53 protein-coding genes (1 of these 53 running past the window's edge) are annotated in these 56,291 nt (G+C 66.3%); 31 read left to right on the forward strand and 22 right to left on the reverse strand.

Annotation, left to right across the window (positions count from 1 at the left end):
* The 4 genes from U4Z31_RS29875 to U4Z31_RS29890 form a co-directional block, all read left to right on the forward strand.
* Positions 1-427 (forward strand): ATP-binding cassette domain-containing protein (locus U4Z31_RS29875; RefSeq protein ID WP_321812195.1); only part of this gene is annotated, 427 nt, incomplete at its 5' end.
* Positions 428-497: 70 nt separating this feature from the next.
* The gene (locus U4Z31_RS29880; RefSeq protein WP_321812196.1) at positions 498-932 is read left to right on the forward strand and encodes a cupin domain-containing protein; all 435 of its coding nucleotides are present in this window, start codon (positions 498-500) and stop codon (positions 930-932) included.
* A 294-nt stretch (positions 933-1,226) separates the two neighbouring features.
* Positions 1,227-1,364, forward strand: coding sequence for an HHHH-motif protein (locus U4Z31_RS29885; protein WP_193759812.1), 138 nt, complete (start codon positions 1,227-1,229; stop codon positions 1,362-1,364).
* 68 nt (positions 1,365-1,432) lie between these two features.
* Positions 1,433-1,900 carry a DUF3761 domain-containing protein gene (locus tag U4Z31_RS29890; RefSeq protein ID WP_044848073.1) on the forward strand — a complete coding sequence of 156 codons (468 nt, stop codon included), beginning with the start codon at positions 1,433-1,435 and terminating at the stop codon, positions 1,898-1,900.
* Between the two features lie 123 nt (positions 1,901-2,023).
* On the opposite strand, the gene U4Z31_RS29895 is transcribed toward U4Z31_RS29890, so the two are convergent.
* The gene (locus tag U4Z31_RS29895) at positions 2,024-3,382 is read right to left on the reverse strand and encodes a polyhydroxyalkanoate depolymerase (protein WP_321812197.1); all 1,359 of its coding nucleotides are present in this window, start codon (positions 3,380-3,382) and stop codon (positions 2,024-2,026) included.
* A gap of 333 nt (positions 3,383-3,715) precedes the next feature.
* Between U4Z31_RS29895 and U4Z31_RS29900 the strand changes: the two genes are divergently transcribed.
* Complete coding sequence (locus U4Z31_RS29900) at positions 3,716-4,378, forward strand: glutathione S-transferase family protein (RefSeq protein ID WP_044848071.1); 663 nt, start codon at positions 3,716-3,718, stop codon at positions 4,376-4,378.
* Positions 4,379-4,582: 204 nt separating this feature from the next.
* On the opposite strand, the gene U4Z31_RS29905 is transcribed toward U4Z31_RS29900, so the two are convergent.
* The 3 genes from U4Z31_RS29905 to U4Z31_RS29915 all read right to left on the reverse strand — a co-directional run bounded on the left by U4Z31_RS29905 (position 4,583) and on the right by U4Z31_RS29915 (position 7,618).
* Positions 4,583-5,551 carry a hypothetical protein gene (locus U4Z31_RS29905; protein WP_321812198.1) on the reverse strand — a complete coding sequence of 323 codons (969 nt, stop codon included), beginning with the start codon at positions 5,549-5,551 and terminating at the stop codon, positions 4,583-4,585.
* A 105-nt stretch (positions 5,552-5,656) separates the two neighbouring features.
* Complete coding sequence (locus tag U4Z31_RS29910; RefSeq protein WP_044849235.1) at positions 5,657-7,300, reverse strand: DUF2334 domain-containing protein; 1,644 nt, start codon at positions 7,298-7,300, stop codon at positions 5,657-5,659.
* A 12-nt stretch (positions 7,301-7,312) separates the two neighbouring features.
* Positions 7,313-7,618, reverse strand: a complete 306-nt coding sequence (locus tag U4Z31_RS29915) for a hypothetical protein (protein ID WP_321812199.1) — start codon at positions 7,616-7,618, stop codon at positions 7,313-7,315.
* A 957-nt stretch (positions 7,619-8,575) separates the two neighbouring features.
* On the opposite strand from U4Z31_RS29915, the gene U4Z31_RS29920 reads away from it, so the two are divergent.
* Together U4Z31_RS29920 and U4Z31_RS29925 are read left to right on the forward strand one after the other, a co-directional pair.
* The gene (locus U4Z31_RS29920) at positions 8,576-10,534 is read left to right on the forward strand and encodes a glycosyl transferase family protein (protein ID WP_321812200.1); all 1,959 of its coding nucleotides are present in this window, start codon (positions 8,576-8,578) and stop codon (positions 10,532-10,534) included.
* Positions 10,531-12,225, forward strand: coding sequence for an NfrA family protein (locus U4Z31_RS29925; RefSeq protein WP_321812201.1), 1,695 nt, complete (start codon positions 10,531-10,533; stop codon positions 12,223-12,225). Before U4Z31_RS29920 ends, U4Z31_RS29925 begins: the two co-directional genes overlap by 4 nt.
* Positions 12,226-12,266: 41 nt before the next feature.
* Here U4Z31_RS29925 and U4Z31_RS29930 read toward each other — a convergent pair whose 3' ends face one another.
* Entirely contained in the window at positions 12,267-13,169 is a 903-nt protein-coding gene (locus U4Z31_RS29930) for a hypothetical protein (protein ID WP_321803116.1), read from the reverse strand.
* A 274-nt stretch (positions 13,170-13,443) separates the two neighbouring features.
* Here U4Z31_RS29930 and U4Z31_RS29935 point away from each other — a divergent pair, with 274 nt between their 5' ends.
* From U4Z31_RS29935 to U4Z31_RS29960, 6 genes are all read left to right on the forward strand, one after another.
* A complete protein-coding gene (locus U4Z31_RS29935) occupies positions 13,444-13,770 on the forward strand; it encodes a hypothetical protein (RefSeq protein WP_321812202.1) in 327 nt (108 codons plus the stop codon).
* Between the two features lie 126 nt (positions 13,771-13,896).
* Positions 13,897-15,132: a cyclic nucleotide-binding domain-containing protein gene (locus U4Z31_RS29940; protein ID WP_321803114.1), complete on the forward strand. Its 1,236-nt coding sequence runs from the start codon at positions 13,897-13,899 to the stop codon at positions 15,130-15,132.
* Between the two features lie 22 nt (positions 15,133-15,154).
* Positions 15,155-15,919, forward strand: coding sequence for a flagellar motor protein (locus U4Z31_RS29945; protein ID WP_044847579.1), 765 nt, complete (start codon positions 15,155-15,157; stop codon positions 15,917-15,919).
* Positions 15,920-15,937: 18 nt separating this feature from the next.
* Positions 15,938-16,615: a flagellar motor protein MotB gene (locus U4Z31_RS29950; RefSeq protein WP_321812203.1), complete on the forward strand. Its 678-nt coding sequence runs from the start codon at positions 15,938-15,940 to the stop codon at positions 16,613-16,615.
* Positions 16,616-16,764: 149 nt separating this feature from the next.
* The gene (locus U4Z31_RS29955) at positions 16,765-18,627 is read left to right on the forward strand and encodes a methyl-accepting chemotaxis protein (protein WP_321812204.1); all 1,863 of its coding nucleotides are present in this window, start codon (positions 16,765-16,767) and stop codon (positions 18,625-18,627) included.
* Between the two features lie 102 nt (positions 18,628-18,729).
* A complete protein-coding gene (locus U4Z31_RS29960; RefSeq protein ID WP_321812223.1) occupies positions 18,730-19,518 on the forward strand; it encodes a hypothetical protein in 789 nt (262 codons plus the stop codon).
* 144 nt (positions 19,519-19,662) lie between these two features.
* Here U4Z31_RS29960 and wecB read toward each other — a convergent pair whose 3' ends face one another.
* Positions 19,663-20,880, reverse strand: a complete 1,218-nt coding sequence (wecB, locus tag U4Z31_RS29965; protein WP_124488785.1) for a non-hydrolyzing UDP-N-acetylglucosamine 2-epimerase — start codon at positions 20,878-20,880, stop codon at positions 19,663-19,665.
* Between the two features lie 1,274 nt (positions 20,881-22,154).
* Here wecB and glmS point away from each other — a divergent pair.
* The 4 genes from glmS (at position 22,155) to U4Z31_RS29985 (ending at position 25,965) form a co-directional block, all read left to right on the forward strand.
* Positions 22,155-23,972 (forward strand): glutamine--fructose-6-phosphate transaminase (isomerizing), encoded by a 1,818-nt coding sequence (glmS, locus tag U4Z31_RS29970; RefSeq protein ID WP_321812205.1) that lies wholly within the window; start codon positions 22,155-22,157, stop codon positions 23,970-23,972.
* Between the two features lie 545 nt (positions 23,973-24,517).
* Positions 24,518-24,721 (forward strand): cold-shock protein, encoded by a 204-nt coding sequence (locus U4Z31_RS29975; protein ID WP_006485974.1) that lies wholly within the window; start codon positions 24,518-24,520, stop codon positions 24,719-24,721.
* A 279-nt stretch (positions 24,722-25,000) separates the two neighbouring features.
* Positions 25,001-25,225: a hypothetical protein gene (locus tag U4Z31_RS29980; protein ID WP_044847573.1), complete on the forward strand. Its 225-nt coding sequence runs from the start codon at positions 25,001-25,003 to the stop codon at positions 25,223-25,225.
* Positions 25,226-25,554: 329 nt separating this feature from the next.
* Positions 25,555-25,965, forward strand: a complete 411-nt coding sequence (locus U4Z31_RS29985) for a TIGR02594 family protein (protein ID WP_044847572.1) — start codon at positions 25,555-25,557, stop codon at positions 25,963-25,965.
* 142 nt (positions 25,966-26,107) lie between these two features.
* Here U4Z31_RS29985 and U4Z31_RS29990 read toward each other — a convergent pair whose 3' ends face one another.
* From U4Z31_RS29990 to U4Z31_RS30010, 5 genes are all read right to left on the reverse strand, one after another.
* Positions 26,108-27,544 (reverse strand): efflux transporter outer membrane subunit, encoded by a 1,437-nt coding sequence (locus U4Z31_RS29990; RefSeq protein ID WP_321812206.1) that lies wholly within the window; start codon positions 27,542-27,544, stop codon positions 26,108-26,110.
* Between the two features lie 16 nt (positions 27,545-27,560).
* Positions 27,561-29,135: a DHA2 family efflux MFS transporter permease subunit gene (locus U4Z31_RS29995; RefSeq protein ID WP_124488781.1), complete on the reverse strand. Its 1,575-nt coding sequence runs from the start codon at positions 29,133-29,135 to the stop codon at positions 27,561-27,563.
* Between the two features lie 13 nt (positions 29,136-29,148).
* Positions 29,149-30,237 carry an HlyD family secretion protein gene (locus U4Z31_RS30000; RefSeq protein ID WP_124523777.1) on the reverse strand — a complete coding sequence of 363 codons (1,089 nt, stop codon included), beginning with the start codon at positions 30,235-30,237 and terminating at the stop codon, positions 29,149-29,151.
* Positions 30,238-30,298: 61 nt separating this feature from the next.
* Positions 30,299-30,730, reverse strand: coding sequence for a MarR family winged helix-turn-helix transcriptional regulator (locus U4Z31_RS30005; protein ID WP_044847568.1), 432 nt, complete (start codon positions 30,728-30,730; stop codon positions 30,299-30,301).
* Positions 30,731-30,837: 107 nt separating this feature from the next.
* Positions 30,838-31,758, reverse strand: a complete 921-nt coding sequence (locus tag U4Z31_RS30010) for a LysR family transcriptional regulator (RefSeq protein WP_044847567.1) — start codon at positions 31,756-31,758, stop codon at positions 30,838-30,840.
* A gap of 112 nt (positions 31,759-31,870) precedes the next feature.
* Here U4Z31_RS30010 and U4Z31_RS30015 point away from each other — a divergent pair, with 112 nt between their 5' ends.
* From U4Z31_RS30015 to U4Z31_RS30025, 3 genes are all read left to right on the forward strand, one after another.
* Positions 31,871-32,299 carry a MarR family winged helix-turn-helix transcriptional regulator gene (locus U4Z31_RS30015; protein ID WP_321812207.1) on the forward strand — a complete coding sequence of 143 codons (429 nt, stop codon included), beginning with the start codon at positions 31,871-31,873 and terminating at the stop codon, positions 32,297-32,299.
* A gap of 65 nt (positions 32,300-32,364) precedes the next feature.
* Positions 32,365-33,612 carry an aconitase X gene (locus U4Z31_RS30020; RefSeq protein WP_321812208.1) on the forward strand — a complete coding sequence of 416 codons (1,248 nt, stop codon included), beginning with the start codon at positions 32,365-32,367 and terminating at the stop codon, positions 33,610-33,612.
* A complete protein-coding gene (locus tag U4Z31_RS30025; RefSeq protein WP_321812209.1) occupies positions 33,605-34,054 on the forward strand; it encodes an aconitase X swivel domain-containing protein in 450 nt (149 codons plus the stop codon). Before U4Z31_RS30020 ends, U4Z31_RS30025 begins: the two co-directional genes overlap by 8 nt.
* A 20-nt stretch (positions 34,055-34,074) precedes the next feature.
* On the opposite strand, the gene U4Z31_RS30030 is transcribed toward U4Z31_RS30025, so the two are convergent.
* From U4Z31_RS30030 to U4Z31_RS30040, 3 genes are all read right to left on the reverse strand, one after another.
* Entirely contained in the window at positions 34,075-34,677 is a 603-nt protein-coding gene (locus U4Z31_RS30030; RefSeq protein ID WP_063927861.1) for a hypothetical protein, read from the reverse strand.
* Positions 34,674-35,114 (reverse strand): hypothetical protein, encoded by a 441-nt coding sequence (locus tag U4Z31_RS30035; protein ID WP_235879219.1) that lies wholly within the window; start codon positions 35,112-35,114, stop codon positions 34,674-34,676. The genes U4Z31_RS30030 and U4Z31_RS30035 overlap by 4 nt, the downstream gene beginning before the upstream one ends.
* A 215-nt stretch (positions 35,115-35,329) precedes the next feature.
* A complete protein-coding gene (locus U4Z31_RS30040; RefSeq protein WP_321812210.1) occupies positions 35,330-36,412 on the reverse strand; it encodes an AraC family transcriptional regulator in 1,083 nt (360 codons plus the stop codon).
* Between the two features lie 76 nt (positions 36,413-36,488).
* Between U4Z31_RS30040 and U4Z31_RS30045 the strand changes: the two genes are divergently transcribed.
* Entirely contained in the window at positions 36,489-38,522 is a 2,034-nt protein-coding gene (locus U4Z31_RS30045; RefSeq protein ID WP_321812211.1) for an NADPH-dependent 2,4-dienoyl-CoA reductase, read from the forward strand.
* A gap of 24 nt (positions 38,523-38,546) precedes the next feature.
* Here the strand turns inward: U4Z31_RS30045 and U4Z31_RS30050 are convergent, their stop codons facing one another.
* Entirely contained in the window at positions 38,547-38,957 is a 411-nt protein-coding gene (locus U4Z31_RS30050) for a DUF2471 family protein (protein WP_044847560.1), read from the reverse strand.
* Between the two features lie 294 nt (positions 38,958-39,251).
* Entirely contained in the window at positions 39,252-40,145 is an 894-nt protein-coding gene (locus U4Z31_RS30055; protein ID WP_321812212.1) for a LysR family transcriptional regulator, read from the reverse strand.
* 86 nt (positions 40,146-40,231) lie between these two features.
* On the opposite strand from U4Z31_RS30055, the gene U4Z31_RS30060 reads away from it, so the two are divergent.
* Positions 40,232-41,017 carry an NAD(P)H-dependent oxidoreductase gene (locus U4Z31_RS30060; RefSeq protein ID WP_321812213.1) on the forward strand — a complete coding sequence of 262 codons (786 nt, stop codon included), beginning with the start codon at positions 40,232-40,234 and terminating at the stop codon, positions 41,015-41,017.
* A gap of 145 nt (positions 41,018-41,162) precedes the next feature.
* Here the strand turns inward: U4Z31_RS30060 and catC are convergent, their stop codons facing one another.
* Genes catC through U4Z31_RS30075 form a run of 3 tightly spaced genes read right to left on the reverse strand, consistent with a single transcriptional unit; the run spans position 41,163 to position 43,569 of the window.
* A complete protein-coding gene (gene catC, locus U4Z31_RS30065; protein WP_044847557.1) occupies positions 41,163-41,453 on the reverse strand; it encodes a muconolactone Delta-isomerase in 291 nt (96 codons plus the stop codon).
* A gap of 43 nt (positions 41,454-41,496) precedes the next feature.
* Positions 41,497-42,399: a catechol 1,2-dioxygenase gene (catA, locus tag U4Z31_RS30070; RefSeq protein ID WP_044847556.1), complete on the reverse strand. Its 903-nt coding sequence runs from the start codon at positions 42,397-42,399 to the stop codon at positions 41,497-41,499.
* A 36-nt stretch (positions 42,400-42,435) separates the two neighbouring features.
* Positions 42,436-43,569 (reverse strand): muconate/chloromuconate family cycloisomerase, encoded by a 1,134-nt coding sequence (locus tag U4Z31_RS30075; RefSeq protein WP_124893188.1) that lies wholly within the window; start codon positions 43,567-43,569, stop codon positions 42,436-42,438.
* A 91-nt stretch (positions 43,570-43,660) separates the two neighbouring features.
* Here U4Z31_RS30075 and U4Z31_RS30080 point away from each other — a divergent pair, with 91 nt between their 5' ends.
* Positions 43,661-44,551 (forward strand): LysR family transcriptional regulator, encoded by an 891-nt coding sequence (locus U4Z31_RS30080; RefSeq protein ID WP_321812214.1) that lies wholly within the window; start codon positions 43,661-43,663, stop codon positions 44,549-44,551.
* Between the two features lie 240 nt (positions 44,552-44,791).
* Here the strand turns inward: U4Z31_RS30080 and andR are convergent, their stop codons facing one another.
* Positions 44,792-45,748, reverse strand: coding sequence for an anthranilate 1,2-dioxygenase regulatory protein AndR (gene andR / locus U4Z31_RS30085; protein WP_044847553.1), 957 nt, complete (start codon positions 45,746-45,748; stop codon positions 44,792-44,794).
* Positions 45,749-45,958: 210 nt separating this feature from the next.
* Between andR and andAc the strand changes: the two genes are divergently transcribed.
* From andAc to U4Z31_RS30110, 5 genes are all read left to right on the forward strand, one after another.
* A complete protein-coding gene (gene andAc, locus U4Z31_RS30090) occupies positions 45,959-47,230 on the forward strand; it encodes an anthranilate 1,2-dioxygenase large subunit AndAc (protein WP_321812215.1) in 1,272 nt (423 codons plus the stop codon).
* A gap of 17 nt (positions 47,231-47,247) precedes the next feature.
* Positions 47,248-47,733 (forward strand): anthranilate 1,2-dioxygenase small subunit AndAd, encoded by a 486-nt coding sequence (gene andAd, locus U4Z31_RS30095; RefSeq protein WP_321812216.1) that lies wholly within the window; start codon positions 47,248-47,250, stop codon positions 47,731-47,733.
* 25 nt (positions 47,734-47,758) lie between these two features.
* Positions 47,759-48,085: an anthranilate 1,2-dioxygenase ferredoxin subunit AndAb gene (gene andAb, locus U4Z31_RS30100; protein ID WP_044847551.1), complete on the forward strand. Its 327-nt coding sequence runs from the start codon at positions 47,759-47,761 to the stop codon at positions 48,083-48,085.
* Entirely contained in the window at positions 48,075-49,295 is a 1,221-nt protein-coding gene (gene andAa, locus U4Z31_RS30105) for an anthranilate 1,2-dioxygenase system ferredoxin--NAD(+) reductase (RefSeq protein WP_321812217.1), read from the forward strand. Before andAb ends, andAa begins: the two co-directional genes overlap by 11 nt.
* Positions 49,296-49,459: 164 nt before the next feature.
* Positions 49,460-50,746 (forward strand): DUF445 domain-containing protein, encoded by a 1,287-nt coding sequence (locus U4Z31_RS30110; RefSeq protein WP_321812218.1) that lies wholly within the window; start codon positions 49,460-49,462, stop codon positions 50,744-50,746.
* A 48-nt stretch (positions 50,747-50,794) separates the two neighbouring features.
* On the opposite strand, the gene U4Z31_RS30115 is transcribed toward U4Z31_RS30110, so the two are convergent.
* Positions 50,795-51,094, reverse strand: coding sequence for an addiction module antidote protein (locus U4Z31_RS30115; RefSeq protein WP_006750245.1), 300 nt, complete (start codon positions 51,092-51,094; stop codon positions 50,795-50,797).
* A gap of 3 nt (positions 51,095-51,097) precedes the next feature.
* Positions 51,098-51,415, reverse strand: a complete 318-nt coding sequence (locus U4Z31_RS30120; RefSeq protein ID WP_321812224.1) for a type II toxin-antitoxin system RelE/ParE family toxin — start codon at positions 51,413-51,415, stop codon at positions 51,098-51,100.
* Between the two features lie 395 nt (positions 51,416-51,810).
* Between U4Z31_RS30120 and U4Z31_RS30125 the strand changes: the two genes are divergently transcribed.
* From U4Z31_RS30125 to U4Z31_RS30135, 3 genes are all read left to right on the forward strand, one after another.
* Complete coding sequence (locus U4Z31_RS30125) at positions 51,811-53,451, forward strand: acetolactate synthase large subunit (protein ID WP_321812219.1); 1,641 nt, start codon at positions 51,811-51,813, stop codon at positions 53,449-53,451.
* 28 nt (positions 53,452-53,479) lie between these two features.
* Entirely contained in the window at positions 53,480-54,913 is a 1,434-nt protein-coding gene (locus tag U4Z31_RS30130) for an aldehyde dehydrogenase family protein (RefSeq protein WP_257770668.1), read from the forward strand.
* 245 nt (positions 54,914-55,158) lie between these two features.
* Positions 55,159-56,291, forward strand: partial view of a Na+/H+ antiporter gene (locus tag U4Z31_RS30135; RefSeq protein WP_321812220.1) — the 5' portion only. Its footprint extends 451 nt past the window's final position; the window shows 1,133 of its 1,584 coding nt (coding positions 1-1,133); its start codon is at positions 55,159-55,161; its stop codon lies beyond the right edge, outside the window.

Raw genomic sequence — 56,291 nt, forward strand, 5'->3', positions numbered from 1 at the left:
ACCGATGGCCGTGCTGGGGATCGGCAAGGAAGAGGCCGTTGCGCGGGCACGCAAGTATCTGGAGAAGGTCGGGCTCGCGCCGCGCGTCGAAGGCATGTATCCGTCGCACCTGTCGGGCGGCCAGCAGCAGCGTGTCGCGATCGCGCGTGCGCTCGCGATGGAGCCCGAAGTGATGCTGTTCGACGAGCCGACCTCGGCGCTCGATCCGGAACTCGTCGGCGAAGTGCTGAAGGTGATGCAGAAGCTCGCCGAGGAAGGCCGCACGATGGTCGTCGTCACGCACGAGATGGGTTTCGCGCGCAACGTGTCGAACCACGTGATCTTCCTGCATCAGGGGAAGATCGAGGAAGAGGGCGATCCGCGGGAGATTCTCGTGAACCCGAAGAGCGAGCGGCTCGGGCAGTTCCTGTCGGGGCGGCTCAAGTAAGCGGGGGCCGCCGCAGCCTGGAACGCTAAATGCTTGTTTCGGACGACTCTTTCGATCGAGGAGCGCCGCGATGAGCACGCCGACCCCTACCGCGTTTTCCCACGTGAAGCCGCAGGACACCGCATATCAAGGCGAAGGCCTGCGCGACTTCTTCCTGTATCGCGATCTCGGCATCGCGGCCGCGACGAACGGCAAGGTCGTCGCGCAACTCGTCAGGGCGAATCATGCACCGGCGGCGGGCACCGGCTGGCACCGTCACGAGGCCGAGTTCCACATCGTGATGATGCTGAAGGGCTGGGCGCGCTTCATGTACGGCGACCGCGAGACGCTGGTGAGCGCCGGCGACTGCGTGCACCAGGCGCCGGGAATCGTGCACTACCTGTTCGACTACTCGCCCGACATGGAGTACCTGGAGATCGTCGGGCCGGCCGATTTCAAGTCGATCGACGTCGAAGGGCCATGCGACGTGCCTGCGCCGACGCCGTGGGGCGACGCGGGCGCATAGCCCGCCGTCGCATCGGATGCGAGGCATCCGCGTGACCAAGAAAGACCGCCTTCGGGCGGTTTTTTTATGGATCCTGTCCGGGCTTCGGGTTCCGACCGGGTCATTCGACATCCGAAGCATTTGCCGCGTAAGGAAATCGAAAAGACAGGCGGCAATTTGTCAGCTTCGCGTGATGTTTCGTTACACCGTGTCAAAGATCGTCAATTCGATGCAGGTGCGGTGCACGGCGCGTCGGCGACCGGCGTTAAGGACGTAACAGCCGGACCACCGGCTGGCCTACCCAGGAGAATGTCCATGACCCGCATCGCGAAGATCCTGACCGCGACGGCCGTCGCCTGTGCCACCCTCGTGCCGGCGCTGGCCGAAGCCCATTCGCACCGCGTGTGCCATTTCGATCACCACCATCACCGCGTGTGCCGCTGGGTCCGTTGACCCGCGACGCGTTATTCCCGGCAAAGCGTCGGGACGCTTTTCCCGTTCAGGCAAATCAGGAGAGGATTATGAAAAAGACGATGTTGATCGCCGCGCTCGTCGCCGGCATGGGTGTGTCGATCGGTGCGTTCGCACAGGTTCCGGCCAGCGCGCCGGCCGGTACGACCGGGCTGTGCAAGGACGGCTCGTTCTACTCGGGCGCGTCGAAGAAGGGCGCGTGCGCCGGCCACAAGGGCGTGAAGACGTGGTATGGCGCAGCGTCGGCAGCCGCGGCGAGCGCACCGGCCGCGGCCCCCGCGAGCGCGGCTGTCGCTTCCGCCGCATCCGGCGCCGCCCCGGCGAAGAGCGCGCCCGCGACGACCGCCGCGGCGGCACCCGGCGGCGGCGCGGGCAAGGTGTGGGCCAACGACAGCACGAAGGTCTACCATTGCTCGACCGACAAGTACTACGGCAAGACGAAGCACGGCAGCTACATGTCGGAAGCCGATGCGAAGGCGAAGGGCTACCACGCGTCGCACGGCAAGGCCTGTTCGTAACACCGGCGGAACGCGCGAGCGTTGCCGCTCGCGCACTGCCCGGCACCGCGCCCCGCCGTGCGGGCGGGGCGATTCGAGCGCAACGCCGGTGTGCCGCACCGAGCGTTGCCATCCCGCGCGGGCTCAGTGCACGTGATCGGATGGCGCCGCGGCCGCCGTCGCGTCGCGACCGGCCGCGCGCGCGTCGAGCAACGCCCGCAGCGTCACGTAGTGCGCGCCGCTCGCGCTGCCGTCCGTGGCGGCGGTGCGATCGTACGGCTCGTTGTCGTGGATCGTCGCGCGCACGATCGGATAGATCTGCGTTTCCCAGCGGCCGCCGTTGAACACGCCATAATGGCCCGCGCCCGTCTGCACGTGGTGCGTTTTCAGGTACGGCGGCAATCCCGAACACAGCTCCTGCGCGGCTACCGTCTGGCCCACGGCGCAGATGTCGTCCTTCTCCCCCTCGATCGTCAACAGCGCGGTGCGGTGGATCGCGGCCGGTTCCACCAGCCGGTCGCCGACCGTCAGCTCGCCGCGCGCGAGCGCGTATTGCTGGAACACTTTCTCGACCGTCTCCAGGTAGAACTCCGCGGTGAGGTCGGCCGTCGCGAAGTATTCGTCGTAGAAGTGGCGCAGCGTGTCGGCCTTCGCGGGGTCGCCTTTCGCGCGCTCGTAGTACAGGTCGGCAAACGACGCCGCATGGCGGTCGGGATTCATCGACATGAACGCGCCGACCTGCACGAAGCCCGGATACACGCAGCGCTGCGCCCCGACGAAGCCGGCCGGCACCACGCTGATCAGGTTGCGCGCGAACCATTCGATCGGCCGGCTCGTGGCGAGCGCGTTGACCTTCGTCGGATTCACGCGGCAGTCGATCGGCCCCGCCATCAACGTCAGGCTCGCGGGTTGGGCGGGATCGCCGGCGGCGGCCATCAGCGCGACCGCCGAGAGTGCGGCGACGGTCGGCTGACAGATCGCGAGCACGTGCGCATCCGGGCCGATCTGGCGAATGAAATCGATCACGTGCCCGACGTATTCGTCGAAGCCGAAGCGACCAGCCGCGAGCGGGATGTCGCGCGGGTTGTGCCAGTCGGTGATGTACACGTCGTGATCGGCCAGCATCGTGCTGACCGTGCCGCGCAGCAGCGTCGCGAAATGCCCGGACATTGGCGCGACGATCAGCACGCGCGGCTGGCGCGCCACCGGCCGCGCCTTGCGGAAATGCAGCAGCGTGCCGAACGGCGTGGCCGCCGCGGCTTCCTCGACGATCGGCACCGCTTCGCCGTCGACGACGGTCGACGCGATGCCGAACGCCGGACGCCGGTGCGAGAACGCGCAGCATTCGAGCAGTTCGCACAGCGCGTCGACCATGCGGCCCGTCGGGGTCGACGTGGCGGGCGGCCACAGCGACATCGTCGCCCGCGTGGCGGCCGCCCATGCGCGCGCCGGACGCAGGCATTCGGCAGACCATTGGTAGAAAGGATAGGCAAGCAGGTTCATGGCCGTCGTTCGTTGCGTCGCGTTACGTCGAGCGAGGCAAGCCGTATGCCAGCGTGCGGCTGGCACGCGCGTTGCACGGGGTTTGCGAATGCGGCGATACGCGTGGCGACGCGCGCGGCGTCTCATGCGGCGATGCATGCGGCGCGTGGGGCCCGACGACCGAATGCGATGCGCCGCCGTTGCCAACGAGGCTCGGCGTACTCGATGTGTCGCTGCCCCGGGCAGCGCGCTGCGCCACTTCGGCGAATGCTTCGCACAGGCGTGGTGCGCTTCGCACGGCGCGGTGCGTGCTTTCGGTGCAGGGGTACGAACGGCAATCAGCAGGGGAGCGACATGGACGTTACCGGACAGACGACGTTGACCATCAGCAGCCGCAATTACTCGTCGTGGTCGATGCGCGGCTGGCTGCTCGCGAAGCTGAGCGGCCTCGCGTTCGAGACGATCAGCGTGCCGATCGATGCGGCATCGCGCGCGGAACTGCTGCTGCTGTCGCCGTCGATTCTCGTGCCGTGCCTGACGCACGACGGCAGCACGGTATGGGACACGCTCGCGATCGCCGAATACCTGAACGAAATCCGGCCGCAGGCGCGGCTGCTGCCCGACGACCGGCATGCGCGCGCGCATTGCCGGTCGATCTGCGGCGAGATGCATTCCGGTTTCAGTGCGCTGCGCTCCGCGCTGCCGATGAACCTGCGTGCGCATTTTCCCGGCTTCCGGATCTGGTCGCGTGCGCAGCACGACATCGAGCGCATCGTGACGATCTGGCGCGCGTGTCTGGCCGCGTATGGCGGCCCCTGGCTGTTCGGCGAGCAGATCGGCATCGCCGATGCGATGTACGCGCCGGTCGTCACGCGATTCCTGACGTACGACGTGAAACTCGAACCCGATATCGCCGAGTACTGCATGCGCATGCTCGCGCATCCGTTCGTGGCGGAGTGGATCGATGCCGCGAAGGCGGAGCACGAAGACATCGACGAACTCGACATGGAGTTCTGACCTGCAACGCACCTTCGCGCGTTCAACCGGATGACCGGCACGTGCATCGAAACGAATCGTCGATGCGGCCGCGCGTGTCCTGCTCGTGCATTGCCCGCGCAGCATCTGTCGGGCATCGCGCCCCGCCGTTTCGGCGGGGCGTTGCTTACCTGTTGCCGGGCACTCTGAGGCTCGCTCCCCGCATTGCAGCACGGCGCAGCAGGATCAGGGACTCGTTTTGGCCGGCTCGGCCGCGGGTGGCTTGGCCGGACGCGTGAGGAGTTCGCGTGTGAGGTTGTCCGACACATAGTGCGGGCCATCGAACAGATAGACTTGATAGCCCCGGTAGGTTGTCAGCTGCCTGCTCAATTCGTCGGCGCTGGCCGACCGGAATCCCCCGTGCTCGGCGGGCCGGAAGGCCTCCGCGATTACCCGCACACGTTGCTTTCCGAGGCGCGAGGTCAGCTCGTCGACATAGGCGCGCGCGACGTAGGGTTCGCGCGCATAGACGCCGCAGCCGTCCTGGAAGAACACCCCGACGTCCGACGGCAGCCACGACACGAGCCAGTCTGCCAGCGCCTTCCCGCCGATATTGGTCTGGTCGTAGACGCTCACCCACAGCGGACGCGGCAGTCGCTTCAGGATATCGGCAAGCTTCGGCGCGTCCTGCCAGGTCGGGTCGATTTCGACCGGGAAGTAGTAGCCGGTGACATTCAGCGGAACGTGCGTGCGCGCTACCGCCAGGGACTGGTCCGCGAGTGTCGACAGATGGGTGCGTGCTCGCTTTTCATCCTGGTAACCGGCGAGGCCCAGGATGACGTTTCTGGCCCAGGGTTCGCGGCCGATGCGCCCCCAGTCGGGAAGGTGTGCCGCGGGACGGATGCCGGCGTCGGGCACGTACGCGGTATCGTCGACGACGCTCCACTGGATCAACAGATCATGTACGCCGAGCATCTGCCAGTTTCCGACGGGATTCGTCGTCGCGTTGTCCACCTGCCAGACGATTCCGTCGGCATGCACGTCATGCGGCGTCCAGCTGCACGCGGCCACGGCGAGCGATGCACCGACGGCCGCGAGCATCGCCGCGCGGGACGAACCCGGCGCGTGCGCGTGCCGGCGTCGCCGGCCTGCGTGTCGGAACCGGCCCAGACGCAGTCGAATCCCGCGCAAGGCCGGGATGGCGTACGTGATCATCGCGGCCTCCCCGGAAGCATTCCTGGGCGACATCGTAGCCGATCACATGCAAACGTGCGACCCGCCTTGCTGCTGCGGGTCGCACGAGGCTTCTACCGGCTCGCGTCACTTGGCCGTCGTGCCGTCCGCCCATGTGTAGCCGAGATTCGTGATGCCCGTCACGATACTCTGGAAGTCCTGGAAGGCGGGCAGTCCGAGATCGGGCTCGAGCCAGTACGGATGGAAGAAGAACGACGCGAAGCCGTCCCGTACCGCCAGACCGTATTGCGCGTTGGTGACGATTTGCTGCCACGTGTACGTGATGCACGAGAACGGGTCTTTACTGCAGATGTTGTATTGAAGGCTGCCCAGGTTCTCCGGAATGATTCGTTGCCCGTAGTAATCGGAGTTGATGATGTACGGGAAGAATTGCCCGGCAGAAAAGTCCTGGTTGGGCGCGCCCGTCCCGATCTGCGGATTGGTCGACGTGTAGTAGACGGCCCGCTGGAACGTGGTCGGGAACGTCTGCGCCGTGGCCGTTGATGCCATCGGCGACATCTGGTACTGCGGCGCAGCCCAGCCGACGATCTTGTAGCCGTTGAGCGTGAACTCGAGCAGGCCGTCGGCCATTCTGCCTTTCGCCCATTGCACCGAGTCCTCGTCGACCGGACGATTCTGGACTGCGTACCAGAACTCGAAGTCGCTGCCGCTCACCGCATTCTGAAGATTCGGCGTCGAGTCATACTGGTGCGTATAGCCGTGCATCACGATCGAGCCGCCGCGCAGGAGCGCGTAGTTCAACCCGCTCTTGAGGCCCGTTGCCTGCGCGAGGTGAATCGTCTCCGGCACGCCGCCGTTGTAATACCCGTTCGGGTCGGTATACAACGGAATGGTCGCCATCGTGAACTTGATCTTCTTCGAGTACAGATAGTCCGACAGCTGCCTCATCGAGCTCGTCGTCGTGAATGCGTCCAGATCCTCGAGGCGGACCAGCGCGCGATGATTCACCGGCGCATTGGTCTGCAGGATGTCGTGCAGGATGTCGCATATCACCAGGTAGCGATCCGTCGGGCCGATGTAGGAGAACGGCATGTCCGCGAAGTACCAGAACTTGCCGGAGCGCATGACGTAGGGCGTGGTTGCGCCGCTCTTGCTGTTCTTGATGGTGACGAGCACTTGCGCCTTGGTGGCATCGAGAACCTGGGTCAGGCCGACATCCGGGTCCGCGTTGATGGCGCCGGTCGACGCGTCGAACGCGTAGTACTTGACCATCGCCAGGTTCTTGTACGTGACGGTGTCGTAGAAGCCGGGATTCGGATTGCTGGACGATGGCGTCGCGTTCATCCCGGCAAGGCCCAGGAAGCTGAACCCGAAAGTCTGGTTGAACGTATAGGCCGTGTTCCACGCGAGCTGCCACAGGTTGTACTTGAACCAGACCACGGTTTTCGTGGCGGTCATCACGTCGCTCATGAACGCCGTCGGAATCGGGTTGTTGTAATAGTCGCCGATATAGAACGTGGCGTCGTGGCTCCCGATCATGCCGGACGTGTAGTTCTGTATCGGTACCAGGTCGACGGTCGTATTGAAGTGGCCGAGCAGGTTCCTCAACATGATGCTGTACATCAGGCCGAGCTTCGAAAACGGGTCGTTGGCCGGGTTGTCGTATAACACGAGCGTATGTGCGGTCGTGGTCTGCGCGTGGGCCGTGCCCGGCAATGTCATTTGCGCGAGTCCGGCAAGCAGGGCTATGACGATCAAGATCTTTTTCATGGCCGTATCTCCCTAGTCGCGTTCGACGTTGCCGCCGTGCTTCTTGACGGAATTTCTGCTGAACTTCGGGCGCCCCGTCTCCTTGTATGCCTTGTCCCAATCCTCATCGGACATGCCGGGTTTCACGTTGACTTGGGCAGAACCGTTTGGCAATGGCGGCGGCTTGATCTTGCCGCCGGACGACTGGTTCGTCTGCTGCGCACTCGCATGCTGAACCGCGCTGGTGATGACGAGCGCGGGACTGAATGCAAGGAGTAGCCCAACGGTGCTCAACCCGATTCGAAAAAATCGATTGCGATGCGAGGGCATGATTTTCATCCTTTGATATGCAAATTGGATTCTCGTTAACGAAACGAGCACGCCCCATTGCCGATTTAGAATCGGGTGTTATGTCGTTATTTTTTTGCGTTTAATACCCCGGTTAATGAAACGAAACCGGACAGTTGGCTTTCAAGCTAGTTCTGTACCATCCGCCGCAAATGGACACCGGGCCGGGACGCCAAAATCGGCGCGTCGAGACGGTCCGAAATTGTCTCGATAAACGTTTCACGCATGCAACGCGACTGGTTTCGGAAATTGGGTCCGACGAACGCGTAACGTCTGTTTGAGCGATCCAGGTGAAACCGGTTACGTGCTTCGTTCCGCCCACGGCAACGCGGCAACCGAGCCGGCGGCGCATCCATCCAACGGCGACCGGAGCACCGGATTTTCGGTTTCATCGTCGATCCGTCCGTCCAGGATCGACGGAATCGCGTGACGCGCTCCGGTCGCGATGATCGGGGGCGCGGGTAGAGAACCTGCCAAACGTCTCATATTCGGAACGCCGGTCCGCATGTTTCAGCACTGAAACATTTGGCTTGGTTTCGATTCGCCGATCGTGCGCGGCACACGCCCGGTACCCGGAAGGCGCAAGAGTGGTGGACGATGGCGCACGACTTGCTTGAAGCGCTGTGTATTGAAAAGAGACGGTGTATGGGGCGCACTGCGTAGCGCTGGATCGGGGGCCGCTGCAAGCGCCGGCGCACGCAGGGACGAACGCAAGCAAGCGGAGAAACCGGCTGTCAAAAGTCATCCACTGAACACGTTGCATTTTTGGTGATGTTGCGTGGTCGTATCAATAGCGCTCCAGGCAGCCGCGAGTCTTTTGAGAACGACGAGAACGGATGCGGCGTTAGCCGCAGGAGTGGACGTGACGGGGTCGACGGGGACGGGGCGGTTTCGTCTTCCGTTCGTACGAAGGAAGAAATACAGACGGACGAAAATCGCGGAAAGGTAATGGATAATATGATATGGAGTGCGTATTTATATGCACTCAACCTTGTCGCCATTGTGACCGCCCTCGTCATCCTGGTCAGCACGCTGGATGACCTGACGCTGGATGGCTGTTACTGGTCATTCGAAATCGGGCGCATCCTGCGTCGCGAGAAATCGCAGACCGTCGACATCGGCATGCTGCGCGCGCAGGAAGAGCGCCATCTGGCACTCATGGTGCCTGCGTGGAAAGAGTACGACGTGATCGCCAAGATGATCGAAAACACGCTGGCGACCATCGAGTACGAGCGGTATGTCATCTTCGTCGGCACCTATCACAACGACGCCGAAACCACGGCGGAAGTCGAGCGGATGGTTCGCCGGTATCCGGGCAGGGTGACGCGTGCCACGGTCATGAACGACGGGCCGACCTGCAAGGCGGACTGCCTCAACTGGATTCTCGAAGCGATCCTGCGTTACGAAGCAGTCCATCATATTCAGTTCGCGGGCGTCGTCATGCACGACTGCGAAGATGTCATTCATCCGGTTGAACTCAAGTACCTCAACCATGCGGTGGCGGAGAGCGATCTGGTCCAGCTTCCGGTGCTGTCGTTGCCCCGGAAATGGAACGAGTTCGTCGCCGGCTGCTATCTCGACGATTTCAGCGAAACGCACCAGAAGGACGTGCCGGTGCGCGCACGCTTGACCGGAGTCGTGCCGGGCGCGGGTGTTGCGTCGTGCTACAGCCGGCGTGCGATCGAAGCCGCGATGAAGGCGCGCGACGGCGGCCCGTTCAACACGCGTTCGCTGACCGAGGACTATGACTTCAGCTTCCGGTTGAGAGACCTCGGCATGAAGGAAACCTTTGCCCGCACGCCGCTTTCGGACATCGTGCGCGATGCCGGCGGCAAGCGCGCAAAGGACGGTGCCGCCGGTCGAAACCTGCTGGCCACGCGCGAGTACTTTCCCAAGACATTCCGCACCGCCTACCGGCAGCGCGCGCGCTGGATTCTCGGCATCGCGTTTCAAGGCTGGGAGCAACTCGGCTGGAAGGGCGACTTCCTCACCCGCTACATGTTCTTCCACGATCGCAAGGGCATCGTGACGTCGCTGTTTTCGGTGATTGCCTATGGCGTGCTGCTCAACTTCGTGTTGCTTTCCGCGCTTCAGAAAGCCGGTCACGTCATTCCCGCCAGCGCTCAACTCGTGACGGCCGGTGCCTGGGTCACGCCGCTGCTGTGGGTCAACACCCTCATGCTGTTCGCCCGTGCCGGACAGCGCTTCTACTTCGTCAGCAAGCTGAACGGCCTGCTCCAGGGGCTGCTCTCGATCCCGAGGATGTTCGTCAACAACCTGATCAATTTCTGCGCGGTGAGTCGCGCGTGGCGCATCTATGTCGGCCACCTGGTGAGCGGCAGGCCGATCGCGTGGGACAAGACCAGTCACACATACCTGTCCAACGAGGAACTCGGGAAGGCGCGCCGCAAGATCGGCGAGATCCTGGTCGGCTGGGGCGTGGTTTCCCTGGCGCAACTGGAGGACGGCCTCGAGCGGCAACTGACATGCGGCAAGCGGCTGGGTGAACTGTTGCTCGAAGGCAGTGCGTTGTCCACCGAATCGCTGGCGGATGCGATCGCCGAGCAGGCGGATCTGCCGCGGGTGAGCCTGGGCAACGTCGCGGTGGGCCACTTCGCGGACTCGCTGGCATTCGAGCTGCAGTACGCGTATCGTGCCGTTCCGTTTTCGACCGCCGCCGACGGGACGCTGAACGTCGCGGTCGGGCGGCCGCTCACGCAGGACGAACAGGACGTCGTGCGGCGCGGCGCCCGAACGAACGTCGCCTATTTCATTGCCTGCGATGCGGAGATCGCCGCCGAACTCGGCCGGCATTCGCGCTTCGTCGAGATCGCGCGGCTGCGCGATGGCGACGACGCGACGCAGCAGGCAGTGCCGGTGAAAAAGCCGTCGGGAGAACAGGCATGAAGCGCTCGACACGTCGGATCGCGGCCGGCCTCAAGCGCTGCGCACGGTTGAGCGCGCTGGCCGTTGCCATGTCGCTCGCCTGGCAGGCGCCGGCATCCGCCGCCCAGCAGCTCAACCCCAAAGCCTATCGGCTCGCCGATGGCGCCTACAAGGCGATCAACGCAGGCGACCTGCCCCGCGCGGAAGCGTATGCGTTGCGCGCCCTCAGGATTCAGCCGGGAAGCGAACAACTCGGGCTGTTGCTCGTGGATGTGTACCGGCGCGAAGGGAAAGTCGACGAAGCGGACGCGCTGCTGGAATCGCTGAGCGTTCGTTTTCCGAAAAGCGCGGCGGTACTGGCGCAGCATGGCTATCTGGCGCAGCGGCAGATGCGCTACGACGTCGCGTGCAGCAATTTCGCGGCGGCCGTCGCGACTGGAAACTGGAGCAAGGAGCAGCAGCGCAACTTGCGCCTCGCGTGGTCGGACAGTGCGCTCGCGGCAAAGCGTCCGCACGAGGCCGGCGTCGCGCTGGCGCCGCTGGCCGATGAAAAATCGGCCGTGATTCAGTTGCGTATCGCGCAGATGAGCTTGCAGGCGGGCGACCACGACAGCGCGCTGCGCGTGGCCGAGCTGGCGGCCGGCAACGCGTCGACCGATGCCGAGCGGAACATGGCCGCGTCGATCGCGGCACAGGCGCGGCAAGCCGACCAGCCGCCCGAGGTGCCGGTGGACGATACCGCGCAACGGACCTTGCAGCACGCCTATGATCTCCTGCGCGAGCACAAGGATCGCGAGGCGCTCGACGCATTTCAGGAAGGTTTCGCCGGTGGCGCCGGCAACGCGATGAACTATGCGGACGCCGGCTATGCGGCCAAGCGGATCGGCTTGAACGAGCAGTCCGTCCAGATGTTCGAGCAGAGTCTCGACGCCGACGAAAACGAACATGCGTTCGACGCGCAGCGCAAGTTCGGCTATCGGCGCGAGGTAGAACAACTCGAGCGCACCTGGGGTTTCGTGCTGAGCGCGCCATACCAGTCGGCCGCATTCGGCCCGCAAGGCACGATCAGCGTGCTCCAGCCGGGTATCGAGGCGTATTGGCAGCCGCCGAAGATCGGCTATCGGAACGGCCGCATTCTCCAGTTCTTCGTGCGTGGATACGGCACGGCCTACGACGGCACGGGCAACGTGACTGGCATGCCGACCGTGCAGGGGTCGGTGGGCGTGCGCTACAAGCCGATACCCGATCAGAACGTGGTGGTGACCGCCGAGCGGTTGTTCCATATCGGCAGCCTGTCGATGACGGACTGGCTGATGCGCCTGGGTTACTCGTCGGAGGCGGGCACCGACCTGCGGGTCACCGAACCGAGCTGGCGCAGCTGGCAGGCCTATGTAGAAGGTGCGTACTTCATCAATGCCGGGCGTTACATCATCTATTCGGAGTTGCGTTACGGGCACACGTGGCGCTTGCCGATGATCAGCGACCGGCTGACCGTCTACCCGCACGCCGCGGTGGCGGGCGATCACGACAACCGTCAGCCTGACAAGACGGCAATCGGTGCGGGGCCAGGGGTCCAGTTCAGGTACTGGTTTCGCGAAGGCAGGTATACCGCGCCGGCGAGCTATCTCGACGTGACGGTGCAATACCGGTTCGGGTTGACGTCAGCGGCACGCGCACGTGGTCTCGTGGTACGCGCGACATTGTGGTTCTGAGCAACTGCGCTGACGATCAGGCGACTCGATGGTGAGGCCGATCAGCTGGGCGACTTGAGCGTGATGATCGTTTGACGCAGCAGCTGGAAGTACGAGCTCGTCGAATACGGGACCATCTGCTCGGCGTAGTTCCACCAGAAGAATCCGCCGATGAAACGCGGATCGGTCATGCTGTTGACCATCGGGTAGTAGGTCTTGATCAGGTTCTGCTGCACCGACGCCGGCGCCGCGATATCCGACGTGCCGATTTCGCCGAAGCCGACCTTCGCGTTCGGGAAGATGCTTTCCAGCGCCGCGAAGTCGTTTTTCCACGACGGGTTCAGCCCCGGGCAATCCTGGTACGGGTAGTAGCTGAACAGCGCGTAGTCGGCCTGCTGGCGAACCGTCGCCGGCAGGAACGCGGTCGGCCACGTCTTCCAGTAATCCTGCGGCTTCTCCCAGCAGTTGTTGCCCTTGCTGTCGTCGTTGTAGTACAGCGTGATCGCGGTCTTGCCGCCGTTCGATTTGACGATCGTGTTGGCCGCGGCGACCATCTGGCCGATCTGCTGCTCTTCCGAATTGACCACGGTGTTCGTGCCGCTCGGATCGTTGCGCAGCCATTCGCCGTTGATTTCGTTGGCGATTTCCCACACGTCGACCGTGTTCTTCAGCTGCGACACCAGTTCCTGCGTGCGCGCCTTGTACGTCGTGATATCCGTCGGGAAATAGTACGAATCGTAGACTTCGCCCATCACGTATGCGACCGAGTGCAGGCGCAGCAGCGGTGCGTAGTAGTCGGCGGCCGACGTGCCCGGATCGAACACGACGCGCACCGTCGGTCGGTACGGCAGGTTCTGCAGCGACGCGATGATCGCATCCAGTTTCGTCAGGTCATCGAGCGTGACGCCGTAGACCGGATTCTTCAGCGGTTCGACCTGGGCGTTGGCGGTTTGGGACAACGGCATCAGCCCGGCATAAGCAACGCATGCGGCAATGGCCGTGCGTGAGATGGTTTTCGTCAGTTTAATCAAAACTTCGGTTCCGTCCTAAGGTAAGAAGAAGCGCGATTTTAGACGAAAATAAAAGGTAATTATCGGACGATATGCGCAATAAAGGGGCGGATGTCGCGGAATGGAAATTGCTGCGCGGCTGGCTGGTGATCAAAAACGCAGCATCCCGAAACGTTTGCAAGCGGGCATCGGTAGGCCGGCGCGACGGGGAATCTCCTGACGAGCGGGCGTGGGCGGCGCATTCGGGTATACGCACTGTGATTCGGCCTCGGCTTCGGCTTCGGCTCGGCTCGGCTCGGTTTCGGTTTCGGTTTCGGCTTCGACTTCGACTTCAGCTCGGCGCGGCTTCGGCATCGGCATCGGCATCGGCATCGACATCGACTTCGACCTCGACATCGGCATCGTCAACACTGCCGTGCTCACGATCGGCCGCATCGTTTGCGATGGCCATGCGGTGATCCGCTCGCGCCCGGTGGCGCACGAACGCGCACGCATCGAAGAATCTGCTGACGATGCCCGCAATCCGCAAACGTTTCACGTTGATTTTCGTCGGTAACGCGCAGGATTTCGCTAAAGGATGCCGGCGCCGATGACGTTAAACGGGCACGGGGATGACTGCCGATCGCATGCATGTGACATGCGACGCGCAGTCCGCAACAACCAGCGCTGCAGGGGAACCAACATGAATCGTCAGCAATCGTGGACGCGTACGGCCGCGCCCGGCGAGATCATCTACTCGGAGGGCTTCGCCGGCGAGCCCGTCATCTTTCTGATCGCCGACGGCAAGGTCGAGCTGTCGACGCGCTGCGACGACAAGCGCGTCGTCGTCGCGACGCTCGGGCGCGGCGAGTTCTTCGGCGAATCGGCGCTGCTCGCCGCCGAGCCGCGCGCGCATACCGCGAAGGCACTGTCGTTCTGCCAGCTCACGGTCGTGCCGGCCGCGACGATCGACGAGGAAATCGAGCACGTGTCGGCGCTGCTTCGCCACATCGTGCGCACGATGATCCGGCGCGTGAAGCGCAAGGACGACCAGCTCGCGACCTATACGCATGCCGACTTCATGCCGGGCGTGCTGTCGTATGCGCACGTGCTGTCGCTGATGGCGGGCGCCGACGCGCGCGGCTCCGACGACGCGTGGTCGCGGCGGCCGATGCAGGCACATGCGGAGGTGTCGGTGCCGCTCGCGGAGGTGATCCGCCGGTGCCGCGCGATTGCCGGCCATTCGCGCCCGCACGTGCTTGCGATGCTGCGCCGCATGGAGAAGCTCAATCTCGTCACGATCGAAGCCGCGCAGGGCGACCATGCCGGCGGCGCGGCCGATTACCCGGCGTCGTCGGATGCGCGCCAGACCGTCACGTTCGATGCGGCGCGCGTGGTCGATCGCGCGCAGCAGGTTGCCGATCACGATCTCGACGTGTCGATCAACAGCGAGCTGGAGCTGATCGAGCTCGCCGATCTCGAAGCGCTGATCGGCGTCGACCGGAAGCTGCTGCTCAACAAGCTGTCGCACGGCGAGATCGCCGACGAGGTGTTCGCGTTCCGCAAGTCGAAGGTGCTCGGTTACGTCGGGCAGAAAGGCGTCGCGTATTTCTCGCGGCGCAGCCCGCGCGCCGGCGGCGACGTGCGCGCGCTCGAGGATCTCGTGGGGGTCGACCAGCGCACGCTGTTCGACGTGATCAGCGCATTCGACACGTACGATCTCGCGAAGCTGATCGCGAGCCTCGACGATCGCGCGGTGGCCGACAAGCTGTTCTCGGTGATGACGGAAGCGCGGCGCAACGAGGTGTCGTGGGTGATGCGCCGCGAGCTCAAGCTCGACCCGATCGAGATCGAGGAGATCGAGCGGCGCGTGCTCGATGCCGTGCGCGCGGCCAAGGCGCCGGCGGCCTCCGCGCCGCCGGCTTCATCCGCCGCGTGACGCCCACCCGACGGAGACATTCATGGACCTGTTGACCCTGGCCGGCGTGCTGCTCGGCGGCGTGGCGATCGTGTTCGGCTTCGCGCTGGAAGGCGGACATTTTTCGATGTTGTTCCAGTTCGAAGCGCTCGTGATCGTGCTCGGCGGCACGCTCGGCGCGGTGATGATCCAGAATACGTGGGCGCGCTTCTTCGATGCGGTGAAGCAGCTGCGGCTCGCGTTCGTGCGCGCGCAGGAAGTCGACCGCAAGCACCTGACCGACCTGCTGGAGTGGGGCGATCGCGCGAAGCTCGACGGGCTGCTCGCCTTCGAATCGATGGACGTGAGCGGCATCCATCCGTTCGCGCGGCGCGGGCTCGAACTGCTCGCGAACGGCGTGTCGACCGCGGTGCTCGAGGACGCGCTGCAGCGCGAGCTGGACGCCTACGAGCGCAGCCGCCTCGCGGCCGCGCGCGTCTGGCACCAGGCCGGCGGCTATGCGCCGACGTTCGGCATTCTCGGCTCGGTGCTCGGGCTGGTGCAGGTGACGAGCCATATTCTCGAACCGGCGCAGCTCGGGCCGGGCATCGCGGTCGCGTTCATCGCGACGCTCTACGGCCTCGCATTCGCGAACCTCGTGTTCCTGCCGCTCTACGGCAAGCTGCGCGCGCAGATCGACAGCGAGCTGCGATTCCGCAAGCTGTATCTCGACGGCTTGCTCGCGATCTCGCGCAAGGAGTCGCCTCACACGATCGAGACGCGGCTGACCGGCGACGTGCGCGGCCGCGCGGCGGAGTCGCTCGCATGACGCACCGGGAGCTTCGACATGACCGCTCGAACTGACGGCGCGCGTGCGGGTTCGGCCGCGGCCGGGCGCGACGACGATGAGGCCGAAGGCACGCAGTCCGGGCGCTGGCTGATTTCCTACGCGGATCTCGTCACGACGCTGATGGTGCTGTTTCTCGCGCTGTACGTGCTGCAGCTCGCGAAATACAACGCGCTCGATGCGCGTTATCAGACGCTCGCGCGGCATGACGGCGGGACGGCAAGCGCGCCCGACGCAGCGACCGGGCGCATGCCCGCGTGGCTCGCATCGCTCGACGCGTTGAAGACGGCCGGCCGCATCTCGCTCGTGCGCGCGCCGCACGGCATCGAGATCGGCATCGACGCGAAGATCCTGTTCAACGTCGGCGATGCGCGCTTGCTGCCGGACGCGACACCGGTGCTGAGCCAGATCGCGCAGGCGCTGAGCGCGCATGCGAGCGGCGACATCCTCGTCGAAGGGCATACCGACAGCGTGCCGATCGCGAACGCGAAATACGAGTCGAACTGGGAGCTGTCGTCCGCGCGGGCGGGCAGCGTCGTGCGCTATCTGGCCGATCGCGGCGTCGCGCCGCACCGGCTCGCCGCGATCGGGCGGGCCGATACGCAGCCGCTCGTCGCGGGCGACGATGCGGCCGCGCGGGCGCGCAACCGGCGGGTGACGATCTTCGTCGCGTATTGAGCGCGCGAACCTCGACGGGCGCGCGACGGCCGCCCGTCGACGACATATCGGATCTCGGATGACGAACATGTGAACCCGGCGATGCGATTCCGCGCGTGCCTGCCGATAACCCAGTCTGGCTCAGACCGAGCGGTTATCGAGGGTTCCCCATGCATTTCTGGCGCAAGCTGTCCATTCAGAACAAGCTGATTCTCAGCATGACGAGTTGCCTGCTCGTGTTCGTCGCGATTTCGAGCGGGTTGAGCGTCCGTCTGATCGGCAACGCCGTGCGCGATCGCGTCGTCCGCGAGGAGCTGCCGACGGCCGTGAGCGGCATCCGCGCCGACGTGCAGCGGCAGATGGCCGGGCCGATTGCCGCGTCGCGCCTCCTTGCGCGCGATGCGTTCCTGCTGCAATGGGAGGCCGACGGCGAGCCCGATGCCGGCACGCGCAGCTGGATTCAGCTCGCGAAGAACGTGAAGGACGAGCAGAAGGCGGCGTCCGTGCAGTGGGTGTCGGTGAAGAGCGGCAACTACTACAACGAAGCCGGCCTGCAGCGGAAGGTCACCGACCAGGATCGATGGCTGACGGATTTCCTCGCGTCGGGCAAGGCCTACGAGGTGAACATGGACCGCGAGGTCACGGCCGGCGGCTACATGATGTTCATCAACAGCCGGGTGGAGCTGGACGGCACGCCGATCGGTGCGACCGGCATGAGCCTGTCCGTCGACGCGCTCGCGAGGGGGATCGCCGCATACCGGATCGGCAATACCGGGTTTGCGTACCTCGTACGGCCGGACGGCGCGATCATGATGCATCGCGATGCGTCGCTGATCGACGGCAAGCACTTCCTGAAGGACGAACCGGGCCTGCCTGGCGACGCATCGTCGACGCTGCTGGCCGGCAAGCCGTATGCGACGCTGAGCTACGACGGCGACGGCGGCGCGCGCTTCATCGCGACGTCGTTCGTTCCGGAGCTGAATGCATACGTGGTCGTCGAAGTGCCGCAGGCCGAACTGCTCGGGCCGGTGACGCGTGCGATTCGCAGTGCGGCGCTCGTCGCCGCGATCGCGGGCCTCGGTGTCGCGCTGGTCGTGATCTGGCTGGTCGGGCGTGCGATCGCCGCGCCGATCCGCCGCGCGGCGACGCTGCTGTCGGACATCGCGAGCGGCCAGGGCGACCTGACGCGCCGGATGACGGTCGAAAACCAGGACGAGATCGGCCAGCTGTCGGACGCGTTCAACCGTTTCGTATCGTCGTTGTCGACGCTCGTCCACCGGATCCGCGCGGCGTCCGCGTCGATTGCGACCGGGTCCGCGCAGATCGCGTCGGGCAATGCCGACCTCAGCGAACGCACCGAAGGGCAGTCGGGCAACCTCGAGCGGACGGCTTCGTCGATGGAGGAGATCACGGCGGTCGTGCGCAACAACACCGAAACCGCGACGACGGCCGCGCAGCTGATCACCGGCGCAGCCGACACGGCGACGCGCGGCGGGCAGGTCGTGGGCGAAGTCGTGACCACGATGGAGCAGATCAGCGATGCGTCGCGGCGGATCGCCGAGATCATCGTGATGATCGACGGCATCTCGTTCCAGACCAACATCCTCGCGCTGAATGCGGCGGTCGAGGCCGCCCGCGCCGGCGAGCAGGGGCGCGGGTTCGCGGTCGTCGCGGCGGAAGTGCGGAACCTCGCGCAGCGCAGCGCGCAGGCGGCGAAGGAGATCAAGGCGCTGATCGAGCACAGTGCGGGGACGGTGAGCACCGGGTCGCGGCTCGTCGGCGAGGCCGGCAAGGTGATGCGCGATGTCGTGTCGCAGGTGCAGGGCGTCAGCGCGATGATGAGCGAGATCGCCGAGGCGAGCCTGGAGCAGAGCGCGGGCATCGACCAGATCGGCGATGCGGTGCAGTCGCTCGATCAGATGACACAGCAGAACGCGGCGCTGGTCGAGGAGAGCGCGGCGGCCGCGGAGAGCCTGAAGCAGCAGGCGGCGGATCTGACGCGCCTGGTATCGGCGTTCAAGGTAGATGAATAGCGTCCGCGCGACGTTAGAATGAACGCGTTTCTGGGGGACGGCTGCCGTGGGGATACGGTAGCCGTTTTCGCTGTCGGCGCGGGAATCGGTGACGTCATAAAAATGAAGCGCATTTCAAGACTGAAGATCGGGGTGGGGGCGGTGGTGGTCGCGGCGGTGTTCGCCGCGGTCGGGGCGAAGGTGATCGCATCGCCGGCGGATGCGTATCTTGCCTATCGGAAGCAGGCCGCGGCGGCGGTGGTGGCGGCCCGGATGGAGGATCGGGCGGGCCTCGACCGGCAGTACACGGCCGACGTGAACGCGCGGCTCGCCAAACTAATTGGCACGGTCAGGGCGCGAGGGTTCGTCGCGCAGGCCGAGGGCACGGTGCAGAGCGTCGGCCCCGTCGACGGGATGCCGCCGGGGCCGGACGGGTTGTCCTTCAAGTCGGACGACGGCAAGACGCATCTCGTCGTGACGACCGTTCCGCTGCTGAAAGCCTGGGCGAGCACGGCGGACGCCGGCATCAAGCCGACCGACGACGTCGCCGCGATGTTCGGCAACGAAACGCTTTACACGCACGTATTCAGCGACGACGCCGCGGCGTTTCGCTTCGCCGAGTTGCCCGTCAAGCGGCAGCCGGCCGACGGCGTGGTGAAGGCGTGGCTGCTGGGCGAAAGCCAGGACGGCGTGCCGGACGGGCCGAACACGCTGGCCGTGTCGGTCCGGCAGGGCCAACGCGTCTATATCCTGTGGCGGGGCGTGACGCTGCGCCCGATCGCGGCGTGCGACGCGGCGCGCGTGCCGGAGAACGCGCGGCAGGCGTGTTTCGCCAAACAGGTGGGGGGCCAGCGGATTTATCCGCGGCTGGTCGCGCAGGCGCAATCGATGGCCGATGCCGTGGTCCGCTAGCGGGATAGCGGGCGGCGGAGACGGGTCGCAGCCGTCCATCGCACGGCGCGATTCGACGGCGCTGGACGGAGGTTCGCGTGCGACGATTGACGGTCGGCGACATCACGCGTCGCCGACCGTCGGCATGCCGTCCGGCGAGCGACTTCAACGCGAGCGCAACGCCTGCAACCCCAGGGTGAGCGGGTTGAACGGCATCTCCGCGGCGCCCATCGAAAAGCTCGTCGCCTTTGCGGTCGCCCCGGGCGCGTGCATCAGCGCATGAACGATCCGCTCGCTCGCATGGCCGTCGCCATACGGATTGCTCGCGCGCGCCATTTCCTCATACGCGCTGTCGCTGTCGAATAGCCGCGACGCCTCCCAGACGATCCGCTCCTGGTCCGTGCCGACGAGCCGCGCGGTGCCGGCGTGGATCGCTTCGGGCCGCTCGGTCGTCTCGCGAGTGACGAGCACCGGCTTGCCGAGTGCCGGCCCTTCCTCCTGGATGCCGCCCGAATCGGTGATGATGAAGTGCGAGCGTGACATCAGGAATACGAACGAAAGATATTCCTGGGGTTCGATCAGGTAGATGTTCGGTACGCTGCCGAGCAGCGCGCGCGCCGGCTCGCGCACGTTCGGATTCAAGTGCAGCGGATAGACGAACTGCGCATCGGGATAGCGCTTCGCGAGCGTGCAGAGCGCCTCGCAGAAATGCCGGAACGGTTCGCCGAAGCTCTCGCGGCGATGGCCGGTGATCAGCACGACGCGGCGCGACGCTTCGAGAAACGGAAAGTGTGCGGCGACCTTGTCGTGCAGCGCGCTATCGTGGTCGAGCATGCGCTTGACGTCGTGCAGCGCATCGATCACGGTGTTGCCCGTCATCACGACCGCACCCACCGGCACGCCTTCGCTGAACAGGTTGTCGCGCGCCTGGCCCGTCGGCGCGAAGTGCCATGACGACACCGCATCGGTCACGCGGCGATTCAATTCCTCCGGCCACGGCGACCAGATGTCGCCGCTGCGCAGGCCCGCTTCCACGTGCCCGACCGGCAGATAGCGGTAGAACGCCGCGATACTGACGGCCAGCGTCGTCGTCGTGTCGCCGTGCACCAGCACGACGTCCGGACGCAAGTCGTCGAAGACGGTCCCGATCGCCTGAAGAATGCCGGTCGTCACGTCGGTCAGCGTCTGGCTCTGACGCATCAGATTGAGATCGTAGTCGGGCTTGATGTCGAACAACGTGAGCACCTGATCCAGCATTTCCCGATGCTGGGCGGTCACGCATACGCGGGCATCGACATCCTTGCGCGCCTTCAGCGCGCGGACGAGCGGCGCCATCTTGATGGCTTCCGGTCGAGTTCCGAACACAAGCAAGATCTTTTTCATCGATGTCCTCGTTGAGCATCTTCGCGCCGGAAGATCCGGCGTCTGGCGCCAGGCATGGTTGCAGGCCACCCGTCCCGTCTCCGCATGTATCGGCGCCAGTCGCGCGACATGCAGCGGTATTGCGGGGCGAGCGCGCCGTTTTTCTCCGCGTGGTCTGCGCCACGCAATCGTCGAACTACGGCCGTCCCGTTGCACCTCGTCAATCACGTCATGAGCATTTCTCGCTGTGTCGATCGCCATGTCTGCCGGTCAGGCCGCGTACGTTTCCACGTCGCTGCGCGCCCGTACCCGTTCCTCCTTCCGATAGAGCAATATTCAAACCAGTGGCCCTGTGGCCGGCCCCGCTTCGCGCCGCACCGGTGGAATGCCAGGGAACGTTTCACAATTGCTACGAGCGCGATTGCGGCGCCCTGCCGCGATGGGGGTAAAAATCCGACCGTTCGCGCGATCGAGCCGGTCACGTCATGCGACGGATGGCGACTTGCGTCACGCGCTGGCTGCCGATCGAACCGCATGCGCCGTGTCACGCGCCTCGGAGCGTTTCGACATGCGAGTTTTGTCCGGGCAACGTGGGGAACGTCGTCGGCTGCCACGCATTGCCTCCGTGCGAAGGATGGCCCTCACGCATCGCGGCGCGTGCATCGTCCGCACCGGGCGATGCGAAACGTTGCGTATCTGTAACGACCGTCCGGAGCCGGCCGGCCATATCCGCAAGGCGGTTGGTCGATGTGTGCCGCGCCGCGCACGGGGCGTTGCCGGACAAGAGCCCTGCAACGACAGCCTGCAGCGGTGGACTTCGAGAAAGGGTGGCGCGCGACGTTTCGGTTCACTGAAGGCGGAAGATCCCGCTAGGGGGGAGGTGAACCCTGATTCACCGGTGAATCAAAAACACGCGATCCGTGCCGCGAGCCCGTCGATCGGGTACCCGCAGGCCATTGCATCACGGGGCAGGGCGATCCATGGCTCACCGCTTGCTTGTTTCAGGAGGACAGGCGTGCCCGTCCGAGTTCGAGCGACGACGGAAGGGCGGGGATACCGATACGACGAACCCGCCAGGCGCGACGACACGTGCCGGGCGGGCGGCGTGCAGGCCGCGCTTGACCGCGCATCACAGCCGGTTGCCGACGCGACGGAGTGTGTGCCGGCCATTAGGCCGATGCCGACCCGCTCGCTCCCGCCCATGCGGGTTCACGATGGCGAAGACAACGGTGACCGGATCGCGTTGATACAGCAGCGCACGGTCGATCAACGGAAACAGGGGAAGGAGACGTGTCATGTGTGGCATCGTCGGCGCGGTCGCGCAACGGAACATCGTTCCGGTTCTGATCGAAGGTTTGCGCCGCCTCGAGTATCGCGGCTACGATTCATGCGGCGTGGCGACCGTCGTCGACGGCCAGGCGCGTCGCGAACGCAGTGTGTCGCGCGTCGCCGATCTCGACGCGCACGTGCGCAGCGCCGGGCTGTCCGGCAGCACCGGCATCGCGCACACCCGGTGGGCAACGCACGGCGCGCCCGCCACCTGCAACGCGCATCCGATCTTCTCGCGCGACGAAATCGCGCTCGTGCACAACGGCATCATCGAGAATCACGAGACGTTGCGCAGGCAACTGTCCGACGAGCATTACCAGTTCGACGGCCAGACCGACACCGAGGTCGTCGCGCACCTGATCCACAGCAAGTATCGCGGCGACCTGCTCGCCGCCGTGCGCGATGCGACGTCGCAGCTGCACGGCGCATACGCGATCGCGGTGTTCAGCAAGCACGAGCCGCAGCGGCTGATCGGCGCGCGGGTCGGCTCGCCGCTCGTCGTCGGCCTGAAGGACGACGAATGTTTCCTCGCGTCCGACGCGCTCGCGCTCGCCGGCATCACCGACCGCTTCATCTTTCTCGAGGAAGGCGACATCGTCGAGTTGACGCCGGGCGGCGTGCGTATTCTCGAACGCGGCGGCACGCCGGTCGATCGTCCGATCCAGACCGTCTCGTCGACGCAAGGCGCGGTCGAGCTCGGGCCGTACCGGCATTTCATGCAGAAGGAGATCTTCGAGCAGCCACGGGCCGTGGCCGCGACCATCCCCGATGCGGGGCTGTTCGATCCGGCGGCGTTCGGCCCGGATGCCGCGCGCGCGTTCGGGCAGATCGACAACGTGCTGATCCTCGCGTGCGGCACGAGTCACTATTCCGGCCTGACCGCGCGCCGCTGGCTCGAGACGATCGCGCGCCTGCCGGCGCAGGTCGAGATCGCGAGCGAATACCGTTACAGCGACGCGCTCGCGTTGCCGAATACCCTCGTGGTCAGCGTGTCGCAATCCGGCGAGACCGCCGACACGCTCGCCGCGCTCAAGTATGCGCAGGCGCTCGGGCATATCGATACGCTCGCGATCTGCAACGTGCCCACCAGCGCGATGATGCGGCAGACGAGCCTGCGGTTCCTGACGCGCGCCGGCCCGGAAATCGGCGTCGCGTCGACCAAGGCGTTTACCACCCAGCTCGTCGCGCTGTTCATTCTCGCGGTGACGCTCGGCCGGTTGCGCGGCTACGTCGACGATGCGCAGCTCGCGCGCTATGCGATGCAGCTGCGGCGGCTGCCGGGCGCGCTCGACGACGTGCTCGCGCTGGAGCCGCAGATCGAGCGCTGGGCCGCGGAATTCTCGCGGCACGAGAATGCGCTGTTTCTCGGGCGCGGGCTGCATTACCCGATCGCGCTCGAAGGGGCGCTGAAGCTGAAGGAGATTTCGTATATCCACGCGGAAGCGTATCCGGCCGGCGAGCTGAAGCACGGCCCGCTCGCGCTGGTGACGCACGCGATGCCGGTCGCGACGATCGCGCCGAACGACGCGCTGCTCGAGAAGCTCAAGTCGAACATGCAGGAAGTGCGGGCGCGGGGCGGTCAGCTGTACGTGTTCGCCGATGCCGATACGCGGATCGACGACAGCGAAGGCGTGTCGGTGATGAGGATGCCGGATTACTACGGCCTGCTGTCGCCGATCTTGCACGTCGTGCCGCTGCAGTTGCTCGCGTATCACGCCGCGTGCCTGCGCGGCGCGGATATCGACAAGCCGAGGAACCTGGCGAAATCGGTGACGGTCGAGTGACGGGCGGGGCCGGCCGACGATTGCCGGCCGGCCCGCGCAGGCGGTCAGCGCAAGGCCGACGCCCGGGCCTTCACGATCTTGCCCCGCTGCAGCACGTACGCGACACGTTCGCCTTCTCCCGCGACGAGGCCGATATCGTCGAGCGGATTTCCGGCGAGCACGACGACGTCATGGGCGCAGGGAATCGGAGGAGGCTGTCGACACGATACGGGCGGATCGAACGGAAACCGGAAGGCGGGAAAATCGTTGCCGATCGGCCCGTTCGTTGGGGAGATCATGTGCAACGCGCGCCCGGCCAGACCACGCGCGCCGTCAGTCAGGGCCGCATCGCTTCGCCCGAACAGCGGGTCGCGAGGTAAAACAGTTACAAGTTAGCCGTTGACGCGCATCTGCCCGGCGGTTAGTGTGTGCGTCGAAGTCCAAGAAGTCCGATTGCTGTTCATCAATTGCTCGCTCTCCTCAGCGGTATTCGTTGTCCTCTCCCTCCTTGATGCTTCACGCGCTCTCCAGCAGGGCAGATCTTCATTTTTTCTCAAGGAATCTTCATGGATACCGGTATCGTCAAGTGGTTCAACGACAGCAAAGGCTTTGGCTTCATCACGCCGGACAACGGCGGCGACGACCTGTTCGCTCATTTCTCGGAAATTCGTGCCGACGGCTTCAAGACGCTGGCTGAAAACCAGAAAGTGAGCTTCGAGACGAAGCAAGGCCCGAAGGGTCTGCAAGCGGCCAACATCAAGCCGCTGTAAAGTCTGAAGGGCCCGGCCTCCAACAATGGGCGCCGGGCCGCAGCGACATCAGCACGGAGCTTGGTCTCGTAAAGTTGGCGCGCTCGTTCCCGGCTGCGTCTGCTCCTTGAGCCGCCGACCAGGCGCCATACACCTCGCTGCACTTCGTTCCCCCTCCGGCCGCAGCGCCGTATTTTCGCTTTCCGACTGCTTCAGGTTCAGCTCGCAATGGCGTTGGATCGGCGCATCCGTGCACATTTCGCACGGCACGCGCGCAGTCGAACATTATTAAAATTAAAAATGCAAAACACACAAAATCATCAATACAACGGCTATGCCGTCCGGCCCTCGGCGCATCGTTTGCCCGATGGCAGTTTTTCAGCCAACCTGCTGCTCGAGCGCATCGATAGCGCGTCTGTCGAAGGCCGCTACCGGTTCTATTCGCTCGATTACTTCGCGAGTGAAGCGCAGGCATTGCGGCACTCGGAACGCTGGGCACGCAACTGGGTCGATACGCGCGGTTAAAGGCAGCGCTGTAGGACCGGATACCCGACGCATATGAGTCGCCCGGGCGCGCAACAATGCGCGCCCGAACCTCGCGTGCGATCAATTCTGTACCTCCCGACTGGAGCCGCGCGCTCGATTCGGGTTACCGGATTTTCCTTTCGACGCCGGTGGCGCATGACGCTATCCCGGCGTCGAAGTGGGTGGCGTACTTGAGAGGCCTGGGCTGACCGAACGGTGGTGCCGACCTCCGCATCCGTGCGAAGATTGCACGCACATCACACTCGCCCGAGAACGACGTGACCCGAGCAAATCCTGAGCGCAACCCGGACGCCGCCGATCCGCCGTGGATGGCCGTCGCCCTGGCCGAACTCGGCATCCGCCGCCATCCGCCCGGCAGCGTGAACCCGCGCATCGTCGAGTACAACAACCGGACGAATCTGGTCGGCTACGACGACAAGATTTCCTGGTGCTCTTCGTTCGTCAACTGGTGCATGACGCACGCGGGCATTCGCGGCACCGGGTCGGCGCTCGCGCGTTCGTGGCTCGAATGGGGCCGCCCGCTGGACAGCCCGGTCTACGGCTGCATCGCGATCCTGACGCGCGACGATCCCGCGAGCTGGAAAGGGCATGTCGGGTTCTACTTGAGCCATGACGACGAGCACGTGCATCTGTTCGGCGGCAATCAGCTTGAAGAGGTACGCGAGCTTGCGTACCCGCTGAACGAAGTGATCGGTTACCGTTGGCCCGACGCAGGATGACCTCGTCCGCCGGCATACGCGAATTCGCAATCGCGTGGTTGGCGGCTTGCTTGATCGCGTTGTCGGTCGACTGCCCGGGATCGTGCGGCTGAAGAGCGGGGCCCCGGCACGTGTCGAGGCCGGCGCCGTATCGTGATCGCGCCTAGTTCTTCGCCACGGCTTCCACCTCGGGCCCACCGGCCGCATCATTCCTGCTCCACCCGCCCCCGAGCGAGCGATACAACGCGACCGCCGCCAGCGCATGCTCGCGCCTGACCTGGTTGAGCGCGTCCGAATCCCGCAGATACACCTCCTGCGCCGACAGCACGTCCAGAAAATCCGTCGCGCCGCCCTTGTAGAGCTGGTTCGCCAGCCCGAGCGCCTTGTCCGATGCCGCGAGCGCGCTGCCGAGCCGCTGCGTCGCTTCATCGCTGCTGACGAGGTTCGCGCGCGCATCCTCGACCTCGCGCAACGCCTGCAGCATCGTCTGCCGCAACCCGAGTTCAGACTCGCGCATCCGGCTTTCGCTCTGCGAGATATCGGCGGTAATCCGCCCCGCGTTGAAGATCGGGCTCGTCGCGCTCAGCGCCGCGCTGAACAGGTTGTCGGTCAGCGTCGGCAAGCCGAGATACGACGCGGCCAGAATCCCGTCCGTCAGGTTCAGCGAGAACTTCGGATACCGCTCGGCCTTCGCGACACCGACCTGTGCCGCGCGCCGCTCGACCTGTGCGTAAGCGGTCAGCACGTCCGGCCGGCGCAGCAGCGCCTGCGACGGCAGCGTGGCGGGCGACCCGGCCGGCGGCGCCGGAATGGCGCCGGCCTGCGCGAGCACGAGCCGGTCGACCGATTCGGGCGTGCGGCCCGAATACACGGCGATCAGGTTGAGCTGATGCGCGATCTGCGCCTGCGTCGGCGGAATCCGCGCCTCCAGCGCATCGAGCTGGTTCTGCGCGCGCGTGACGTCGAGTTCCGTCGACAGCCCGAACGCCTGCCGCTTGCGCGTGAGTTCGAGCGCATGCCGGCGGATCGCCGCGTTGTCCTGCAGGATCTTCAGTTCCTGCTGCGCCCAGCGCAGGTCGACATAGGCCGAGGCCGCATCGGCCGCGAGCGCGAGCCGCATCGCATCTTCCGCATGCTTTTGCCCGACCAGCTCGGCCTGCGCGGCCAGCAGGTCGAGCCGTTCGCCGCCGAACACGTCCGGCGACCAGCTCAGCGCGAGCCCCGCACCGGCCTGTCGCACGTAGCCGAGCGGCGGCGGCGTGTTCTTGCGCTCGTCGGCCGCATGCGCGGTCGCGTCGAGTTCCGGCAGCAGCACCGCGCGCTTCTGCACGGTCAGCGCCTGCGCCTGCTTCACGCGTTCGGCGGCGGCCTGCAGATCGAGGTTGCCGTCGAGCACGGTCGCGATCAGCCGGTCGAGCACGGGGTCGTTGAACTGCGCCCACCACGCGGCGGCGTCGATGTCGGCGCGCGGCACGTCGGTGTCCCACGCGGCGGGCGCGAGCGACTGGACGGAATCGTGCAGCGCGGGATGCTGCGCGGGCTGCACCGCACACCCTGCGGCGAAGGCGCTGACGGCCAGCGCGACGAGTAGCTTTTTCATGATGACGACCTTGGCTTCAGTGCGCGTCCGGCGGCGGCGCGTTGAGGGTGATGGGACGGGAAAACGCGACGGCGACCAGCGCGACCACGAAGCACAGCGACAGCACGTAGTACGCATCCGCGTAGGTGAGCGTCAGCGCTTCCCGATAGATCAGGCGGTGCAGGTTCGCGAGGCCGGCCTGCGCGGTATCCAGCGTGTTGCCGGCCACCGAGGTCCAGTACGCGGCCTGGCGGTCGAGCAGCGACGCGACTTGCGGCTCGCCGGCGCTCACATGCTCGTTCAGGCGCAGGTAGTGGAAGTTCAGCCGGTCGTTGAGCATCGTCGCGCTCACCGCGATGCCGATCGCGCCGCCGAGGTTGCGCATCAGGTTGAACAGGCCGCTCGCCGATTTCAGCCGCGACTGCGGCAGCGAACCCAACGCCATCGTCACGATCGGCGGCACGCTGAACTGCTGGCCGATGCCGCGCAGCGCCTGCGGCAGCAGCAGTTCCCGCCAGCCCCAGTCGTGCGTGATCGGCGTGTACAGGTAGCAGCCGAGGCCGAAGCAGATCAGCCCGAACACGAGCAGCGCGCGCATGCTGAAGTAGCGCGCGGCGAACGCGTACGCGCAGAGCGCGAGCAGCTGGAACGCGCCGACCGACAGCAGCGCGATGCCGATCTGCAGCGAACTGAACGCCCGCACCTGCGCGAGAAACAGCGGCGTCAGGAACACGGTGACGAAGATCCCAATACCGGTCACGAACGACAGCAGGCTGCCGATCCCGAAGTTGCGCACGGCGAGCGCGCGCAGGTCGACGATCGGGTCTTCCGCGGTCAGGGCGTGCACGATGAACAGGAAGCCGCAGATGGCGGAGATCCACGCGCAGAACACGATCACGTGATCGCCGAACCAGTTCTTGCGCGGGCCTTCCTCGAGCACGTATTCGAGGCAGCCGAGGAAGCCCGACATCAGCACGATGCCGAGATAGTCGCCGCGCTTGACGAGGCTCAGGTCCGGTGCGTCGATGTGCACGTAGCGCGGCACCAGCGCGGCCACCGCGATGCCCGGCACGAGGTTCAGGTAGAACAGCCAGTGCCACGACCATTGATCGGTGATCCAGCCGCCGATCACCGGCCCGATCGCCGGCGCGAGCGACGCGAGCGCGCCGATCGTCGTCGACGCGATCAGCCGCTGCTTGCCCGGGAACAGCACGAACGCGGTCGTGAACACGGTCGGGATCATCGCGGCGCCGAGCGCGCCCTGCATCCCGCGGAACAGGATCATCGAGTTGATGTCCCACGCGAGCCCGCACAGCATGCTCGTGATCGTGAAGCCGACCGCCGACGCGGTGAACAGCCAGCGCGTCGACATCACCTTCGACAGCCAGCCCGACATCGGGATCACGATGATCTCGGCGATCAGGTAGGCCGTCTGCACCCACGACAGCTCGTCCTGGCTCGCGGAGAGCCCGCCGCCGATGTCGCGCAGCGACGACGCGACGATCTGGATGTCGAGCGTCGCCATGAAGAAGCCGACGCACATCAGCGCGAACGCGAAGACGCGCTGCCTGGTCGGTTGCGACGCGGGGTCGCCGGAAATCGCGGTGGTCATCGCAGGCTCCCGTTCAGTTCGCGTGGTCGGTATGCACGGTCACGACCGCGGAGAGACCGGGGCGCAGCACGTGCTCGATGCCCGGCTGCGGATCGAGATGCACGCGCACCGGCACGCGCTGGACGATCTTCGTGAAGTTGCCGGTCGCGTTTTCGGGCGGCAGCACGCTGAAGGTCGCGCCGGTCGCGGGCGCCAGGCTGTCGACGCGGCCGTGGAGGCGCGTGCTCGACGCATCGAGCGTGACATCGACGCGATCGCCTGAGCGCATCTTGCGCAGCTGGTCTTCCTTGAAGTTCGCGTCGATCCACAGCCCGGCCGCGGGCACGACCGTCAGCAGCGGCACGCCGACGTTCGCGAGCATCCCGACGCGGCCCGTGCGGTTGCCGACGTAACCGTCGACCGGCGAGCGGATCGTCGTGTACTCGACGTTCAGCGCCGCCACGCGTTGCGCGGCGAGTGCCGTGTTCACGCGGGCCCGCGCATCGGCGAGCTGCGCGCCAAGCACGTCGAGCTGCCGCTTCGACGCGAGCAGCGCGGCGTCGCTGCGTGCGACGGCCGCATCCGCCTTCGAGTAATCGGCGTCCGCGCGCTCGACGATCTGGTTCGATACCGCATCGGATTTCACGAGCTCGCGGTAGCGCACGCGATCGGACGACGCACGCGTGAGCTCGGCCGACGACGCATTCCGGTCCGCCGCATGCTGGCCGATCACCGCGTATTGAAGTTGCTGCTTCGCTTCGAGTTCGGCCACCGCGGAGCGCGCGCTGTCGACTTCCGCGCTCGCCTGCGCGAGCTTCGCATCGTAGTCGCGCGCATCGAGCTGCACGAGCACGTCGCCGGCCTTCACGCGCTGGTTGTCGGTCACGAGGATCTTGTCGACGAAACCGTTCACCTTCGGTGCGAGCACCGTCACGTCGCCGCCGACATACGCATCGTCGGTGCTCTCCTGGAAACGCAGCACGAACAGCCAGTCGAGCGCCGCGGCCGCGACCGCGACGACGACGGCGGCCACCGCGATCCGCATCCACGGCACGCGGCGCTGCTTTGCCGGCCGGTCGGTTGTGGCTGCCTCGCGGGAGGCAGCGGCTTGGGTCGTTTCCATCGATTCACCTATGTATATGCACTTATTGAAACGACCGACGACGCGTCGCCGATCGGGGAAGTTAGCGTTCCGGCAGGTTGTGCGTGATCCGGAACAATTCGTCTCTGAGGCGGGCCGCCTGCGCCGGCCCGAACCGCTGCTCGAACGCTTCCTGCGCGGCGAGCCAGTGCACATGCGCGTCGGCGATCTTCGTTTCGCCGTGCGCGGTCAGCGCGAACGTCTGGCGCCGGCAACGCGGCTCGAGCCGGCCCGTGACCAGCGCCGCGCCGACCAGCGGCTTCAGCGCGCGCAACAGCGCGGTGCGCTCGATCACCAGCACGGCCGACAGCGTCGCCATCGTCAGGCCCGGACGCTCCCGCAGCAGCGCGAGAATGCTGTACTGCGACGGCGTGACGCCCGCCCGTGACAGGTAGCGCTCGTAGAACTGCGAGATTCGCCGGGCGGCTTGCCGGACCGCGAAGCAATCGTCATCGATAAGCGTGGACTTGTGCATGTGCACATATTAGGTGCCCACGCGATGCGAAGCGAGCGGCGAGACAGGATCAGATTGGTGCCGTGGCTGTACCAATCGGCGGTGGAAAGGTGCGTTTGCGCGCCGGATCAGGCCGCGGCCGGAACAATCGAGCCTTCGCGGTCGTAGTACGCGGCCGTGTAGTCGATGAACGCCTTGACCTTCGCGGGCAGCAGCGCGCGGTTCGCGTAGGCGAGCTTGATTTCCACGAACGCGTCGACGAGATCGGCGCCTTCGAGCAACTGCACGAGCGCGCCCGACGCGAGTTCGGCTTCGACGAGCGCTCTCGGCACCACGCCGATGCCGAAGTCGTGCATCACCATTTCGCGGTTGAAGACGGGGCTGTTCGACGAGACGTCGAAGCTCAACGGCACGGTCAGCGTGTCGCCGTCGACGCGGAACGACAGCGCGGGCCGGCGCAGCGACGGCGACATCGGCACGAACATGTGGCCGGCGAGCTCGGCCGGCGTTTCGGGACGCGGATGCGCGCGCAGGTAGGCGGGCGTCGCGACGATCACCACCGGAATGCGTTCGATCAGCCGCACGACGGTCGTCTCGCTCGTCAGCATGTACGGCACGACGATGCCGATGTCATAGCCTTCGCCGACGAGGTCGACCGGGCGCTCGGTCAGCGTGACGTCGAGCCGCACCTTCGGATGCGCGGCCTTGAAACCGGCGATCAGCGGCACGAGCCGGTTCAGCGCGGCCGTCGTGTGCGCGACGAGCCGCAGCAGTCCCTCGGGCTCGCGCGTGTACGACTGCGCCTGCGCTTCCAGCGAGTCGAGTTCGTCGAGCACCGCCGCGCATCGCTCGTAGATGCGCTCGGCGGTTTCGGTCAGCGAGACCTGGCGCGTGGTCCGGTGCAGCAGGCGGCTGCCGAAGCGCGCTTCCAGATCCGCGACCGCCCGCGACACGACCGGCCGCGCGAGGCCGTGCATGTCGGCCGCGCGCGTGAAGCTGCGCATTTCCACCACCGACCGGAAGATGCGCAGCTTGTCGATGTAGTCCATGTCCGTCTCCTCGAAGCGATGGCGCGGCGCCGGATGCGCGCGGCCGGCGCCGGCCCTTGTTACGGCCGAGTGTACATTGACTTTATGCATATGCACATTTAAATTGCCGGTCATGAACGACATCCAGATGGCCCAGGCCTGCAATTGCCTCGCGCTGCGTCAGGCGGCGCGCTTCGTCACGCAACTCTACGAGCGGCATCTGGCCCCGGTCGGCGTCACGGCCGCGCAGTTCTCGATCATGGCGAACCTGTCGCGCCGGCCCGGCCTGTTGATGAGCGAACTCGCCGACCGGCTGGTGATGGACCGCACGACGCTGTTGCGCGCGCTGAAGCCGCTGCAGCGCGACGGCTTCGTCGCCGCGGCCGCGTCCGAGCATGACGCCCGCGCGCATGCGCTCAGCCTGACGAAGCTCGGCGAGCGCACCTACGCGCAGGCGAAGGTCGCGTGGCAAGCCGCGCAGGACGAGTTCGAGACGCAATTCGGCCAGAGCCGCGCCCAGGCGTTGCGCGACGAGTTGTTCAGCCTGACGGCGCAGCGCTAGGCGCGACGCGCGGTAGTATGACAAAAGCGATCCGGATCCACCGGACGAGACACGAGGAGCCCCCCATGCTGCAGTTGAGCGAACGCGACGACGCGATGTTGCGCGGCGCATTCGGCGACGGCGTCGCGCGCGCGATGCGGATCGTCGCGCGCACGGCCGAGGTCATGTCGGCGCCGCACCTGATCGACATCACGTCCGCGCATATCGACGGCTGTCTTTACCACGGCCGGACCAGCCTCGACTTCGTCGAGTATTTCGTCGACACCGGCGCGCGGGTCGCGGTGCCGACCACTTTGAACGTCGGGTCGCTGGACCTGATCCATCCCGAGCTGTATCACGGCGACCGCGCGATCCAGCGCGACGCGCAGCGCCTGATGGATGCGCATCTGCAGCTCGGCTGCGAATCGAGCTTCACGTGCGCGCCGTATCAGCTGAAGAATCGTCCGCGCCTGGGCCAGCAGATCGCGTGGGCGGAATCCAATGCGATCGTGTTCGCCAATTCGGTGCTCGGTGCGCGTACCAGCCGCTACGGCGACTTTCTCGACCTGGCCGCCGCGATCACCGGGCGCGCGCCGTATGCGGGGCTGCACGTCGAAGCGAATCGCGCGGCGCGGATCGTGTTCAACGCGCCGGACTTCGGCAAGCGGCCCTCGCGCGACATCTATTTCGCGGCGCTTGGGCTTCTGATCGGCCGGATCGCCGGCGCGACCGTGCCGGCGATCGTCGGGCTGCCCGCGGACACCACCGAAGACGAACTCAAGGCGCTCGGCGCGGCTGCCGCATCGAGCGGGGCGGTTGCGCTGTTCCATGCGGTGGGCGTCACGCCCGAGGCGCCGACGCTCGACGCCGCGTTGCACGGGCGGGCGGCGCAGCGCACGGTCGATGTCGCGATGGCCGATCTCGACGAGATCCGCCGCACGCTGAACCACGGCGCGGCCGGCGATGCGCTCGTCGCGGTCGCGCTCGGCACGCCGCACTTCTCGCTGGCCGAGTTCCGCACGCTCGACGCGCTGCTCGATCAGTTCGACGGCCGGCCGAAGTGCGATTTCTACGTGAACACGAGCCGCTTCATCCTGTGGGAGCTGGGCGAGCTCGGGCTCGCCGGCAAGTTCGACGCGCGCGGCATCCAGATCGTCGTCGATACCTGCACGTACATCACGCCGGTCATGAAACAGCTGTCGGGCCTGGTGATGACCAACTCGGGGAAGTGGGCGTCGTATGCGCCCGCGAACATCGGCGTCACGGTGGCGTACGGCAGCATGCGCGAATGCGTGCGTTCCGCGTTCGAAGGAAAGGTGCGATTCGATGACTGATGCAACGATCGGGAAACTGACGGGCGACACGCTCGTGCCGGGCAGCGCATGCGCGAAGACGATCGTGCTCGACAAGCCGCTCAGCTTCTGGGGCGGCTACGACTCGGGGGCGGGGCGGATCGTCGATCGCGGGCATCCGCAGGCGGGCGCGAGCCTCGCCGGCCGGATCATGGTGATGCCGCACGCGAAGGGCTCGAGTTCGAGCAGCAGCGTGCTCGCGGAAGCGGTGCGCAACGGCACGGGGCCGGTCGGGATCGTGCTGAAGGAGCGCGACCTGATCATCTCGATCGGCGCGATCGTCGCCGCCGAGCTGTATGCGATCGCGGTGCCGGTGGTGTGCGTGACGGACGACGTGTACGACGCGATCGTCGCCGCGAACGGCGAGGTGCGGATCGAGGCGGGTGAGGGCGACGGCGGCGCGTGGATCTTCGTCGACGGTTGACGCATCGCGCGCTCGTCGGCTCAGAGGAAGCGGATGTGCGGCGCATCTGCCGCCTTGAGCGACAGCGCGTTTTTTGCCGCATTCATCTCGCGTCTGCCGCCGGGCTGATTGAGCCGTCGGATTTCGGGCCAGGCAATCACGCCGAACACCGAACGCAGGATGGTGCTTAGCGCGAGGAAGCCGAGCGCGGTTCCGCCAAACCACGCAAAGATGTCGAGCATGCCGTCCGTGCTGCCTTGTAGCGCGGACATGATACCGATGGCGAACGCGACGGTGATCAGAACGCCGATCGTCACGATGACATCGGTTCGGGCGCTGGCGACGCGTGCGAGACGAACGAGATAGATCGAACCGTCAGTCACGTTGCGGATGCCGCAGATTGCGAGATTATCGCGCCACGCGGCATACGCGACATCCAGCCGGTCGCCCGCAACGACGAACAGGTCGCGTGTCGCGCCGGTCCGGAGCGTCAGCGGCGCATCGAAAGCGTCGAGTCGAAGCTCGATCTCCTCGATGCTTTGCGTGGTCCAGCCGAGGTTGTTGCTCCAGACCTTCGTACTGATCGTCTTCTGACTGACAGACGTCACGCAGCCGGACGCGATTCGCATGGAACGATCGGTCATACGTTGCTCCGTTCGAATGTGATCCGGTGCGGCTGGCATTGCCACTTTTCCTGGGCTTCGCGCCGTTGCGGCCGGAACACCAGTTCGGACAAGCCGGCGATCGAGAGCAGCGTGCCCAGCATGCTGATGATGCTGACGAACATGGTCAGCGCGAGGACGAGCGCCCAGCCGGATTTGAACGCGGCGCTACCGATCAGCAGGCTCAGCGCGAACACGCACGACGCCCATGTGAGCAGCGACAGATTACGTTCCTTTTGCGCGAGCGCGTCGTAGGGCTGAATCGTCAGATCGTTGCTGGTGATCCACGCGATTCGGCGACGACCATGGTCGTCGAAAACGCACGCGCGCACCGCCATCCCGGGTTTCAACAGATCGACCTGCTTGAACGCGTCGGCGTCGATATCGTCGGCGCAAAGGAAGTAGCAGGCGTCCTGCATCGTCACGCGATAAATCGGCACCTTCTTGTTGTCGACCGCGATACGGACCAGGTTCGTATCGATACGGTCGATCGTCGACTCGATCACGGTGGTGTGACTGGACATGGGTGGAAGCGGGCGTCGGCCCGTATCGCGTTGGCGTGGCATTCATCATACCGATGAAAATGAAATGGGGGCCACGCGTATGGCGGTATGGTGCCACCCGCGTTTTCCCGTTATTCGTGCGCGGTTCCCGCCGCCGCTTCCCGATACGCACTCGGCGTCTGCCCGGCCCAGCGCCGGAATGCGCGCGTGAAATTCGCCGGGTCGGTGAACTGCAGCCGCTCGGCGATCGTCTTCAGGTCGAGGTCCGACGCGCAGAGCAATTGCTTCGCGTCGCGAAACCGCGCTTCGTCGAGCAATTGCCGATAGCTCGACCCGGCGTCCTCGAGCCGGCGCCGCAACGTGCGCGTCGATACCAGCAGCGCGTCGGCGAGCGCCTCCGGGCTCGAATAGTCGCCGGCCGTTCGCGCCAGTTCCGCGCGCACGCGCTCGACGAGATCGCCTTCCTCCTGGCGTACCTGCGCATACTCGCGCTCGACCTGCACCAGCGCCTGCCGGTGCGCGACTTCGTCGGCGAGCGGCAACGGCCAGTCGAGCACGTCGTGCGCGATCCACAGCGCGTTCGCCGCGCAGCCGAATTCGACCGGCGGCAACTGGTCGCGATAACGCGCGAAATAACCGGGCTCGGGCCACGTGAAGCGCAGCACGATCGGCGGCGACACGCGTCCGGACCACTGCGAGATGTTCTGCGCGAGCCCCGTCAGCACGAACTCGAACATCACGTGATGCTGCAGCACGGGGCTCGCCTGCACGCCCTGCAGTTCGAGCGTCGCGCCGTGCGCGTCCTCCGCGTAGGTCAGCCGATATTGGCGGTTGCGCATCCGGAAGTAGCGCTGCGTGACGACCAGCGCTTCCCGGATGTCCCGCGCGGTCAGCGTCGCATAGCCGAGGAAGCCGTGCACGGTCGGCTTCAGCAGCAGCCCGAACGCGAGCCCGATGCCCGGATCGCCGCCGATCTCGATCGCGTTGAGCACGAGCCGGCCCCATTGCGACGGCGCGACGCGCGCGTCCGGTTCGGCCAACACCGCATCGCGCAGCCCGGTGCCCGCGCGCACCGCGGCCAGGTCGACGCCGCGTGCGGCCAGCGCCTGCAGCAGCAGGCGCGTATAGGCGACCGGAATCGTCGGCCGGCGTAGCCCGAGGTGATCCTTGCGAGACGGGGAGGTCATGTCGATTTGGCCGGAAATGACAAGCATTATGGCTGTTTGCCCCCTCACGTTCAAGGCGGCGCGCGGCCTACGATGACACGCATCGCTTACCGGCAGGATCATCATGACGACCTCCTTTCCCCATCTGCTCGCGCCGCTCGACCTCGGCTTCACCACGCTGAAGAATCGCGTGCTGATGGGGTCGATGCATACGGGCCTCGAGGACAGCCGCAAGACGCTGCCGCGGCTCGCCGACTATTTCGCCGAACGCGCGCGCGGCGGCGTCGGCCTGATCGTGACCGGCGGCTTCGCGCCGAACGTGGCCGGCTGGACCAAGCCGTTCGGCGGCACGCTGATGACGTCGGCCGGCGCGCGGCGCCATCGCGTGATCACCGACGCCGTGCATGCGGACGACGGCAAGATCGCGCTGCAGATCCTGCATACCGGCCGCTACGGCTACCACCCGTTCGCGGTCGCGCCGTCGAAGATCAAGTCGCCGATTTCGCCGTTCGCGCCGCGCGAACTCAGCGCAAGCGGCGTGGAGCGGCAGATTCGTGCATTCGTCCGCTGCGCGCAGCTCGCGCGCGAGGCCGGGTACGACGGCGTCGAGATCATGGGCTCCGAGGGCTATCTGATCAACCAGTTCATCTCGATGCATACGAACAAGCGCACCGACCAGTGGGGCGGTTCGTACGAGAACCGGATCCGCCTGCCGATCGAGATCATCGAGCGCACGCGCGAAGCGGTCGGGCGCGACTTCATCCTGATCTACCGGCTGTCGATGCTCGACCTGATTCCCGACGGCAGCGACTGGAGCGAGACCGTGCAGCTCGCGAAGGCCGTCGAGCGCGCGGGCGCGACCATCATCAACACCGGGATCGGCTGGCACGAGGCACGCGTGCCGACGATCGCGACGTCGGTGCCGCGCGGCGCGTTCGCGTGGGTGACGAAGAAGATGAAGGGCGAGGTCGGTATTCCGCTCGTGACCACCAACCGGATCAACCGGCCGGAAGTGGCCGAGCAGATTCTCGCGGACGGCTGCGCCGACATGGTGTCGATGGCGCGTCCGCTGCTCGCGGATGCCGAATTCGTCGTCAAGGCCGCGCAGGGCCGCGCCGACGAGATCAATACCTGCATCGGCTGCAACCAGGCGTGTCTCGACCACGCGTTCAGGAACAAGATCGCGTCGTGCCTGCTGAACCCGCGCGCCTGCCACGAGACCGAGCTGATCTATACGCGCGTGCAGCAGCCGAAGCGCATCGCGGTGGTCGGCGCCGGGCCGGCCGGGCTTGCATGCTCGACCGTGCTCGCGCAGCGCGGCCACCACGTCGACCTGTTCGACGCGGCAGCGGAGATCGGCGGCCAGTTCAACATGGCGAAGCGGATTCCGGGCAAGGAGGAGTTCGACGAAGCGCTGCGTTATTTCGGCCGGCAGGTCGAGCTGACCGGCGTGAACCTGCACCTGAATCGCCGCGTCGACGCGAGCGACCTGATCGCGGGCGGTTACGACGAGATCGTGCTCGCGACCGGCGTGGCGCCGCGCGACCCGAAGATTCCCGGCCAGGACGGGCCGAACGTGCTCAGCTATATCGACGTGCTCGCCGGCAGGCAGCCGGTCGGCCGGCGTGTCGCGGTGGTCGGCGCGGGCGGCATCGGCTTCGATGTCGCCGAGTATCTGGTGCAGGACGGCGAGTCGCCGACGCTCGATCTGGAAGAGTGGAAAGCGGAGTGGGGCGTGACCGATCCGGCCGCGATGCGCGGCGGCGTGACGCGCGCGCAGGTCGCGGCGCCCGCTCGCGAAGTGACGCTGCTGCAGCGCAAGGCCGCGCCGCTCGGCAAGGGGCTCGGCAAGACGACCGGCTGGATTCACCGCGCGACGCTGAAGATGAAGCAGGTGAAGATGATCGGCGGCGTGAACTACGAACTGATCGATGCGCGCGGGCTGCACGTGTCGTACGGCGAGCAGCGCACCGATCACGAACTGATCGAAGCCGACACGATCGTGTTGTGCACGGGGCAGGAGCCGCAGCGCGCGCTGTTCGCGCCGCTGCAGGCGGCCGGACGCTCCGTGCATCTGATCGGCGGCGCGGAACTGGCGGCCGAGCTCGATGCGAAGCGTGCGATCGATCAGGGTTCGCGGCTCGCGGCGCGGCTGTAACGGTACGGCCGCGAGGCGCCGCCGTCACTCCATCTCGACGCGTTGTGTCTCGCGCTCTTCCGCTTCCAGCATCGCCTTGACGATCAGATAGACGGCGGGCAGATCGTCGTCGTCGCGCTTCCAGTCGACGGCTTCCTCGACGTCCGCGGCGACCATCCGGCTGTCGCGCAGCCGAATGAAGGCGTCGACGACCATCGGATCGTTACGGTTCAGGAAGCCGGTGTTCGAGAACGCCAGCTCCTCGACATTCAGCAGTGCCTGCCAGCTCATCGTGCGGACGGCGGCCGGATGGCTGCGGCGCCGCAAGCCGAGCGCCCGCTGTGCGGGGCCGCCGACGACACGCTGAAGATCGACGACCGCTTGCCGCGCGGCACGCTCGAAGTGGACGGGGTTGAAGCCGGGTTGCTCGGGATCGAATGCGGATGACTGAAACATGGTCGCCTCACAAAAGTCCGTCCGTCATGGGTGACGGAATTCGGGTCAAATGGTACAAAAGCACTGTAAATATATACAGTGTTCGAGGCGGTTTCAAGTGCTGAAAATGATTGTGTTCGTGCGGCGACCGGCTTCGGGTGAGCGGATTCGGGCGACCGGCGAAGGCGGCCGACGCATGAAGCCGCATTAGCAAGAAGCGCGTTTCTGCTCCGTGCTCTTCGCTGCATCGCGCTGCGCACGTCGTGTCTCGGAACCTCGCGGTGGCCTCACTGCGCCGACCGCCCGTCTGGCGAGCTACACCGACGCGGCAATCGTCTCCCGCAGCCATCGATGCGCCGGATCGCGATGCACGCGTTCGTGCCACAGCATCGACATCTCGTAGCCGGGCACCTCGACCGGCGCCTCCACGACGCGCAATGCGGGCGTGTTGCGCACCAGCCGCTCGGGCAGCATCGCCACGAGGTCGGTTGTGGCGACGGCCGTCATCACGAACAGGAAATGCGGCACCGACAGCACCACGCGCCGCGTGGCGCCGGCTTTCGCGAGCGCTTCGTCGGTCACGCCGAAGAAGCCGCCGCCGTCGGGCGACACGATCACGTGTTCCAGCGCGCCGAACTGCGCGAGCGTCGGGCGGCGCTTCAGTTTCGGATGACCGGCGCGGCCGACCAGCACGTAACGTTCGACGAACAGCGGCAGGCGACGCATCCCTTCCGGCGAACCGTCTGTCGTGTGGAAGGCCAGGTCGATACCGTTTCGCTCGGCGTCCTGCTCGATGCGCGGCGGCACGAGTTCGACGACGGCGAGGCGCGTCGCGGGCGCGGCCGAGCGCAGCGTGTTCAGCGCGGGCAGCACGATCGTCGATTCGCCGTAGTCGGTTGCGGCCACGCGCCACGTGTTCGTCGCGGTTGCCGGATCGAACGGCGTGGCCGTCAGCACCGCGCGTTCGACTGCTTCGAGCGCATCTCGCAGCGGCTCGCGCAGCGTTTCCGCGCGCGCGGTCGGCCGCATCCCGCGCGGCCCCGGCAGCAACAGCGGATCGCCGAACAGGTCGCGCAGTTTCTGCAGCTGCACGCTGACCGACGGCTGCGACATGTTCAGTTTCTCGGCCGCCCGCGTGACGTTGTGCTCGGCGAGCAGCACGTCGAGCGTGACCAGCAGGTTCAGATCTAGTCGTCTGAGATTGTTCACGGCTATACCTGGAATATCGGGAATTCATTTCCAATATACCGATGGCGGCAGCATCCTGCAGTCATTCCATCAACGGAGCAGTGAACATGAACGTGCTGATCGTCTACGCCCATCCCGAACCGCGCTCGCTGAACGGTGCGTTGCGGGATTTCGCGGTCGAGCATCTCGAAGCGGCAGGCCATGCCGTGCAGGTGACCGATCTGTATGCGATGAACTGGAAGGCCGCGTTCGACGCGGATGACGTGACCGACCGTGCGCCCGATGCGCGCTTCGATCCCGCACGCGATTCGAAGCGCGCGTTCGAGACGGGCACGCAGCGCGACGACATCGCGCGCGAGCAGGACAAGCTGAAGTGGGCCGACGCGGTGATCCTGCAGTTTCCGCTGTGGTGGTTCTCGATGCCGGCGATCATGAAGGGCTGGGTCGAGCGCGTGTATGCGTACGGCTTCGCGTACGGCGTCGGCGAGCATTCCGACCTGCACTGGGGCGACCGTTACGGCGAAGGTTCGCTGGCCGGCAAACGGGCGATGGTGATCGTCACGACGGGCGGCTGGGAGTCGCATTACAGCGCGCGCGGCATCAACGGGCCGATCGACGACGTGCTGTTCCCGATCCAGCACGGGATTCTGTATTACCCGGGGTTCGACGTGCTGCCGCCGTTCGTGATTTACCAGACGCACCGGATGGACGACGGGCGCTTCGACGAAACGCGTGCGGCGCTCGGCAAGCGTCTCGACGAACTGTGGAGCGCGCAGCCGATTCCGTTCCGGCGACAGAACGCGGGCGACTACGACATTCCGGCGCTGACGCTGAAGGCGGAAATCGCGCCGGGGACGGTCGGGTTCGCGGCGCATCTGGCGAGCGAGCGGTGATCGTCACTGCATCGTCGTGACGCGGGGCGCCACCTGAACCCGGCGGCTGTGCAAAACGTCCCGGGCGACCGGCGAGAAAATCGCCGGCCGCCCGGGGGCGTGCTTCGCGCGGCCGTTCGATAACGCCGCGCTTCACATTCACTGCTTACCGATCATCTTCTCGCACCGAAGAAGGATGCCGGCACAGCGCCCGCACTTCCATCTCCATATACGGAAACAACGGCAGCTGACTCAACAGGTCGTGCAGCTGCTGCACGCTCTCGACGTCGAAAATACTGACGTTCGCATACTTCCCCGCGATCCGCCACAGATGCCGCCAGACGCCTTCGTTCATCAGCCGCTGGCACATCGCCTTCTCTTCGGCCTTCAGCGTGGCCGCCTTGACCGGATCCATGTCCGCCGGCAGGCGGACGGTCATTTCCACATGAAACAGCATCCTGCGCTCCTTGCGTTGTCGATTCGCCGAACGGGACGGCCGCTCAGGCCTGCGCCCGCACCCGTTCGACTTCGCTCGCCGGCACGTCCTGCTTGTCCTTGAGCAGCGAGAAATCGAAGTCGATCAGCGCGAACTGCCCGTCGACGCCATACGGCTTGCCTTCCGCGCCCTCGGCCTGCCTGATCTTCGGGATCAGCCCTTCGCGGGTCGCGAATGCGAAGTCGTCCCAGATATGCGGATCGCCTTCGATGTTGATCTGCGTCGTCAGCTTACGATATCCGTCCGCGGAAACGAAGAAGTGGATGTGCGCCGGACGATGGCCGTGGCGGCCGAGCTGGTCGAGCAGTTGCTCGGTCTTGCTGCCCGGCGGCACGCTGTAGCCGACCGGCAGCACGCTGCGGAAGCTGTAGCGGCCCTCGGCATCGGTGCGGATCGAGCGGCGCAGGTTGAACGCCGGCTGCGACTGATCGAAGTACGAGTAGTTGCCCAGATGGTTCGCGTGCCATACCTCGACGAGCGCATTCGCGAGCGGCGTGCCGTCCTGGCCGAGCACCTGGCCGCGCATGATCAGCGTCTGGCCCGGATCGGTGCCGTCGTCGAGACGCGCATGGCCGACCGATTCCGGTGCGCCCGCGACATACAGCGGCCCTTCGATCGTGCGCGGCGTGCCGCCGTGGAAGCCGGCCTTCTCCTCGGCCTCGTCCATCCGCACGTCGAGGAAGCGCTCGAGGCCGAGGCCCGCGGCGATCAGCCCGAATTCACGGCCGGCTTCGTTCAGGTAGTTGAGCGCGGTCCAGAACTCGCTCGGCTGCACGTCGAAATCCTCGATCGTGTAGCAGAGGTCCTTCACGATCCGGTTGACGATCGCGCGCACGCGCGGATTGCCGGGCTTTTCCGCGGCGTCGTCGAAGGTCTTCAGCAGGGCGTCGATGGCTTGCTTGTTCATCTGTGTCTCCGGTTTCGGTTGTCGTGTCGTGCGGGATCAGCGGGCGTCGCGTCGCATCCGTTCGATGCGGGCCCAGTCGAAGGTGATGCCGAGGCCGGGCGTCGCCGGCAGGTGCAGCTTGAAATCCTGGTAGCGCAGCGGCTCGACGAGGATTTCCTCGGTGAGCAGCAGCGGGCCGAACAGCTCGGTGCCCCATTTCAGCGAGCCGAACGTGCTGAACAGTTGCGCGGACGCCATCGTGCCGGCCGCGCCTTCGAGCATCGTGCCGCCGTACAGGTCGATGCCGGCCGCCGACGCGATCGATGCGACGCTCGCCGCGCCGAGCAGGCCGCCCGACTGCGCGATCTTCACCGCGAACACGTCGGCCGCGCGGTCCTGCGCGAGCGCGAACGCATCGACGGGGCCGTGCAGCGCTTCGTCGGCCATGATCGGAATGTGCGCGAGCTGCGTGAGGCGTTTCAGCCCCGCGCGATTGGTTGCGGCGATCGGCTGCTCGACTAGGCTCACGCCGGCGTCCGCGAGTCGTGCGCCGGCGCGGATCGCGTCGGTTTCGGTCCAGGCCTGGTTCACGTCGACGCGCACGTCGCCGCGCTCGCCGAGCGCGCGCTTGATCGCGATCACGTGCGCGACGTCGTCGTCGACCGCGTTCGAGCCGATCTTCAGCTTGAATGCGCGATGGCGGCGTGCGTCGAGCATCGCCTCGGCTTCCGCGATGTCGCGCTGCGTGTCGCCGCTCGCGAGCGTCCACGCGACGTCGACCGCGTCGGTCGTGCGGCCGCCGAACAACTCGGACAGCGGCACGCCGAGGCGGCGCGCCTGCGCATCGAACAGCGCGGTTTCGAGCGCGCACTTCGCGAACCGGTTGCCCTGGAACAGCTTGCGCGCACGCGCCATCGCAGCGCCCGGACGCGTCGCGTCCATGCCTTGCAGCAGCGGCGCGAAGTAGGTGTCGATGTTGACCTTGATGCTCTCGGGGCTCTCCTCGCCATACGCGAGCCCGCCGATCGTGGTCGCCTCGCCGACGCCTTCGATACCGTCCGTGCATCGAACGCGAACCAGCACGAGGGTCTGGCAATTCATCGTCGCGACCGACAGTTTGTGGGGCCGAATCGTCGGCACGTCGACGAGCAGCGTGTCGATGCGTTCGATGGTGGCGGCAGTTGCTATCATGCGATTCCTCCTGTTGGTGCACATGGTAGGAATTCCCGCCCGGCGTCGTCCAACACTCTTTCCGACTACTTCCATACCTTTGAGGCATGAAATGGAATTGCGCCAGCTCCGCTACTTCATCGCCGTCGCGGAGGAAATGAACATCACGCGGGCCGCGGAGCGGCTGCACATGACGCAGCCGCCGCTGAGCCGCCAGCTCCAGGCGATCGAGGACGAGGTCGGGCTGCCGCTGTTCGAGCGCGGCGCGCGGCCGCTGAAACTGACCGACGCGGGCCGCGTGTTCTATGCGCAGGCGACGCGGGTCGTCGAACAGGCCGACGAGCTCGGCCCGCTGACGCGGCGGCTCGCGCAATTGTCGGAGCGGATCGTGATCGGCTTCGTGCCGTCGACGCTCTATGGCGCGCTGCCGGACGTGATCCGCGCGTTTCGCGAGGCGCAGCCGGACGTCGAGCTGTCGTTGATCGAAATGTTCACGCTCGAGCAACTCGGCGCGCTGAAGGGCGGGCGGATCGACGTCGGGTTCGGCCGCCTGCGCTTCGACGACGACCAGCTCGTGCGCGAGGCGCTGATCGAGGAAAAGCTGATCGCGGCGCTGCCGGTCGGGCATCCGCTCGCCGATCGGGACCGGCCGCTGACGCTCGCGGACATCGCGAACGAGACGCTGATCGTCTATCCGAGCACGCCGCGGCCGAGCTTCGCGGACCAGCAGTTGTCCGCGCTGCGCGACGGCGCGCTCGTGCCCGCGGCCGTGCACGAGGTGCGCGAACTGCAGACGGCGCTTGGCCTCGTCGCCGCGCAGGTGGGCGTGTCGCTGGTGCCGGAAAGCGTGGAAGGCGTGCGCGTGAAGGGCGTCGTCTACCGGCGGCTGCCGGAACCCACGGCGACGTCGCCGATCATCATGAGCCGCCGGCTGCACGGCGAAAGCGCCGCGACGACCGCGTTCTGCGCGATCGCGCGGGCGATGATCGCGCCGGCGGCGTAGGGCCGGCCGTTTCCGTATCGATTGCAACTAACGGTCAATTCCGCCACGCTACGCCGAATTCGGAGAGGGCATCGCGATGCGATGTCATTTGCCGTAGATGCAGGCGCGTAGCGAGGCGATCAGGTCGATCAGGCGGGGAGTCGGTAAGGAGGCAAGGAGGCAAGGCGGTAAGGCGGTAAGGCGGTAAGGCGGCAAGGCGCAAGCAGCAAGGCAACCGACCCCGACAAGCCCGGCACCTGCCTACCGCTTCCCGTCGAGCGTCTCCGACGGCGATTCGCCGAACTTCTCCCGGTACGCGATCGCGAACCGCCCGAGGTGCGTGAATCCGCAATCGAGTGCGATATCGGCGATCCGTCTCTCGGACGCCGACCCGCGCAGCAACTCCCGCGCATGTTCGAGCCGCGTCGCGCGCAGGTATTGCATCGGGCTCATCCCGCGGAACTGCAGGAAGGCGTCGCGCAGCGTCCGCTCCGGCACGTTGGCGGCCTGGACGATATCGGCGAGCTGCAGCGGCTGCGCGTAATGCGCGTTCACGAACTCCTGCGCGCGCCGCACGAAGCCCGGCGCGGGATCGAGGCGCGCGCTCGGTACCGACGGCGGGTGGCCTTCGATCAGCAGATCGATCAGCAGGTGCTCGAGCTGCGACGCGACGCGCGGGTTGGCATTCGCGCGTTCGAGCAGTTCGGGCGAGCGGGCGACGAGCATCAGCTGCTGACGCCACGCGGCGAGCGCGGCATCGCTGATGTGCAGCACGGGGTCGAGCATCGCGCGCGGATCGCCGGTCAGCGAGCCGACGGTCGCGGCATCGATGCGCAGCACGAACTGCTCGCAGTCGGCGGAGAGCACCGCGTCGAAGCGCTCGCCGGGCGCGCACAGCACGCCCGTCTGCCCGTCGACGCCGAGCCGGCGGCCCATCGCGTGGACTTCCGCCTGCCCGGACAGGCAGAACATCAGCAGGTAATAGCCGTCGACGGCGTCGACCTGCACGCGCATCGCATCGCCGAACGCGATGGTGCCGATCCCGAGCCCGCCGAGCCGGACGAAATCCATATGCGATGCGCCTTGCACGCGCCCGCTCGGCAGCAGCGCGTGCGGCTGCATCACGCGCGAGATCCGCTCGCGGGTCTCGTCGAGATCGCGGGATTCGAACAGCCGGTGCGCGCGCAGCGCAAGCGGCTCGAACGACGTTGGGGACATGGGCATCGGCCTTGGTGTGGACGCGCGCTTCGATCCGACGAATGGGTCGCGATCGTGCGCCGGGTCGCGTGTGTCGCCATGCTAGCGCAGAAATCCGCCGAAAGTGGATATTGCGCCGCCGCAATCGCACTTTCCGGATAGACGCCGAATATTAGCTTTTCAAAAATCGGCTCCATGGAATCAACGAACCGGAACCACAAGGAGTCCGACATGGAGCAGACAGAATCGCCCGTCGTATTCGCCGCGCGTGACGACGCGTCCGATGTGCGCTTTCCGCACGAAGACGGTTCGCGCGTGCCGTACAAGGTGTTCAGCTCGCGCGCGGTCTACGATCGCGAGCAGGAACGCATCTTCCGCGGGCCGACCTGGAATTTCGTCGCGCTGGAAGCGGAAATCCCGAACGCCGGCGACTTCAAGAGCACGTTCGTCGGCGATACGCCGGTCGTCGTCACGCGCACCGAGGACGGCACGCTGTCCGCGTGGGTGAACCGCTGCGCGCACCGCGGCGCGCAGGTCTGCCGCAAGTCGCGCGGCAACGCGAGCTCGCACACGTGCGTCTACCACCAGTGGAGCTTCGACAACCAGGGCAACCTGCTCGGCGTGCCGTTCCGGCGCGGCCAGAAGGGGATGACCGGGATGCCGGCCGACTTCGACCCGAAGCAGCACGGGCTGCGCAAGCTGCGCGTCGACAGCTATCGCGGGCTCGTGTTCGCGACCTTCAGCGATGACGTGGCGCCGCTGCCCGAATACCTGGGCGAGCAGATGCGTCCGTGGATCGACCGGATCTTCCACAAGCCGATCGAGTATCTCGGCTGCACGCGCCAGTATTCGAAGTCGAACTGGAAGCTGTACATGGAGAACGTGAAGGATCCGTATCACGCGAGCATGCTGCATCTGTTCCATACGACCTTCAACATCTTCCGCGTCGGGATGAAGGCGCGCTCGATTCCGGATGCGAACCACGGGCTGCACAGCATCATCACGGTCACGAAGACGGGCGACGACACGTCGGCCGCATACAAGCAGCAGAACATCCGCTCGTTCGACGAGGGTTTCCATCTCGAAGACGAGTCGATCCTCGATCTCGTGTCGGAATACGACGAGGACTGCACGAACCACATCCAGCCGATCTTCCCGCAGCTCGTGATCCAGCAGATCCACAACACGCTGGTCGCGCGCCAGATCCTGCCGAAGGGGCCGGACAACTTCGAGCTGATCTTCCACTTCTTCGGCTACGCGGACGACACGCCCGAGCTGCGCGCGCTGCGCATCAAGCAGGCGAACCTCGTCGGGCCGGCCGGCTACATCTCGATGGAGGACACGGAGGCGACCGAACTCGTGCAGCGCGGCACGGTGCGCGACGCCAATGCGACGTCGGTGATCGAGATGTCGCGCGGCAATCCGGACCAGCAGGACACGGTGATCACCGAAAGCCTGATCCGCAAGTTCTGGGTCGGTTATCAGAAGCTGATGGGCTATTGAAGCGGGAGCGCGGAACGATGGAAAACCTGACGGAAGACATGAAGACGTGGTTCGAGATTTACATGCTCCAGAACCGCTACATCGGCCACCTCGACAACGACCGGCTCGAACGCTGGCCGGAAATGTTCACCGAGGACTGCACGTACGAGATCGTGCCGAAGGAGAACGCGGATCTCGGGCTGCCGGTCGGGATCGTCCACTGCACGAACCAGCGGATGCTGCGCGACCGCGTGGTGTCGCTGCGGCACGCGAACATCTTCGAAGAGCACACGTACCGGCACATGACGTCGGGCCTCACGGTCGTCGCCGAACGCGACGGCGAGATCGACACCGAGAGCAACTACGTGGTCGTGCAGACGCGCAGCAACGGCGAATCGAACGTGTACCAGGCCGGCAAGTATTACGACACGGTCGTGCGCACGCCCGACGGGCTGCGCTACAAGACCAAGCGCGTGATCTACGACACGTCGCGCGTGCAGACGCTGCTCGCCACCCCGATCTGACCGATCCGACAGCCAAGGAAACGACATGACCGAAGCAACGCTCGCCGAATGGCACCCGCTGGGCACATTCGACGAATTCTCCGAAGACGAACCGGCGGCGCGCGTCGCCGGCCAGAAGCCGATCGCGGTGTTCCGGATCGGCGACGAACTGTTCGCGATGCATGACCTCTGTTCGCATGGTCACGCGCGCTTGTCCGAAGGCTATGTGGAAGACGGCTGCGTCGAATGCCCGCTGCACCAGGGGCTGATCGACATTCGCACGGGTGCGCCGAAATGCGCGCCGATCACCGAGCCGGTGCGGACCTATCCGATCCGGATCGTCGACGGGCAGGTGGAAGTCAATGTCGGCTGACCCGTTCGTGATCGTCGGCGCCGGCCACGCCGCGCGGCGCACGGCCGAGGCGCTGCGCGCGCGCGACGCCGACGCACGCATCGTGATGATCGGCGCGGAGCGCGAGCTGCCGTACGATCGGCCCGCGCTGTCGAAGGACGCGCTGCTGACGGACGGCGGCGAGCAGCGCGCGTTCATCCGCGACGCCGCGTGGTACGACACGCAGCGCATCGAGTTGCGGCTCGGCTCGCGCGTCGACGCGATCGACCGCGCCGCGCAGCGTGTACGGCTCGATAACGATGCGACGGTGCCGTACACGCGGCTCGTGCTCGCGACCGGTTCGCGCGTGCGTGCGTTCGGCGGGCCGGTCGACGAAGGCGTCGTCCCGCATTACGTGCGCACCGTGGCCGACGCGCGTGCGTTGCGCGCGCGACTCGCGCCGGGGCGTCGCGTGGCGGTGCTCGGCGGCGGCTTCATCGGCCTCGAAGTGGCGGCCGCGGCGCGCCAGCTCGGTTGCGACGTGACGGTGATCGACCCGGCTGCGCGCTTGCTGCAGCGTGCGTTGCCGGAAGTCGTCGGCGCGTATGCGCGGCAACTGCATGACGCGCGCGGCGTGCTTTTCCAGATGGCGACGCTGCCGCGCGCGATTCGCCGCGCACCGGGCGGCGGCGCGATCGTCGAGACCGACCGCGGCGACGTGCCGGCCGATATCGTGGTCGTCGGGATCGGCGTCGTGCCCAATGTCGAGCTCGCGCAGGCGGCCGGCCTCGAGGTCGACAACGGGATCCGTGTCGATGCGGGATGCCGGACGGCCGATCGCGCGATCTTCGCCGCCGGCGAGGTGACGATGCACTTCAATCCGCTGCTCGGGCGTCACGTACGGATCGAGTCGTGGCAGGTCGCGGAAAACCAGCCGGCCGTCGCGGCCGCGAACCTGCTCGGCGCGGACGAAACCTATGCCGAGCTGCCGTGGCTGTGGTCCGATCAGTACGACTGCAACCTGCAGATGCTCGGGCTGTTCGGCAGCGAGCGGACGACCGTCGTGCGCGGCGATCCCGCGAGCGGGCCGTTCACGGTGTTCGGGCTGGGCGACGACGGGAAGATCGTCGCGGTGGCCGCGGCGAACCTGGGGCGCGACATCGGCGCGTCGCGTCGGTTGATTGCGGCGGGCGCGGTGCCCGATCCGGCGAAGCTAGCCGATCCGGCGGTGAACCTGAAGACGTTTCTCTGAGGCAACGCGCGAACGTGGCCGGGGCGGCCGTGTTCGCGTCGGATCGCTTGAACGCCGCAGGAAACCCGTTCGGGACAACATTCCCGGCGCGCGCGATGCGCACGGGTTTGTCGCGGGCCGGCGATCGGTGCATATTAGCGGCATTGCCGCTTCACCGGTCGCCCATGACGACAGACAAAGCCCTCGAACTGAAACGCAGCAAGCGCCGCGCGCTATGGCTGCTGCTGGCCGCCGTCGCGGTATTCGTCACGACGATCCTGCTGCCGCGCGGCCCGTGGGTCGACGGCTTCAAGGCGGTGGCCGAGGCTGCGATGGTCGGCGCGCTCGCCGACTGGTTCGCGGTCGTCGCGCTGTTCCGCCGCGTGCCGATCCCGTTCGTGTCGCGCCACACCGAAATCATCCCGAAGAACAAGGACAAGATCGCCGACAACCTCGCGGTGTTCGTGCGCGAGAAATTCCTCGGCCCCGACGCGCTCGCCGCGCAGATCCGCCAGCACGATCCCGCGCAGAAGCTCGGCGCATGGCTCGGCGAGCCCGCGAACACCGACGCGCTCGGCGGCTACGTGACGAAGCTGATGAGCTTCGCGCTCGACATGACCGACGACGCGCGGATCCAGTCGTTCGTCCACGACGCGTTCCGTGCGGTGATCGACCGGATCGACCTGTCGCAGTCGGCCGGCGCGATCCTCGACACGCTGACGAAGGACGGCCGCCACCAGGCGCTGCTCGACGATGCGATCGAACAGGTGGTCGACGTGCTCGACAAGGAGGAGAACCGCGAGGTGATCGCGGGTTTCATCGTCGAATGGCTGAAGACGCAATACCCGAAGATCGAGAAGATCATGCCGACGCAGTGGTTCGGCGAGAACGGTGCGCGCATGCTGGCGAGCGCGGTGAGCCGCGTGCTCGAGGGCGTGGCGGCCGATCCCGAACACGAGCTGCGGCAGCGCTTCGACCGCACGGTCGTGCGGCTGACCGAGCGGCTGAAGCACGACCCGGCGTTCATCGCGAAGGGCGACGAGATCAAGCGCTACATCCGCGATGGTGACGCGTTCAACGACTACGTGCGCGATCTGTGGGATCAGTTGCGCGCATGGCTGAAGGCCGATCTCGCACGGCCCGATTCGACGCTGCACCGGCAGGCCGCGACGCTCGGCGGCTGGCTCGGCGCGCGGCTCGCGGAGAGCCCGACGCTGCGCGCGTCGCTGAACGAGCACATCGAGAAGGCCGTGCACGAGATGGCGCCGGATTTCGCGGATTTCCTGATGCGTCACATCCGCGACACGGTGCGCAACTGGGATGCGCGCGAGATGTCGCGGCAGATCGAGCTGAACATCGGCAAGGACCTGCAGTACATCCGCATCAACGGCACGCTGGTCGGCGGGCTGATCGGGCTCGGGCTGTATCTGGTGTCGCTGGTGCCGCGCTGGGCCGCGGGGTGGCTGCATTGATGCGGCCCCGAGCGTCGAGCATGTGGCGCGGCATCGTGTGCCGCCGCATCACGCGTGCGCCTTCGCGCCGTGCAGTTGGAGGCCGAGCGCCTTGATCACCTTCAGGATCGTGCCGAAGCTCGGATTGCCGTCGTGCGACAGCGCCTTGTACAGCCCTTCGCGCGACAGGCCCGCGTCGCGCGCGACCTGCGACATGCCGCGCGCGCGGGCGATCACGCCGAGCGCATGCGCGATGAAGGCCGGGTCGTCGCCGGCTTCCTGCAGGCAGGCCTCGAAGTAGTCGGCCATGTCGTCGTCGGTCTTCAGGTGTTCGGCCGAATCCCACGGCCGGGTCTTGATCTTGTCCATCGGTTACTCCAGGTCGAGCCGCTCGAGCATCGCATGGGCGGCGCGGATGTCCGCCTGTTGCGTCGACTTGTCGCCGCCGCAGAGCAGGATCACCCATATCGTTCCGCGCCTGACGTAGTAGACGCGATAACCGGGGCCGTGGTCGATACGCATTTCGACGACGGGCGCGCCGGCGGATTTCCAGTCGCCCGGATTGCCCATCGACAGGCGGTCGATGCGGGCCTGGATGCGCCGCTTGGCGACGCGATCCTGCAGGCCGGCAAACCACGCGTCGAAGACATCGGTGGTCCGGATACTGAACGTAGGGGCACTGTAGGGCATGGATCTCGGTATGTCAACCATGGTTCACAGGTTCGTTGAATGAAATTGGCTTGCCCCCAACGATAGGGCCGCGCGCGCCGCTTGAGGTCGAATTGGCCGTCAGGCCGACCCTTTCGCGCGGCCGGACCCGGCTATTCGGCCGAAGTCGGAATTCCGCGAATCCGTCTACAATCAAAAACGTCCTTGCCGCCCGCGCGTGCTTGCCGCGCGCGGGTGAATCCGTTTGTCCTCCCGCCCAGGGAGGCGCCGTCGTGCGTTGCACACGTTGCTCCGCACGGCGGGCAGTGCCGTGGTTTGTGTCCAGTAGGTAAAGCGTCCGCGTGCCGTAGGCCGGCGCGCGTTCTGAACGTCGCGCGCCCGTAGGCCGGGCAGGCGGCATCAACCGAGAGTCCCCCATGAAAGCATCGGATCTGTTCGTGAAGGCGCTGGAAGCCGAAGGCGTCGAGTACGTGTTCGGCATTCCCGGCGAGGAAAACCTCGATCTGCTCGAATCGCTGCGGCGATCGAAGATCAAGCTCGTGCTGACCCGGCACGAGCAGGCGGCCGGGTTCATGGCCGCCACCTACGGCCGCCTGACGGGCCGCACCGGCGTGTGTCTCGCGACGCTCGGGCCGGGCGCGACCAACTTCGTGACGGCCGCCGCGTATGCGCAGCTCGGCGGCATGCCGATGCTGATGATCACCGGGCAGAAGCCGATCAAGTCCAGCAAGCAGGGCCACTTCCAGATCGTCGACGTCGTCGACATGATGCAGCCGCTCACGAAGTTCACGCGGCAGATCGTGTCGATCGGCAACATTCCGTCGGCGGTGCGCGAGGCGTTCCGCCGCGCGGAGGAGGAGCGTCCGGGCGCCGCGCACCTCGAACTGCCGGAAGACATCGCGCACGAGGAGGGCGACGGCAAGCCGATTCCGCGCAGCTACAGCCGGCGGCCGGTGGCGGAGGAGAAGGCGGTCGCGCACGCGGTCGACGCGATCCAGGCCGCGCGTCACCCGCTGCTGATGATCGGCGCGGGCGGCAACCGCAAGACGACCTGCAAGATGCTGCTCGAATTCGTCGACAAGACGGGCATCCCGTTCTTCACGACGCAGATGGGCAAGGGCGTGATCGACGAAACGCATCCGCTGTGGCTCGGCAACGCGACGCTGTCCGACGGCGACTTCGTGCATCGCGCGATCGAGCACGCGGACTGCATCATCAACGTCGGCCACGACGTGATCGAGAAGCCGCCGTTCTTCATGCGCACGGACGACAAGACCGTGATCCACGTGAACTTCCTCGGCGCGCAGGTCGATCCCGTCTACTTCCCGCAGATCGAAGTGGTCGGCGACATCGCGAACGCGGTGTGGCAGATGAAGGAAGCGGTGACGCCGCAATCGCACTGGGATTTCGAGCGCTTCAAGATGATCAAGGCGCATTTCGACGCGCACCTCGAGAAGGGCCAGCACGATCCGCGCTTCCCGATGTACCCGGTGCGGATCGTGAACGACCTGTACAACGCGCTGCCGGTCGACGGGATCGTCTGTCTCGACAACGGGATGTACAAGATCTGGTTCGCGCGCTACTGGCGCGCGCACGAACCGAACTCGCTGCTGCTCGACAACGCGCTCGCGTCGATGGGCGCCGGCCTGCCGTCGGCGATCGCGACGAAGATCGTGCATCCGCAGCGCAAGGTGATCGCCGTCTGCGGCGACGGCGGCTTCATGATGAATTCGCAGGAACTCGAAACGGCCGTGCGGCTGAAGCTCGACATCGTCGTGATGATCCTGCGCGACGATGCGTTCGGGATGATCCGCTGGAAGCAGGAAAACATGAACTTCCCCGATTTCGCGATGACGCTGAAGAACCCCGATTTCGTGTCGTATGCGCAGAGCTACGGCGCGCACGGGCATCGCGTCGAAGCGGCCGACGATCTCGAGCCGCTGCTGCGCGACTGCTTCGCGACGCCGGGCGTGCACGTGATCGACGTGCCGATCGACTATTCGGACAACGAGCGCGTGCTCAACCGCGAAATCAAGCGCCTGTCGGCGCAACTCTGAATCCGCCGTTCACCGGAAGGAGCGCTCCATGCTGAAGGATACCTATCCGTACTATCTGGCCAACGAGGCCGTCTACGCGAACACCGATCTGGAAGTCACCGACAAGTTCAGCGGCAAGGTCGCGACGCGCGTCGCGCTGGCCGACGCGAAGGCGATCGATGCGGCCATCGGCGCGGCGGTCGACGCCGCGAAGCCGATGCGCGAGTTGCCGGCCTACAAGCGGCAGGCGGTGCTCGACCACTGTGTCGCGCGCTTTCGCGAGCGCTTCGACGAGCTGGCCGAGGCGTTGTGCATCGAGGCCGGCAAGCCGATCAACGATTCGAAGGGCGAAGTGACGCGGCTGATCGATACGTTCCGCGTCGCGTCCGAGGAGTCGGTGCGCATCGACGGCGAAGTGATCAACCTCGAGATCTCGGCCCGCGCGCAAGGCTACACCGGCTATACGCGGCGTGTGCCGATCGGCCCGTGCTCGTTCATCTCGCCATTCAACTTCCCGTTGAACCTCGCCGCGCACAAGGTCGCACCGGCGCTGGCCGCAGGCTGTCCGTTCGTGCTGAAACCGGCGAGCCGCACGCCGATCGGCGCGCTGATCATCGGCGAGGTGCTCGCCGAAACCGACCTGCCGAAGGGCGCATTCTCGGTGTTGCCCGCGCATCGCGACGGCGCGGACCTGTTCACGACCGACGAGCGCTTCAGGCTGCTGTCGTTTACGGGCTCGCCCGCCGTGGGCTGGGCGCTGAAGGAGAAGGCCGGCAAGAAGAAAGTCGTGCTGGAGCTCGGCGGCAACGCGGCGGCGATCGTCGACGCGGACCAGCGCGACCAGCTCGACTACGTGGTCGAGCGTCTCGCGTTCGGCGCGTATTACCAGTCGGGCCAGAGCTGTATCGGCGTGCAGCGGATCCTCGTGCATGCGGACCTGTACGACGCGCTGCGCGACAAGCTGGTCGCGAAGACGCGTTCGCTGAAGATGGGCGATCCTAAGGATCCATCGACGTTCGTCGGCCCGATGATCTCGGAATCCGAATCGCGCCGCCTGTCGGGCTGGATGGATGCGGCCGTCGCGGCGGGCGCGAAGATTGTCGCGGGCGGCAAGGTCGACGGCGCGATGTTCGAGGCGACGCTGCTGGAAAACGTCGGCCGCGAACAGGACCTCTACCGGAAGGAGGCATTCGGTCCGGTCGCGATCCTCGAGAAGTTCGAGCGCTTCGACGATGCGCTCGCGCGCGTCAACGACAGCGACTTCGGGCTGCAGGCCGGCGTGTTCACCGATTCGCTCGCGCATGCGCAGCGCGCATGGGACGAGCTGGAGGTGGGCGGCGTCGTGATCAACGACGTGCCGTCGTTCCGCGTCGACAACATGCCGTATGGCGGCGTGAAGGATTCGGGGCTCGGCCGCGAAGGAATCCGCTACGCGATCGAGGACATGACCGAGCCGCGCCTGATGGTCGTGCGGCGCCGCTAGCCGCGACGGGCGCCGCATGACGGCACGCGGGCGGGCGCATCGCGCCGGCCCGCGTGCCGTTTTCGTTTCGGCGCACACCGACGGATCGCGGCGATGTCCGCCGTGCGCCATCGTCGCGGCAGCGCGTGCCGCGCCGGCCGAGCGCGCTCGACTGCACGCATCGCATCGTGATGTAATCGCGCGAAATGGCCAACCGGGGTACGACACCGGCTGGCGTGCGCATTCATTCCTCACGAGGTCGATTCATGTCCCCCGTCTCGGCATTCAAGCTGGTTCTGTTGTCATTCCTCGCGATCGTCGCGCTCGAATACATCGCCAAGCGGTTGCGGTTGCCGCCAGCGGCCGCGCTGCTGATCGGCGGCATCGGCATCGCGTTCATTCCCGGCCTGCCGCCGATCAACCTCGATCCGGAGCTCGTGCTGCTCGTGTTCTTGCCGCCGCTGCTGATGGACGGCGCGTATTTCACCGTGTGGGAAGAGTTCAAGCGCAATGTGGGCGGCATCCTGCTGCTCGCGATCGGCGCGGTGGTGTTCACGACGTTCGCGGTCGGCTTCGCCGTGCACTGGGTCGTGCCGTCGCTGCCGTGGGCCGCGTGCTTCGCGCTCGGCGCGATCGTGTCGCCGCCCGATGCGGTGGCCGCGAAGGCGGTGCTCGAACGCGTCGCGCTGCCGCGCCGTCTGATGGTGCTGCTCGAAGGGGAGAGCCTGCTGAACGACGCGGCGGGCCTGGTGCTGTTCCGCTTCGCGGTCGCCGCCGCGCTGACGGGCGCGTTCAGCCTCGAGCACGCGGTCGTGCGTTTCGCGGAACTCGGGCTCGGCGGCGTCGTGGTCGGCTTCCTGGTCGGCAAGCTCGTCGTGTGGTTCCTGAAGCTGCTCGACGACGACTACCTGGTGGTCACCGTCGCGGTGATCGCCGGCTGGATCGCATACATCGCGGGCGAGATGGCCGAGGTGTCGGGCGTGATCGCGACGGTCACGACCGGCATGATCGTCGGCTGGCATCAGCACGAGGTGTTCTCGGCGGCCGTGCGCACGCGCGGCACCGCGTTCTGGCAGGTCATCGTGTTCCTGCTCGAAGCGCTGGTGTTCGTGCTGATCGGGCTGTCGCTGCGCGGCGCGATCCACCGGCTCGGCGGCTTCGAGCAGGTGCTCGCCACGATGATGCCGGCCGTGCTCGCGGTGCTGGCGGCCGTGATCGTATCGCGCTTCGTGTGGATCTATGCCGTCGAGGTGCTGAAGTGGCCGGTGCGCGGGATCGTGCGGCGCGGCGGCGCGCCCGACTGGAAGGCCGCGACGGTCATGAGCTGGGCCGGCATGCGCGGGGTCGTGACGCTGGCGATCGCGCTGTCGTTGCCGGAGGCGCTGCCGGGCCGCGACGT

This window comes from Burkholderia sp. BCC1985 (assembly GCF_905339915.1).
Taxonomy (GTDB): Bacteria; Pseudomonadota; Gammaproteobacteria; order Burkholderiales; family Burkholderiaceae; genus Burkholderia.

Excerpts from the sequence above, each read along its gene's own strand:
- U4Z31_RS29880 (WP_321812196.1), top strand. The coding sequence starts at position 498 with ATGAGCACGCCGACCCCTACCGCGTTTTCCCACGTGAAGCCGCAGGAC.
- U4Z31_RS29885 (WP_193759812.1), top strand. The coding sequence starts at position 1,227 with ATGACCCGCATCGCGAAGATCCTGACCGCGACGGCCGTCGCCTGTGCC.
- U4Z31_RS29890 (WP_044848073.1), top strand. The coding sequence starts at position 1,433 with ATGAAAAAGACGATGTTGATCGCCGCGCTCGTCGCCGGCATGGGTGTG.
- U4Z31_RS29895 (WP_321812197.1), bottom strand. The coding sequence starts at position 3,382 with ATGAACCTGCTTGCCTATCCTTTCTACCAATGGTCTGCCGAATGCCTG.
- U4Z31_RS29900 (WP_044848071.1), top strand. The coding sequence starts at position 3,716 with ATGGACGTTACCGGACAGACGACGTTGACCATCAGCAGCCGCAATTAC.
- U4Z31_RS29905 (WP_321812198.1), bottom strand. The coding sequence starts at position 5,551 with ATGATCACGTACGCCATCCCGGCCTTGCGCGGGATTCGACTGCGTCTG.
- U4Z31_RS29910 (WP_044849235.1), bottom strand. The coding sequence starts at position 7,300 with ATGAAAAAGATCTTGATCGTCATAGCCCTGCTTGCCGGACTCGCGCAA.
- U4Z31_RS29915 (WP_321812199.1), bottom strand. The coding sequence starts at position 7,618 with ATGAAAATCATGCCCTCGCATCGCAATCGATTTTTTCGAATCGGGTTG.
- U4Z31_RS29920 (WP_321812200.1), top strand. The coding sequence starts at position 8,576 with ATGGATAATATGATATGGAGTGCGTATTTATATGCACTCAACCTTGTC.
- U4Z31_RS29925 (WP_321812201.1), top strand. The coding sequence starts at position 10,531 with ATGAAGCGCTCGACACGTCGGATCGCGGCCGGCCTCAAGCGCTGCGCA.
- U4Z31_RS29930 (WP_321803116.1), bottom strand. The coding sequence starts at position 13,169 with ATGCCGTTGTCCCAAACCGCCAACGCCCAGGTCGAACCGCTGAAGAAT.
- U4Z31_RS29940 (WP_321803114.1), top strand. The coding sequence starts at position 13,897 with ATGAATCGTCAGCAATCGTGGACGCGTACGGCCGCGCCCGGCGAGATC.
- U4Z31_RS29945 (WP_044847579.1), top strand. The coding sequence starts at position 15,155 with ATGGACCTGTTGACCCTGGCCGGCGTGCTGCTCGGCGGCGTGGCGATC.
- U4Z31_RS29950 (WP_321812203.1), top strand. The coding sequence starts at position 15,938 with ATGACCGCTCGAACTGACGGCGCGCGTGCGGGTTCGGCCGCGGCCGGG.
- U4Z31_RS29955 (WP_321812204.1), top strand. The coding sequence starts at position 16,765 with ATGCATTTCTGGCGCAAGCTGTCCATTCAGAACAAGCTGATTCTCAGC.
- U4Z31_RS29960 (WP_321812223.1), top strand. The coding sequence starts at position 18,730 with ATGAAGCGCATTTCAAGACTGAAGATCGGGGTGGGGGCGGTGGTGGTC.
- wecB (WP_124488785.1), bottom strand. The coding sequence starts at position 20,880 with ATGAAAAAGATCTTGCTTGTGTTCGGAACTCGACCGGAAGCCATCAAG.
- glmS (WP_321812205.1), top strand. The coding sequence starts at position 22,155 with ATGTGTGGCATCGTCGGCGCGGTCGCGCAACGGAACATCGTTCCGGTT.
- U4Z31_RS29975 (WP_006485974.1), top strand. The coding sequence starts at position 24,518 with ATGGATACCGGTATCGTCAAGTGGTTCAACGACAGCAAAGGCTTTGGC.
- U4Z31_RS29980 (WP_044847573.1), top strand. The coding sequence starts at position 25,001 with ATGCAAAACACACAAAATCATCAATACAACGGCTATGCCGTCCGGCCC.
- U4Z31_RS29985 (WP_044847572.1), top strand. The coding sequence starts at position 25,555 with ATGGCCGTCGCCCTGGCCGAACTCGGCATCCGCCGCCATCCGCCCGGC.
- U4Z31_RS29990 (WP_321812206.1), bottom strand. The coding sequence starts at position 27,544 with ATGAAAAAGCTACTCGTCGCGCTGGCCGTCAGCGCCTTCGCCGCAGGG.
- U4Z31_RS29995 (WP_124488781.1), bottom strand. The coding sequence starts at position 29,135 with ATGACCACCGCGATTTCCGGCGACCCCGCGTCGCAACCGACCAGGCAG.
- U4Z31_RS30000 (WP_124523777.1), bottom strand. The coding sequence starts at position 30,237 with ATGGAAACGACCCAAGCCGCTGCCTCCCGCGAGGCAGCCACAACCGAC.
- U4Z31_RS30005 (WP_044847568.1), bottom strand. The coding sequence starts at position 30,730 with ATGCACAAGTCCACGCTTATCGATGACGATTGCTTCGCGGTCCGGCAA.
- U4Z31_RS30010 (WP_044847567.1), bottom strand. The coding sequence starts at position 31,758 with ATGGACTACATCGACAAGCTGCGCATCTTCCGGTCGGTGGTGGAAATG.
- U4Z31_RS30015 (WP_321812207.1), top strand. The coding sequence starts at position 31,871 with ATGAACGACATCCAGATGGCCCAGGCCTGCAATTGCCTCGCGCTGCGT.
- U4Z31_RS30020 (WP_321812208.1), top strand. The coding sequence starts at position 32,365 with ATGCTGCAGTTGAGCGAACGCGACGACGCGATGTTGCGCGGCGCATTC.
- U4Z31_RS30025 (WP_321812209.1), top strand. The coding sequence starts at position 33,605 with ATGACTGATGCAACGATCGGGAAACTGACGGGCGACACGCTCGTGCCG.
- U4Z31_RS30030 (WP_063927861.1), bottom strand. The coding sequence starts at position 34,677 with ATGACCGATCGTTCCATGCGAATCGCGTCCGGCTGCGTGACGTCTGTC.
- U4Z31_RS30035 (WP_235879219.1), bottom strand. The coding sequence starts at position 35,114 with ATGCAGGACGCCTGCTACTTCCTTTGCGCCGACGATATCGACGCCGAC.
- U4Z31_RS30040 (WP_321812210.1), bottom strand. The coding sequence starts at position 36,412 with ATGCTTGTCATTTCCGGCCAAATCGACATGACCTCCCCGTCTCGCAAG.
- U4Z31_RS30045 (WP_321812211.1), top strand. The coding sequence starts at position 36,489 with ATGACGACCTCCTTTCCCCATCTGCTCGCGCCGCTCGACCTCGGCTTC.
- U4Z31_RS30050 (WP_044847560.1), bottom strand. The coding sequence starts at position 38,957 with ATGTTTCAGTCATCCGCATTCGATCCCGAGCAACCCGGCTTCAACCCC.
- U4Z31_RS30060 (WP_321812213.1), top strand. The coding sequence starts at position 40,232 with ATGAACGTGCTGATCGTCTACGCCCATCCCGAACCGCGCTCGCTGAAC.
- catC (WP_044847557.1), bottom strand. The coding sequence starts at position 41,453 with ATGCTGTTTCATGTGGAAATGACCGTCCGCCTGCCGGCGGACATGGAT.
- catA (WP_044847556.1), bottom strand. The coding sequence starts at position 42,399 with ATGAACAAGCAAGCCATCGACGCCCTGCTGAAGACCTTCGACGACGCC.
- U4Z31_RS30075 (WP_124893188.1), bottom strand. The coding sequence starts at position 43,569 with ATGATAGCAACTGCCGCCACCATCGAACGCATCGACACGCTGCTCGTC.
- U4Z31_RS30080 (WP_321812214.1), top strand. The coding sequence starts at position 43,661 with ATGGAATTGCGCCAGCTCCGCTACTTCATCGCCGTCGCGGAGGAAATG.
- andR (WP_044847553.1), bottom strand. The coding sequence starts at position 45,748 with ATGTCCCCAACGTCGTTCGAGCCGCTTGCGCTGCGCGCGCACCGGCTG.
- andAc (WP_321812215.1), top strand. The coding sequence starts at position 45,959 with ATGGAGCAGACAGAATCGCCCGTCGTATTCGCCGCGCGTGACGACGCG.
- andAd (WP_321812216.1), top strand. The coding sequence starts at position 47,248 with ATGGAAAACCTGACGGAAGACATGAAGACGTGGTTCGAGATTTACATG.
- andAb (WP_044847551.1), top strand. The coding sequence starts at position 47,759 with ATGACCGAAGCAACGCTCGCCGAATGGCACCCGCTGGGCACATTCGAC.
- andAa (WP_321812217.1), top strand. The coding sequence starts at position 48,075 with ATGTCGGCTGACCCGTTCGTGATCGTCGGCGCCGGCCACGCCGCGCGG.
- U4Z31_RS30110 (WP_321812218.1), top strand. The coding sequence starts at position 49,460 with ATGACGACAGACAAAGCCCTCGAACTGAAACGCAGCAAGCGCCGCGCG.
- U4Z31_RS30115 (WP_006750245.1), bottom strand. The coding sequence starts at position 51,094 with ATGGACAAGATCAAGACCCGGCCGTGGGATTCGGCCGAACACCTGAAG.
- U4Z31_RS30120 (WP_321812224.1), bottom strand. The coding sequence starts at position 51,415 with ATGCCCTACAGTGCCCCTACGTTCAGTATCCGGACCACCGATGTCTTC.
- U4Z31_RS30125 (WP_321812219.1), top strand. The coding sequence starts at position 51,811 with ATGAAAGCATCGGATCTGTTCGTGAAGGCGCTGGAAGCCGAAGGCGTC.
- U4Z31_RS30130 (WP_257770668.1), top strand. The coding sequence starts at position 53,480 with ATGCTGAAGGATACCTATCCGTACTATCTGGCCAACGAGGCCGTCTAC.